Origin of the sequence: Agromyces excoecariae (genome assembly GCF_051715505.1) — a bacterium.
Classification (GTDB): Bacteria; Actinomycetota; Actinomycetes; order Actinomycetales; family Microbacteriaceae; genus Agromyces.
Window position 1 is genome coordinate 1 of the sequence record NZ_JBPSLA010000009.1, and the last position, 54,062, is coordinate 54,062.

Sequence of the window (54,062 nt, forward strand, 5' to 3'; positions counted from 1 at the left end):
CGATGGTCGGCGCGACGTGGGGGCGCCGACCGGCGGACATGCCCGCGCACGGAGCACCCGCCCACTGAGACCGGCGGACGACGAAGGGCGCCCTCCGCGGAGGGCGCCCTTCGTCGTCCGGTCTCGGCGTGCGCTCAGCCGCAGTCGGGCCGGCACGTGCGCTGCGAGAGCGCATCGACGAGCACGGTCCCGAGGTCCTCCGGCTTGGTCGCCGAGTACGCGCCGCCCTTGGTCGCCTTGGCGATCTTCTGCATGGCGTCGAGATCGGTGTCGGGGCCGAAGCCGATCATGATCACGGCGACGGGCTTGGTCGGGTCCTCGAGCTTCTTGAGCTCGCCGAGCAGCTGGTCGAGGCTGATGCCGTTCTCATCCTCGTTCCTGCCGTCGGTGATGACGAGCACCGAGTTGACCTTGTCGGGGTCGTACGACTCCTGGACCCGCTTGAAGGCGGCGAGCGTCGTGTCGTAGAGACCCGTGGCCCCGCCGAGACGGGCCGGAAGGGACCCGATGATCTGCTGGATCTGCTGCGTGTGCGACGCGTCGGCGAGCGGAGCGATCGGCGAGAGGTCCTCGTAGTCGAGATCGCCGTTGCGCGCCGTCGAGAACACCCAGACGCCGAGCTCGACCTCGCCCGAGAACTTCGACATCGCGCCGACCGCGGCCTGCTGGAAGATGTCGATGCGACGCAGGCCGTTCTCCGCCGGCTCCTCCATGGAACCGGAGACGTCGATCACGGCGAGCATGCGCGACCGGAGCGTCAGGACGCCCCAGGAGCGGAGGATCTCGATCTGGGCCGCGGCATCGAGTTCGGTCTGGGTGGGCGGTGCGGTCGCGGCCACGCCCGGCGAGTCGACCTCGCCCGTGCCGTCAGGGGCCCGGAAGCCCGCCTCGAGGAAGTGCTCGGTCGCCGTTCCGAGCGCGGCCTCGAAGCCGTCGAGGCTCGCGGAATCGGCCTTGCCGATGCGCACGAACGGGTAGTCGAGCGCGATCGTGCCCTCTTCCGGATACGCCGCCACGAGCGGCTCGGCCGACGCATCGGCGTTGTGCGCGGCGACGCTCGCCTCGCTCGTCAGCACGACGGTCGGCGTGGCGGCCGAGGCGACCGTCGACATCGCGGCGTCTGCCGAGGCCGGGATCGACTTCCCGAGCGCGATCAGCGCGCCGGCGAACTGTCGCGGGTCGTCGGGCGAGGACTGCCCCTTCAATGCGTAGAGGCTCGCGAGGCTCGCCGCGGATGCCTCGGGGTCGGGCAGGAGCGCGGGGAGCGTGCCGTTCAGCACGCGCGCCCAGCTCACGGGCTCGGCCGCGAGCTCCTGCGCCTCGCTGGCCGGAGCGGCGAAGACGACCGGCGAGGTCGCGACGGACTCGCCGATGGCGACGTCCGGCTCGCCGATCCCGAGCGACGCAGCGGTCGACGCGGTCCGCGTGAGCCAGCTGCTCGAGTCGGGCACCCACGCGTCGGCCGACAGGGTGCCGGACGCGAGCTCGGCGGCGGTGTCGGCGGAGTCCTGCGCGCGCACCGAGGTCTCGACGCATCGCTTCGGGTCGGCGTCGAAGTCGGCGGCGAGCTCCGCGATCGCCGGGGCGATCGAGGTGTCGGCGACGATCGAGAGCTCGTCGATCTCCTCGCACGCGGGCTCGCCTGCGGCGGCGAAGATCGGGTTGAGGTGACCTCCGACCCAGAGGTAGACGCCGGACGCGACGATGCCGATGACGGCCACCCCGGCGACGATGGACAGGATGAATCTGCGGCTCGGCGCCTTCGCCGGAGCCGCGACGCTATGACGTCCCACGGGCACTCCAAGCCGACCGGCACTGTCGGGGTGCGCCGATCCCAGTCTGAACGGGTTCCCCCGTTCAGGGGGAAGGGTGCTGCCAGTGTAGGCGAACGTGAGCGATCGGCGAATTCTGTCCCCACTCGGCCGCGCGAACCACACCGCGCCCGCATCTGCAACCCCTGTTCGCGGATCCGCGGCGTGCGATTGAGTGACCCCAACTGACGAAGGGACGTGCGAACGTGGACACCAGCACCACCATCTGGATCGTCGTGGGCATCATCGCCCTACTGGTCGTGGTCGTGGCGATCGTGCTCGTCGCGACCGCCGGCCGCCGGCGCGAGGCCCGCGCCGAAGCCCAGCGCGCCCACGCCGCGGAGATCCGCGAGCAGGCCGCGCAGACCGATCGCGAGGCGCGCGAGCGCGAGGCGAAGGCGATGCAGGCGGACGCCGCGGCCAAGGCCGCCGAGGCCGACGCCGCCCGCGCCCAGCTCGAGGCCGAACGGCTGGCCGAGTCCAGTCGCGAGCATCGCGACGAGGCCGCCGAGCTGCGCGACACGCAGGCGGAGCAGGAGCGGCGCGCGATGGAGGTCGACCCCGATGCCGCTTCGTCGGCCGCCCCGGCCCGCGATGCGGACGGAACGCCGGCGGCCGCTCCGGCCGCGGCGGCACCCGCCGACCACGCGACGGCGGCCGAGGCCGACCGGGTCGACGCCGACCGCGCCGACGCCCACCGGGCCGAGACCGACCGGGCCGACGCCGAACGGGCGCGCGCCGACGCGGCCGCGCCGGACGCCGAGGCCGACCACGCCGAGCCCCTCACCTACCCGCCGGCCGAGCCGGCCGCCGCGCCGCGCGACGAGGCGGCGCACACCGCACGACACGCCCGCGACGCCTGACGCACCGCCCGGGCCCGACTCCGACGGCGCGCTAGCCCCCCGGCTCGCCGTCGGAGTCCGGATCGTGCGGGGCGTCGCCCTCCTCCGAGCCGTCCGCATCGGGCGGCTCGAGCGATGCCAGCTCCTCGTCGAGGCCGTCGGAGGCCCTCGACCAGTCGGTGGTCAGGACCTCCTCGGCGCCGCGGGTGAGCTCCACGAGTTCACCCAGCAGTTCGGCCGGCGTTGAGGCTCGCAGCAGCCGGACCTGGTCGAGCGGCGTGAGCGGTGCGATGCCCGCCAGCTGCCAGGCGGATCGGATCGGGTCGTCCGCGAGCTCGATGTCGGCGTCCCACGGCAGCTCGACGAACTCGCTTGCGCGTGAGATCGTCCGACGCACGACCGTCTCGGCCTCGGCCCGCAGCGGATCGAGGGCGTCGTCCCATTCGAGCTCCGGCAGGTCGCGCACGATCGCGGCGGGATGGGGGTCGTCATCGAGCCACTCGACGACCTCGATCCGCCGTCCGCCCTGCGCGATCACGGCGAGGTCGCCCTCGGTCGCACCGAGTTCGGTGATCCGCGCGACCGTCCCGATCCCGAATCGTCGCTGCGCCTCGCTGCCGGCCGCTTCGCGTCCGCTCTCGATGAGGACGACGCCGAACTCCGCCGGCTTCTCGGAGAGCACGCGCGACATCATGACGAGGTATCGCTCCTCGAACACGCGGAGGGCGAGGGGCATGTGCGGGAAGAGCACGCTGCCGAGCGGGAACATCGCGAACGGTCCCATAGGCCGAGTGAAGCACCGTTCCGCTGGGAACGGGACGTGGATTCGCCGCGACTACTTCACGAGGCGCGAGAGGACGCGATCGGCGAGCGGACTGCCTCCGGTCTGGCAGGTCGGGCAGTACTGGAAGGTCGAGTCGTGGAACTCGACCTGGCGGATCGTGTCGCCGCACACCGGGCACGCCTGCCCAGTGCGCCCGTGCACGCGCAGGTGACGACGCTTGGCATCCTTCAGCTCGGCCGCGGGCTTGCCGGATGCCTCGGCGAGCGCCTCGCCGAGCGTGCCGCGCATCGCGGCGAACAGGCGCTCGACCTCGGCCGCGTCGAGGGTCGCCGCGATCTTGTAGGGCGACATCTTGGCAGCATGGAGGATCTCGTCGGAGTAGGCGTTGCCGATCCCGGCGAGCACGGACTGGTCGCGGAGGAGCCCCTTGATTCGCGTGCGTCGAGCGCCGAGGATCTCGGCGAACCGCTCGAGGGTGAAGTCGTCGGCCATCGGATCGGGGCCGAGTCGCGCGATGCCCGGCACCTCGGCCGGGTCTCGCACCACGTACACCGCGAGCGACTTCTTCGTGCCGGCCTCGGTGAGGTCGAAGCCCGACCCGTCGTCGAGCCGGACGCGCAACGCGATCGGCGAACGCCCCGGCCGGAGCACGGTCGCGGGAAGCTCGTCGTACCAACGAAGCCAACCGGCTCGGGCGAGATGGAACACGAGGTGCAAGGGCCGGTCGGCGGACTCCCCCGCCGAGGCATCCGCCCCGCTCGAGCGGACGTCGAGGAACTTTCCGTGCCGCTCGACCGCGGTGATGGGACGACCCTCGATCGCGTGGAGGGGCGGATCGAAGGTCTTCAGCGCGGCGATCGCGGCCACGCGGGCGGACGTGATCGCGTGCCCGACCGTGCGCTCGGCGAGGAACTCGGCGAGCGCCTCGACCTCGGGCATCTCGGGCACCCGTCCATGCTCGCATCCGCGGCCGACATCCGCGACGGTCGCGGATCAGCCCACGGGTTCGACGGTTCCGGCGCTCGCCTGGGAGTCGGTGGCATCCAGTGCACGCATCGCGTCGATCATCTCGGGGGTCAGCTGCAGTCCGCCGACGCCGTTCGCGGAGCGCATGAGCCGTTCGAGCCACGAACGGTCGAGCGCGGCCGGGTCCTCGGCGTCGTAGCGCACGACGAGCGGCATCGACGGGTGGACGAGCACGTCGTCGCGTCGCCCGTCGGGTGCGATCCATCCGAGGAGCACGGGCTCATGGACTCGGAGCTTGGCGATGAGGACGGCGTGCAGGTGGGCGAGCACGGCGTCGGGGAGGTCGATCCGCGTGATGCGGCCGACGTGGAGCATTCCCAACGAGCGAGGGTCCTTCCGGGCATGGCGGTGGAACGGGTCAGGCCGTCGATCGCCCGGGGGTCCCGGGACGCCCGCGTGGTCGAACTCCGCGCGGTGACCGACGGCCTGTCGCGGGCTTCGGGGACCCGCGCAGTCAGTCTCACCGACGGCTCCCGGATCGCGGGAGGGACTTGACACGGGCCCTCGGCCCGTGCTGCGGCGGCGGTGACGTCAGCCGGCGCGATGCGCCGCATCGAGCAGCGCCGTGAGCTCGTCTCGCAGGCGCTCGAGCCGCTCGATGGGGTAGCCGAGGCGTGCGACGACCTCGCCGGGCACCGCGAGCGCGCGTTCCCGCAGGGCGTCGCCGTCGGCGGTGAGCGCGATGTCGACGGCCCGCTCATCGGCGGTGCTGCGCCGCCGGGTGACGAGCCCGAGGGACTCGAGCCGCCCGACGAGCGGGCTCGCGGTCGCCGGCTCGAGGTGGAGGCGATCGGCGATCTCGCGGAGCCGCAGCGGGCTCTCCTCCCAGAGCGCGAGCATGACGAGGTACTGCGGATGCGTGAGACCGAGCGGCTCGAGGGACGGCCGGTAGAGCCGGACGACCTCGCGGCTCGTCGCCGCGAGCGCGAAGCAGAGCTGTCGGTCGAGCTCGAGCGGATCCGTCATGTCCCCAAGAATAGTCTGTACACTAATCATTCGTGCACGAACAGAAATTGCCGAACCCCTGGAAGGGCGTCCCCGGGTTCTGGTCACGGGTCAACCAGTTCCTCTACCCCGTCGCGGGGCCCGCGCAGGTCGGGATCGGCCGCCCCGAGGCGCCCTCCGTGCCGCCGGCCGACCCGACGTGCCCGCTGTGCGGGGCCCTGATGGCCGAGCACCGCATCGACCGCGGGGATGCCACGACGCCGACGCACCTGCACTGCCCCGAGCCGTCCGTCTGACGCTTCCCGTCGAGCCGCCCCGGTCGGGATCCGCGGAGTCGCACCGCCGGGTCGGGCTCAGGTGTCGGCGCCGTCGGTGCAGCGCACCTGGTCGATCCAGCCGAACTCCCGGTCGTCGTTCCCGAAGACCATGGGAACGGCCTCGTCGGCGTGGACGTCCGAGACCAGTCGGGTCTCGCTCTCCTCGGCGACCCACGACTCGGCGTCGTCGTTGAAGACGATGGTCACCTCGAGCGTGTCGCAGTCGGACTCGGTGAACAGCGCCATCTGCCAGCAGCCCTCGACGAAGCCGATCGCGCAGTCGGCGTCGTAGCGACCGTCCGAGTACGCCTCGAGGGCCGACGGGAACTCGTAACCGGTCTCGTACGACTCGTATCGCTCGACCTCGCCGACGGGCGTTCCCGGCCCGTCCGGCTCCGCCGTCTCGGCCGATTCGGCGACGGCCTTCGCCGTGACGTCGCGGACGAGTCCGAACAGGCCGATGCCGCCGGCGACGAGCGCGACGACGAGCACCACGCCGCCGGCCACGATCCCGGCGATCGCTCCGCCCGAGAGCCCACGCCGCGTCGGCGTCGACGCGACTGCGTCCGCGGTCGGCGAGGCGAGTTCCGCGACGAGCACGGCGCGGGCGCGGCCGAGCGTGTCGCGCCACGCCTCCGCCGCCCGACGACCGTCGGGGTCCGGGTACCGCGACGGATGCCGCAGCCAGAGCTCGCGCTGGTAGGCGGCGTCGACCAGTTCGATGGTGAGCGGCTCCTCGGCGGGGATCGAGAGGACGGCACGGGCGGCGTTCGGGTCCACAGCGCGATCATAGGCAGCCCGCCGTCGCGCGGCATGCCATGGAGACGTGCTCGCGGCATCCGGAACGCGATCGAGATGTCGGCATGCGCTCGCCGATGCTGGCCACGGCCGACCACCGCGCGATAGCGTGACCGCGACGCCGCGCCTCGGCGGCCGATGGAGGACGGAGCACGATATGGCGACTCGACCCGGCGGCGTGACCCTGGTCGCGGTTCTGGCATGGATCTCGGGACTGCTGCAGATCATCGGCGGCGTCCTCACACTGACGGGCGGAGGAGCGGCCGCCACCGGGTGGACGCAGGTGGTGATCGGCGCGATCACGTTCCTCGTCAGCCTCGGACTCTTCCGCGGCAGCAACGGAGCGCGCATCCTCGTCACCATCGTGTTCGTGCTGAACCTGGCCACGGCGGTGTGGGCGATGATCGCGGTCCCGGCGGTGTTCTGGCCCGCGCTCGTCGCGGCGCTCGTGGCGCTCATCGGCCTCCTGCTGCTGTACACGCGCGCGGCGAACGAGTTCTTCCGCAGCTGATCCGCGGACGCATGCCGTTCGGTGCATGCGCTCCCGAATAGGGTTGCCGGATGCTCCGTCGACTCGTCTCCCGCATCTACTGGGCCCTCAGCAGGTGGTCCCTCGCGGGCGACCCGGCCCCGGGTCGGCCGTCGGTGCTGATCGGCGCCCCGCATACGTCGAACTGGGACTTCGTGCTCATGCTCGCGATCGCATGGCACTACGGCATCGACGTGCGCTGGCTCGGCAAGAAGAGCCTGTTCCGAGGTTGGCGGGGACCGATGATGCGCGGGCTGGGCGGCATCCCGGTCGACCGCGAGGACCCGAGTCGGGTCGTCGGCGAGGTCGTCGATCGAATCCGCGCGGGCGAGGTGTTCGGCCTCGTCGTGACCCCCGACGGCACGCGCGGCTCGAACGCGTACTGGAAGTCCGGCTTCTACCGCATCGCGCGGGAGACCGGCATGCCCGTCACGTTGGGGTTCGTCGACCGCACGACCATGACGACGGGCCTCGGACCGACGTTCGAACTGTCGGGGAACGTGGCGTCCGACATGGACCGCATCCGAGCCTTCTACGCCGACAAGGCGGGCGTGCGGCCCGAGCTGCGGACCGAACCGCGCCTGCGGAACGAGCCGACCGACGACGCGACCGCCGGCCTCGCCTGAGTCTGCGCCACCGTCGCGACGCGACGGCGTCCGGCGCCGGAGGTCCTACTCCTCGAGCCGGAACCCGACCTTCAGGGTGACCTGGTAGTGCGCCACGCCGCCGTCCTCGACGACGCCGCGTGTCGAGACGACCTCGAACCAGTCGACGTGACGCAGCGTCGAGGTGGCTCGTGCGATGGCGTTGCGGATCGCGGTGTCGGTGCCGTCGGGCGAACTCCCGACGATCTCGGTGACGCGGTAGACGTGATCGCTCATGTGCTTCGGCTCCCCCTCCCGCACCGGCGCGGGTTGCCTCGACCCTAGCCCGATCCCCCGACCGCCGACAGGTCGCGGTCGGGGTGCCGCCGACCGGCCGCGCGACCTACCCGATCGAGAAGTCGAGCGCGTCGTCGGCGACGGCGATCACCGACCACGCGCCGCCATCCGCGTCGGTGAACTGGTACGCCGGGACCACGAGCACGCTGCCGTCGGGCTGCCATTGGCTCGCGAGCCCGAGTCGCGCCTCGACGATCTCGACGTCGTTCACCGGCCACGAGAGCGCCGTGCCCGGCGAGGGCACCGCGGGCGGCTCGGTCGGCGGCACCCACTCGGCGATCTCGTCGCCCGCCGACGCCTGCTCGCGCATCGCGAACGGCATGATCGTCATCTGCGCACCGAAACGCGGGTCCGAGAGCCGCTCGAACGCCTCCTGCTCGCTCACCACCGGGTAGTCCCCGAGCGGCACCAGCTCGGCGAGCGCGCCGTACGCGCTGTACAGGCCGTCGTCCGTCACCTCGACCGACCAGCCGGTGTCGACGCGATGTCCGGCGACGACGGGCCACGCGGTCGCCGTCCGGGTGACCGCCCCCTCCCAGGTCTCCGAGGAGAACTCGTACGATCCGGGATCACGGCCCGCGTCGGCGAGGAGCCCCCGGAGCGCGTCGATCGCGACCTGCTCGCTCGGGATGTCCCCCGACGGCTCGCACACGTCCGCGCCCTCCTCGCAGACCCACGGGTCCAGTCCGGGGTTCGAATACGAGAAGCTCATCGTGCCGTCGAGCGACACCCAGAGCGTCGGGGCGGTGCCGTCCTGCGGCCCCACCGTCCAGGCCCCATCGGCGAGCACCGGCTCCCCGTCGACGCCGAGCGCGCGGGCCAGTTCCGCGATCGTGGCCGGGTCGGATGCCGCGGGCGCATCGAACGCGTACGCGGCAGCCGTGCCGCCGGCGGTGGACAGCCCGCTCGCACGGAACGCGTTGCGTCCGGAGCCGTACGGGTACGACAGGCCGGAGGCGCCCGCCCCGGTCATCCGCTGGTCGGCCGCTCCCGGCGCGACGGCGGCGCCCTCGGTGGTGCCCGCGCCGGCCGGACCCTGGAGCGAGATCGGCGGGGCGGCCGCATCCGCGAGGTTCGACGACGGTCCGGCGGCCGCGCCGACGCCGTACCCCACGGCGCCGACGACCAGGAGCGAGGCCGCGACGGCGGCGACCGGAAGCCAGCGCGGGCGTCGGCGCGTCCGCTCGGCCGCCAGATCGGCGACCGCCGGAGGGGCGGATGCCGCGGCATCCCCCGACCCGGTCGCGGCGGAGGAGGCGATCGACGGCGACGCTGCACCCGCGACCTCGGCCGCGGCGCGCGCGACGACCTCGTCGGCGAAGCCGGCACGCGGCTCGACGCCGTCGGCCGGATCGGCGGCCCGCAGCTCGTCGATCGGATCGCGGCGTTCCTCGCGCTCGCCCATGTCGCCCACCTCGTTCGTGTTCCTGCCGGACTGTCTCACCCTGCATGTGTCCCGCGGCGGCCGGACCTTGCACGCATCAGAACGACGTGCGATCACCCCACGCCTCGCGGAGGCGCTTCCGGGCCCGTGAGAGCGCGGCATCCGCCCCCGATCTCGAGATGCCGAGCACCTGGGCGAGCTCCTCGCCGTCGAGGCCCTCCCACGCGTGCAAGAGGATGATCCGCCGGTCGCGCTCGCCGACGCTCTCCAGCGCGCCGCGGAGCTCCGCATCGAACAGGGCGCTGAGCTCGGGGTCGTCGCCGACACGCGAGCTGCCCGCGTCGGGCACGTGCTCGACGGGGACGTCGACGATCTTCCGGCGATGGTTGGCGAGCGTGAACCCCGCGGTGCGGTAGAGCCACGGCAGCACCGCGCCTCGTGGCACGTCGTCGCGGCGGCGCCACGCGGTCGCGAACACGTCGGCGGCGAGATCCTCCGCGTCCTGCCGGGGTCCGCGTCGCGCGAAGTACTTCACCAGCGCGCGCGAATGCTCGCGCACGACCCCGGTGAACCAGGCCAGGTCGTCGTCTTCCGCCGGCCCCGCGGGCGGCTCGGCCGCATCGGGCATCGCCACCCCCCTGGTCGTGTCGGCGTCTGCGGCGTCGGTGCTGGCGATCCTCACGCCCTGCCTGTGTCGCGACTCGTGCGAGTCTTGCACGCGACGCCGATCGGCGTAGCCTCTGAGCAGCATCCGCCTCCAGCGGGTCCCCGGAGGAAGGGGCACGGTGACATGGCCATCAAGGTGATCGTCGAGATGAAGGCCCGGCCCGGCCGGCGGGACGAACTCAGGGGCCTGCTCGACGACCTCGTCGCCACGCGCGGGCGAGGGCGACGCGGGTTCCTCGGCAGCGCCCGCTACGGGGCGCTCGACGACCCCGACCTGCTCGTCGAGATCGCCGACTGGGACTCGGTCGAGGCTCGCATGGAGCACCTGGAGGAGGCGATGGCCACGAACGCCTTCGGGCCGTTGGCGGAGCTCATGGCCGAGCCGTTCCGGGTGACCGTGGTCAGCCCGCTCGAGTGACGTCGGCCGTCATCGCACGCCTCGCAGGCTCGGTCTCTCCGCGTCCGTCCTCGACCGGTGGCCGTGGGCCGCAGCAGAGGCGCGCCTCGATCAGTACTCCCCCTTGATCACGAAGAACGAACCGCGGATCTCGCCCGCGAGCTTCGAGCGCTGCCTGGCGAACTTGAACTTCGCGGCGAGCTCCGCCGGCACCTCCATGCCCTGCGCGAGCTTGAAGCCCACCGCGCGCTTGCCGCCGTGGGCGAGCGTGTACATCACGTTGAGCGCGAGGCCCGACTCGTAGAACACGTACGAGAAGCGGATGCCGCCGGCCTCGAACTCGGTCGCCTCGAGCGGCCGTGAGGCGATCACCAGGTCGCGCTCGGCGAGGATGCGGTTCACCCGGTCGATGACCCCTGGAAGGCCCTCCGCGGGCTCGACGGCGAACGCGTGAGCGAACCTGTTGGTGATGTAGCGGGCCTCGTTGGCGCGGAGACCGGCGAGCGCATGGGCGACCGGCGACGACTCGAGGCCGCCCGTCGAGACCTCCCTGAAGTCGACGAGGTACGTCATCGGTGCCTTCCTCTCATCCGGGCCTCCGCAGTCTACGGCGGGCCCCCGGATGGGGCCTATCCGCGAGGGGACGGCAGTCGTAGGGTGTGCCGCAGTTCCACTCGTGGCCGTTCGAACGGCGAGAGAGGGGTGCGACGATGAGCACGACATGGCGGAATGCCGTCCGCGCAGGCTTGGCCGGAGGCGCGATCATCGCCCTCCTGCTCGGAGGCGGCGCGGCGCTCGCGGCCCCGGGAGGCAACTCGGGAGGCAAGCCCGGCGGCAACGCGGGCGGCAGCGGATGGGCCGTGGCGGGCGGCGACCGGGAGAACACGCGGTACGCGGCATCCGAGAAGAAGATCTCTGCGACGAACGTCGACGGGCTCTCCGCCAGATGGGTGTTCACGACCGAAGGCAACGTCTCGGCGACGCCCGCCGTCGACGCGACGCGGGTGTACGTCCCCGACGGAGACGGCAACCTGTACGCCGTCGATCGCGCGACCGGCCAGCAGGTGTGGTCCGCGAAGATCAGCTCGTACACCGGCGTCCCGGGCGATACATCCGTCGCGACGCCGGCGGTGACCGACACCGCCCTCGTCTTCGGGAACCAGGGCCCGTTCGGCGGCGGCGGCGGCGAGGTGCTCGCGGTCGACAAGGCCACCGGCGAACTGCTGTGGAGCACGGAGGTCGAGGACCACCCCACGGCGATGATCACGCAATCGGCGACGGTGTTCGACGGTGTCGTGTACGTGGGTACCGACTCGATCGAGCCCTACTACGCCGGGGTGCTCCCGGACTACCCCTGCTGCAGCTTCCGCGGGAGCCTCGTCGCGCTCGACCTCGCGACCGGTGCGCTCCTCTGGAAGACCTACATGGCGGACGTGGGCTACCCGGGGGCGCCCGTGCGTGGAAGCTCGCCGGCGATCGACGCCAAGCGCAAGTCGGTCTACATCGCGACCGGCAGCAACTCCGACCTGCCGGACGACGTGCTCTCCTGCGTGGAGGCGGCGGGCGAGGACGAGAGCGCCCAACGTGCCTGCATACCGGCCGCCGACCTGTTCGACTCCATCGTCGCCCTCGACCTCGGGACCGGAGCGATCAAGTGGGTCACTCGGACGCTGGGGTTCGACGCGTGGAACTTCGCGTGCATCCCCGGTCTCGGTGACGGCGTCAACTGCCCCGAGCCGCACGGCCCAGGTCATGACTTCGCGCAGGCGCCGATGCTCTTCACGGCGAAGTCCGGCCGAGCCAAGGGTGTGGAGACCCTCGGCGTCGGCCAGGAGAGCGGGTGGTTCTGGGCACTCGATCCCGCGACCGGCGCCATCCGGTGGATCACCCAGGCGGGCCCCGACGGCACGTTCGGCGGCCTGGAGTGGGGATCGGCCACCGACGGGACGCGGGTCTACACGGCGAACGCCAACAGCAACCAGATCGACTACCTGTCGAACACCGATGGGGTGTGGAGCGCACTGGACGCCGTGACCGGCCAGATCCTGTGGCAGACCAGGCCGACGTACGGGGGATCGACCGCCGGACCGGTGACGACGGCGAACGGCGTCGTGTTCGGGTGCGCGCTCGACGCGCAGGGCCACATGTACGCGCTGAACGCGGCGACCGGCGAGGTGCTCTGGGCGTTCGCGAGCGGCGGGTCCTGCATCTCGGGCGCGGCGATCTCGAACGGGACCGTGTACTGGGGATCCGGGTACGACTACCTCGGACTCGGCATGCCGAACAACAAGCTGTACGCGTTCGGTCTCGGCTGACGGTCGAGCCATCTCCCGCCGGTACGAACCGGCGGGAGGATCGTGGGGGCGTCAGCGCATGGCCGGAGCGGCGAGGAACGCCCGCACGCGCGACATGAGAAGTGCGGATGCCTCGGGGTCGTAGGCGTCGAGCGAGGCGTCGGCGAACAGGTGCTCGTCGCCCGGATAGAGGAACAGCTCGGCGTCGGCCGTCGAGGCGACGAGTTCGCGCGCGGCGGGCAGGTCCTCCTCGAAGAACTCGTCGCCCTCCTTGCCGTGGACCTGCACCGGCACGCCCTCCGGCCAGGCCTCGCCGAACTCGGAGACGGGAATGCAGGAGTAGAGCAGCAGTGCCCCGCGGGCGCCGGGCCGCGTCTGCGCGAGCGCCTGCGCGATCGTCACGCCGAAGGAGAAGCCGGCGTAGACGAGCGCGGGCCCGAGTCCTTCGGCGGCGGCCCTGCCGCGCTCCCGGATCGCATCTAGGCCCACCTCGCGCGCGAACGCGAAGCCGTCCTCGATGCTGCCGAACGTGCGGCCGCCGAACAGGTCGGGCACGTGCACCGTGTGGCCGTCCTGTCGCAGCTCGTCGGCGAACGAGCGCACCCCGTCGGTCAGGCCCTGGATGTGGTGGTACAGCAGGACTTCAGCCATGTCAGCGGTCCTCTCGTCTGAATGATCGACTCTTTTCGAACATTCCGCGATGCTAGTCTGATCGATCATGGCGGACAACCCCCCCGACTACGAGCTGGCGGATCGCATCGTGTTGAACCGGCCGGCCCAGGTGCAGGCCATCGGCCATCCGCTCCGCACGACGATCCTCCAGCTCCTCCACGAGCGGGCGGCGACCGTCACCGAGCTCGCGACCGCCGTCGGGCGCCCCAAGAGCACGGTCGCGCACCACGTCGAGGTCCTCACCCGGAACGACCTGCTCCGAGTGGTGCGCACGAGGAAGGTGCGCGCGATCGAGGAGCGCTTCTACGGGCGGACCGCCCGCATGTTCACGATCGCGCTCGAGCATCCGTCGGGCGACCACGCCGCGACGGGCGACTTCAACGACTTCGAGGTGGCGGCGCGTGAATCCGCAGCGGCATTCGAAGGCGGCAGGCTGTGGGGATTCATCCGGCACGCCCGGATCTCGGAGGAGCAGGCCTCGACGTTCTGGGAACGGATGGCCGAGCTGGTCGACGAGTTCGACCGGATGCCCCGCGCGGGCGACACCACGTACGGATTCGCCATCGGCATCTACCCGACAGACCACCCGAGGCTGCCGCCGGCAGATCTCAGCCGCTCCATGGGTCGATGACGTCGATACCGGTGTCGGCGAAGTCCTTCACGTTCCGCGTCGCGCACGCCGCGCCGTTGGCGAGGCAGATCGCCGCGATCTGGGCATCGGCCGTACTGATCGGCCGTCCCGCATGCTCACGATCCAGCAGAACGTCCGCGTAGCGGTGTGCCGCGCGCTCGTCGAAGGAGAGAACGGACCGGGAATCCCGATACGGCTGCAGCGCCGCATCGATTGCCATGTCGAGTTCGCTCCGACGCCTGCCATCGGGAAGGCGGCGGACCCCGGCGAGCAGTTCGGCGAGGGTGATCGTCGTGATGGCGACCTCGCCGGTCAGGGTTCCCAGCCACGAGACGACGCGAGCATCGGGCTGCGGCCGGAAGAACTCCGAGATCACATTGGTGTCGAGGACGATCACTCGAAGTCCACAGCTCTCGCTTCGTCCTCGCGGCCCGGCACCACGAGATCGTGGACGCCACCGATGACGCGCGCCGCCTCGAACAATGCGATGCCGATATGCGGACGGCTGACCGCGCGGCTGAGGATGTCACGAACCTCGGCTTCCATCGAGCGCCCGTGCTCGCGAGCCAGACGCGCGAGTTGGAGCTTGACGGCGTCATCGAGACCTCGGACGACGATCGATGCCATCCTGACCACCCCCTGATTGATATCAGCCATGATATCAATCAGCCGATCATGTAGACCATGCCGCGACCGTCGACCGCGAGACCTGCGACGAACTCGAGCGCACTGCGCAGGTAGCGGCCCACGTAGTCATCGGCGTCCGGGTCGGCAGCAGCCCCCACACCCGTTGTTCGACGCTCGGACTCCGCCGTGATCAGCCGTTCGAGGTCGTCGCGGATCGCCACCACTTCTTCCGGCACGATCGTCCGAATCCAGGCATCCCAGCCGGCCGAATGATGAGTGACGCGCCCCTCGAACATCCGGAACGCGGCACGAGGAGGGTCCCCGATCGCTTCGGGCGCCGTCATCGCCTGCAGCACCGACCATGCCTTGTCGAGGTACAACATGTCGCGGCGCGAGGTGGTCTGCACGAACGTCGGGATGCCGACCGAGGCGTAGGGTTGCATGCCCCAGGCATCGGCCAGCGGATCGTCCGAGAGGACTCGGTGCGGTTCGTCGATCGCCGTTTGTGTGTCAGCGGCGTCGAACGCGTATGCGTAGTACCTGATTCCCATGCACGCATGGTCGCCCGGGGACAGAGCTCCGCGCGGGGATACCGCCCGAATCCGAGGAGGAATCGGGCCGCCTGGCCGTTGTGGAGGGATCTGCCATCCTGGGCACGCGCGGCGCAGTACGATGCGGGTGATGGACTCCGTTCACGGTTGAGGGAGGGCCCGTGTACCAGTTCCTGATCTTCCTCCACGTGCTGGGCGTGGTCGTCTTCGCCCTCGGGCACGGCACCTCGATCGCCGTGGCCTTCCGGGTCCGGAAGGAGCAGGAGCATCCACGCATCGCCGCGATGCTCGACGTCTCGTCGTGGAGCATGGGACTGATGTACGCGGGCCTGCTGCTCACGATCATCACCGGCATCGTGCTCGGCTTCGTCGGCGGCTACTGGGGCAGCTGGTGGCTGTGGGTCTCGATCGTGCTGCTGGTGCTCGTGATGGGTGCGATGTACGGCATCGCGAGCCCGGGCTTCCGCCGCCTGCGCTTCGCGACGGGAGCGAAGATGGACGAGCGCTCGCGCGCGAAGGCCGCCGAGCTCGGTGCCGACGGCGTCGTCGAGTCACTGGCCACCTCGTGGCGTCCCACGGCGCTCGCACTCATCGGCGGCATCGGTCTCGTCGTCATCCTGTGGCTCATGGTCGCGCGCCCTGCCTGACGGCGCGGGCGCCTCGGCCCGGCCTCAGACGTTGAAGCGGAACTCCACCACGTCGCCGTCCTGCATGACGTAGTCCTTGCCCTCCATGCGGGCCTTGCCCTTCGCCCGCGCCTCGGCGACCGACCCGGTCTCGACGAGGTCGTCGAACGAGATGACCTCGGCCTTGATGAAGCCCTTCTCGAAGTCGGTGTGGATGACGCCGGCCGCCTGCGGGGCCTTCCAGCCCTTGTGGATGGTCCAGGCTCGCGACTCCTTGGGGCCGGCGGTGAGGTAGGTCTGGAGGCCCAGCGTGTCGAAGCCGACGCGGGCGAGCTGGTCGAGGCCCGACTCCTCCTGGCCGGTCGAGGCGAGCAGCTCCGCGGCGTCCGCCGGATCGAGGTCGATGAGCTCCGACTCGATCTTCGCGTCGAGGAAGACCGCCTCGGCGGGCGCGACCAGGGCGGCGAGCTCCGCCTTGCGGGCGGCATCCGTCAGCACCGCCTCGTCGACGTTGAAGACGTAGATGAACGGCTTCGCGGTGAGCAGGCCGAGCTCCGCGATCGGTGCGATGTCGACCTTCGAGGCCGACAGCGGGGTGCCCTTCTGGAGCTCCTCCTGCGCCTCCTTGGCCGCGGCGAGCACCGAGGGGTCGAGCTTCCTGCCCTTGACCTCCTTCTCGTAGCGCGTGATGGCGCGCTCGAGCGTCTCGAGGTCGGCGAGGATCAGCTCGGCGTTGATCGTCTCCATGTCGTTCTTGGGGTCGACCTTGCCGTCGACGTGCACGACGTCGGAGTCCTCGAAGCCGCGCACCACCTGTGCGATCGCGTCGGCCTCGCGGATGTTGGCGAGGAACTTGTTGCCGAGGCCCTCGCCCTCGGACGCGCCCTTCACGATGCCCGCGATGTCGACGAACGACACGGCCGCGGGCAGGATGCGCTCTGAGCCGAAGATGCCGGCGAGCGTCTCGAGTCGCGGGTCGGGCAGGTTCACCACGCCGATGTTCGGCTCGATCGTCGCGAACGGGTAGTTCGCCGCGAGCACCGTGTTCTTGGTGAGGGCGTTGAAGAGGGTCGACTTGCCGACGTTCGGGAGTCCGACGATTCCGATGGTGAGTGCCACGGGCGACCAGTCTACCGGGGCAGGGGCACGGGTCCGGTCGCCGCGGGCCCCGCGACCTCCCCGTCCTGACGGGGGACCTCGCCGCCGACCAGGTCGACACCGGCCGGCTCCGCGGGCGCGGGCCTCGCCGGCCGCACGCGGACCGTCAGGTAGACGCCCACGAGCACGACCGCGCCGCCGATGATCGCGGCCGGGTCGATGGGCCGGCCGAGCAGCAGCGCGATGATCACCGTGAACACCGGCAGCAGGTTGAGGAACACCCCGGCCCGCGCGGGCCCGACGCTCGCCGACCCGGCGTTCCAGAGCGCGTATCCCGCGACCGACGGCAGCAGGACGATATAGGCGACGGCGAGCGTTCCGCCGAGGTCGGATGGCGCGGTGAGCCCGGTCACGGCGATCACCGGCAGCATCGTGACCGTGGCGAAGACGGCCTGCAGCGCGGTCGCGGTGATCGGCGGCGTCGTGAGGCGGCGCGCGATGATCGAGTACACGGTCCACGCGATCACGGCGCCCAGTACGAAGAGGTCGCCGACCCCGAAGCCCTGCGCGAACGCCGCCAGCGGGTTCCCGCCGGTCAGCACGACCGCGACCCCGACGAACGCGAGGACGATCCCGAGGCCCTGCGTCCGCGACATCCGCTCGCCCAGCAGGACCGCCGCGGCGAGCGCGATCGTCGCCGGGTTGATCGCGCTGATGACGGATGCCGTCACCGATCCCGTCATGCCGATGCCGGCGTAGAGCAGCAGCGCGTACCCGGTCAGGCCGAAGACCGACTGCAGGAGGTGCCAGCGCCACTCGCGGGCCGCGGCCCGCCAGTCGGGCCGCTCCGCGATCCACGCCACGAGGAGCAGCGGGAGCGCCGCGAGCGACCACCGCCAGAAGGTCAGCGACACCGGGTCGACCTGGTCCGCGATGATCGCGGAGAAGACGAAGTTGCCCGCCCAGAAGAGGTTGGCGAGGGAGAGCAGCAGGAACGCGCGGCGACGTGGCACCGGGGAATGCTACGTCCTCGGCGACCATGCGGACGAACGGAGCCCGATCCCGGAGTGCGCCGACCGGTTCGGGGCGCGCGCTCCGGCCGTCGGTGCGGGTTCGGTGCAAACCCTGAGGCGGCCCCGACGGCCGCGACGTAGCCTCTCCTCCGCGGGCGCCCACTCGGGCGCCCGGATGTCTGTACGGCGACCACGCCGTCGAAGGGGGAACGGATGCCGCAGGACGGTCGCGTCGTCGCGGAGGGAGCCGCCGCGGCGCAGCTGCAGGCCGAGCTCACGCCGATCGTGACGGTCGGGTCGATCGCGACGCTGACGGTGCGGCTGGTGCGAGCGGACGCCGCGTCCGCGACCGGTCGGGGCGCGCCGGCACCGGTCGACGGCGAGGAGACCGGCCCGATGGCGGCCGACGGCACGGTCACCATCACGGTGGTGCCCCGGGGCCTGCGGTTCGTCATCGGCGGACGGCGCAGCCGGCAGGTGCGACTCCCGGCCGCGGCCGCGGCGGAGGCGCGCTTCGCGATGATCGCCGTCGACCGCGGACCTGCCGAGGTCTCCGTGCTCGTGCGCGGCGACGGCGAACTGCCGCTCGCGACCGCCCGGCTCACGAGCGAGGTCGTCGACTCCGACGACCACGGCCAGGCCGGTCTCGCCCGCGCATCCTCCCGGATCAGCGCGGCCGATCCGCTGCTCGCCTGCCGTCCCACGCTGCGCGTCGACGAGGAGGTCGCGCGAGGCCGCTCCATCCTCCACGTCGCCCTGTGCGTGGGCGGCGAGACGCACCGGTTCCGGATCCGGCTCGCCGACAAGGCGCGCGTCGTCTCGGACGTGCGTGCGTCGCTCGCACGGGCGAAGGAGTCCGGCGCCGGGCTGCCGTCCCCCGAGCGCGCCGACGTGGTGGAGCGCGCCCTCCGGGCGGTCGGCGCGCGCCTCGCCGACCTCCTGCTCGATCGACGCGCCCGCGAGCTGCTCTGGGCGCACCGGGCGAGGCTCGACGGCCTCGTCCTGCAGACCACCGGCGAGACCGAACTGCCGTGGGAGCTGCTCGTCGTCCGCCGTCCCGGCGCCGCCCCGGTCGACGGCGACCCGTTCCTCGGGCAGTTCGGCCTCACCCGCTGGCTGTACGACGCAGCGGCGCCGTCGGCGGTCCGGCTGTCGGCGACGGATGCCGCGAGCGTCCGACCCGCGACGGCGATCGCCTCGGCATCCGTCGTGGCCCTCGGTTCGGGCGGAGCGGGCGCGGCCGACGGAGGCGCCGCGGCCGCGATGCGCAACGGCGCAGGGGTCGTCGTGGAGTGCGGCGGCAGCGGCGGCCGAGCCGTGCTGTCGGAGACCTTCCTCGCGACCTTCTCGGCCGAGCTCGCGGCCGGATCGCCCGTCGACCGGGCCTCTCGTATCGCCAGGGACGCGGCTCGAGCCGGCGGCGAGGCGTGCGCGCTGGCGTACGCGGTCTACGGGCACCCCGACGCGCGAGCGCAGGCGGCCTGATCGCAGGCGCCGCGCGCGCCGACGCTCGGCGGGCGTGCGGCTCCGGCCGCGGTCGGCGCGGTCGCGATCGCCTCAGTTGCGGACCGCTCGGAAGCAGTGCGTCACGTAGGGGATCGCGAGTTCGTCGGCCCCGGCGACCTCGGGATGCGTGACGAGCAGGGTCTCGACGGCGGCGATCACCGTCCGCTGCTCGTCGAGCGGCGCGGTGATCCATCGACTGCGCGACCGCACCAGGTCGAGGAACCTCGCACGCGACATCCGCTGGACCCATGCGACGCGGTGCGACTCGACCGGTCCGAACGGACCCCCGACCCGCACCGTGGAGGCGAACGACGCCGACGGGTCGTCCTGCTCGCGCATGATCTCCCCCGCGGCACGGAGCCAGTCGGGGCTCGGGTCGCGGCGGTTCCAGGCGAGGCCCAGCACGCCGCCGCGGCGGAGCACGCGCGCGATCTCGGGCACGGCGCGCTCCCGCTGGAACCAGTGCCACGCCTGGCCCGCGACGACCGCGTCGAACGCGGCGTCCTCGACGGGGAGCTCCTCCGCGGTGCCGAGGATGCGCGGCACGCCCGGCACACGGACCTCGAGCTCCTCCAGCATCTCCTCGACGGGGTCGACGGCGACGACGTCCCGGTCGAGCGCGACGAGCGACTCCGTCAGCCGACCGGTGCCCGCGCCCAGGTCGAGCACCCGCCCGGCATCGCCGACGAGCCATTCGACGGCCTCCGACGGGTACCCGGGCCGGGCCGCCCCGTAGACGGATGCCACGGCCCCGAACGATCGCGCCGCCCGGCGCAGGTCGGGCTCGGCCGGGTCGGCCACGAGTCCCGGGCGCGCCCCGTTCGCCGTGTCGTCCTCGCCGGACATCGCACCACCCCCGGTTGCCGCCCATCGGACATTCCACGCCCTGCGGGCACGCGCGTCAATGGTGCGGGCCTGCGGCGCGCCGATCGGGCCCCCGGACCGCGTCGGCGGCGCGTGCGAGGATGCCCGCGTGCCAGTGAGCTTCACCGCGATCGACTTCGAGACCGCCAACCCCTCGCCCGCGTCGGCCTGCTCGATCGGACTGGTCAAGGTGGTCGACGGCCGGGTCGTCGCCCGCGAGCACCGGTACATCCGCCCGCCGTTCCCGCACGGCGACTTCTCTCCGTGGAACATCCGGATCCACGGCATCACCCCCGACATGGTCGAACGGGCCGAGGGCTGGGAGGCGCACCTGCCCTTCCTCCGCGAGTTCGCCGGCGACGACTGGCTCGTGGCGCACAATGCGGGGTTCGACATGGGCGTGATCCGAGCGACCTCAGAGGCGATCGGCCTGCCGGTGCCCGACTTCCGGTACGTGTGCAGCCTGCAGGTCGCGCGACGCACCTACCACCTCGAGTCGTACCGACTGACCTCGGCGGCCGCGGCGGCGGGCTTCGACGACTTCGCCCACCACGACGCGCTGGCCGACGCCGAGGCCTGCGCGGCGATCGTCGTGCACGCGGCGAAGCGCCATGAGGTGGGCGACCTCGAACGGCTCGCCCACGTCACGCGGGTGCGGGTCGGGGCGATCGGCGCGGTCGCCTCGCGGGAACGGGCCGCGGCGCACGGGCCGATGGCGCTGCAGTAGTCCGGGCCCTGCTGGCCGGGCCGGTCGCCGCCCTGCCGGGCGGCCTGCCGGGGGATGTCGGGGGCCGCTGCCACACTGGCCGACATGGACATCCTCCTCCTCGTCATCGGGCTCGTCGTCGGCGGCACGCTCGGCGCCCTCGTCATGCACGTCGTCGCACAGCGCCGCCCCGCGGGCGAGGCGTCCACGGCCGAAGATCCGGCACTCGTCGAGGCACGGCACGAGCGTGCGCTCCTCGAGCAGCGCGCGCTCGCCGACGCCGAGCGCGCGCGGCTGCTCGCCGAGCAGCAGACCGTGCAGGCGACGCTGCGCGCCGAGCTCGCCGCCGCCGAGGCGGCCGCAGCGGGCCTGCGCGAGCAGGTGGAGCTGCAGGGGCAGCGCCAGCGCGAGCTGCTCGACCAGCAGCGGCTCGACCAGGCCGAGCGCAGCGAGCGGGAGCGCCGCGAGAGCGCCGTGCTGCAGGCGTTGAGCCCCGTGCGCGAGACGCTCTCGACGATGCAGCGCAAGGTGTCCGAGCTCGAGCAGCAGCGCAGCGAGCAGTACGGCTCGATCGCCGAGCAGCTCAAGCGCGCGCAGCTCTCCGACGCCGAGCTCCGCGCCACGACCGAGTCCCTCGCGAGCGCGCTGCGCAACAACAGCACGCGCGGGGTCTGGGGCGAGACCCAGCTCCGTCGCGTCGTCGAGGCTGCGGGCCTCACGCAGCACGTCGACTTCGAACTGCAGACCCAGGTCACGACCGACCAGGGCCGCGGCCGCCCCGACATGGTCGTGAACCTCCCGGGCGGCAAGTACATCCCGCTCGACTCGAAGGTGCCGCTCGAGCACTACCTCGAGGCGTCGAGCATCCCCGAGACCGCCACCGGCGAAGAGGGCGCACGGCGCACGTCGCTCATCGAGAAGCACGTCAAGGCCATGCGGTCGCACATCGACGCGCTCGGCAAGAAGTCCTACTGGGAGGGCCTCGCCGCGAGCCCCGAGTTCGTGATCGCGTTCATCCCGAACGAGTCGCTGCTCTCGGCCGCCCTCGAGGCCGACGCCGGGCTCCTCAACTACGCGTTCGAGCGACGCGTCGCACTCGCCTCGCCCGTGAACCTCTTCGCGGTCCTCAAGACCATCGACTACGCGTGGCAGCAGCAGGCGGTCTCCGACGAGGCGAAGAAGCTGTTCGACCTCGGCAACACGCTCTACCAGCGCATCGGCGTGCTCGCCGGCCACGCGGACTCGCTGCGCAAGGCCATCGAGCGCACGGTCGACAGCTACAACAAGTTCGCCAGTTCGCTCGAGTCGCGTGTGCTCGTGACCGCTCGCCAGTTCCCGGGCATCAACGAGACCAAGCTCTCGCTCGTCGAGGAACCGACGCCGATCCACGAGTCCCCCCGACGCCTGTCGGCCCCCGAGTTGACGGGGGGCGACGAACTCGGCGCGATCGAGCCTGCACCCGAGATCGAGTCGAACGACGACGTGGTCGACCCGGCCGAACGCGACGGCGCCGACCTCGCACTCCCGATCGGCGGGTTCGACGGCGCCGACCTCGACGAGCACATCCGGCGTTCCGCGTCGTCCTGAATGCACCGTTCGCAGACTCCGCTCGGCGGTCGCGTCACTCCGCGAGCACGCTGAGCACGTTGCCGGCGGGGTCGCGGAACCAGGCGATGTCCGGGCCCATGCCCGTCGCCGAGCCGCGATTGATCCCGCGCTCGTCGGTGCCGTACGACTCGTCTCCCGAGTAGATCTTCGTCACCACGCCCGCTGCGTTCAGCTCATCGACGGCGCGGTCGATGTCGTCCACGACGAGATTGAGCATCGTGTACCTCGCCGGCTGGTGCGCCTCGGTCGGGTAGAGCAGCACCCCCTGCCCCGAGGGCAGCCGGACGGTGAGCCCGCCGGCGCCCGGAGCATCCTCGACGGTCAGACCCAGCGTGGTGCCGTAGAACTCGCGGGCCGCCTCGACGTCGTCGACGCTGAAACCCGAGAAGGCGTCCGTGATCGTGACCATCATCGCTCCTCCGCATCGGTTCCCGCCCAGCCTGCCAGAGCACCGACTCGCGGTCAGGGGGTTGCGCCGCGCGCGGAGCGATCGCTCAGTCCTCGTCGGCCGCGACCGCACGCCCGGTGCCGGCATCGCCGGCGCCGCTCGACGGATCGCGCGTCTGATGCGGCTCGTCGACCGGGGGCGCGAACCCGGCCGCCGCCTCGGCCCCCGTCGTCGGCGTGGCATCCATCGGGCCGTCGTCGAGGGGATGCGCCAGCTCGTCCTGTCCGAGTCGCGCCGTGGCAAGGGTCACGATCGCGAGGATGGGCGGCACCGCGCCCGCGATGAGGAAGGCGGGTGCGAGCCCGAGCCACTCGCCGACCGGCCCGGCGATCGCCATCGAGAGCGGCATGAGAGCCAGCGAGACGAAGAAGTCGAGGCTCGACACGCGTCCGAGCATGGCAGGGGGCACGCGCCGTTGGAGCAGGGTGCCCCACACGACCTGCGCCGCGTCGAAGAGGAATCCGCAGACGAACGTCGCGACGACCATCACCCAGAGCCAGGGCGTCACGCCGATCACGGCGAGCGGCAGGCAGCCGAACCCCCACGCGAGGATCATGAGGGTCAGGTAGCGCCGAGGGAGCCTGAACGACGACACCAGCAACGACCCGATCGCTCCGCCGATGCCGAACGAGGCCAGCACGAGCGCGAACTCGCCGGCTCCGCCGCCCGTCTGGTCGCGCACCGCGAACGGGATCAGCACCTCGATCGGGCCGATCACGACGAGCACGAGCAGGATCGAGAATGCCAGGGTCGCGAAGAGCCACCTCGTGCGCAGCAGGTAGGCGAATCCGTCGCGGAGGTCGACCGCCATCTGCCGGAGTGGGTGGGCGTCCGATTCCTCCAACTCGCGCCGCAGCGGCGTGGTGCGCATGATCGCGAGCGCCACGATCGCGACCACCTGCAGCCCGCCGACGACGAGGAACGCGAGCCACGGCGCCTGCACCGCGATGAGCAGGCTCGCGAGCGCCGGGCCCGCCGCGTTCTGGGCCACTGGCCGCAGTACGCCTTCCACGCCGTTCGCGGCGAGCAGCTGCTCCGCGGGCAGCAGCGCCGGCAGCCAGGCCGAGTAGGCCGGGTAGAAGAAACCGTCGGCCATGCCCAGGACGAACGACAGCACGGCGAGGTGCCACACCTCGATGATCCCGGCGGCGGCGAGCAGTCCTGCGACCGCGAAGACGACGGCCCGCGCCGTCTCGATGACGAGGAGGATCCGCCGCTGGGGCACGCGATCGGCGACGACGCCGCCGACGAGCACGGCCAGCACGAGCCCGAGGCTCGCGCCGACGGCGACGATGGACAGGTCGATCGGCGTTCCGCCGAGTTCGATGACCTGCCACGCGGCAGCGACGATCCACGCCCCCGCCGAGAGCAACGACGCGGCGAGGGCGACCACCAGCCGTCGGTACTGGGCCGAGGAGAACGGCCGCAACGCCCGCGGCATCCGGGTCTCGGAGGTCACCCGACCAGTCTGCGGCACTCCCCCGACAACGGACAGGTCCCTCCGCTCACGGCAGCGCGATTCGCGGCGCCACGACGTCCGTCGGGCGGCGAACCCCGATCAGCGGTCGGCGTCGTCGAGCCACTTCTCGACGAGGTGGTCCGCCACGATGCGGCGGATGGTGCCCGACTTGCCGCGCAGCACGATCGACTCCGTCCGGATGATCGGGCCCTTCTTCCGGACGCCATCGACGAGCTCGCCGTCGGTCACGCCCGTCGCGACGAAGAACGTGTTGTCGCTTCGCACGAGGTCGTCGAGTTCGTAGACCTGGTCGCAGTCGAGCCCCGCGGCCTCGCCGCGCGCACGCTCCTCGTCGTCCTTCGGCGCGAGCCGGCCCTGCATGAACCCGCCGAGCGCCTTGATCGCGCACGCCGTCGTGATGCCCTCGGGGCTGCCGCCGATGCCCACGCACATGTCGATGCGCGACTCGTACCGGGCCGCGTTGATGCCGCCCGCGACGTCGCCGTCGCTGATCAGTCGCGTGCCGGCACCGGCCTCGCGGATCTCGGCGATCAGCTGCTCGTGGCGGGGACGGTTGAGCACCGCGACGCGCAGCTCGCCGACCTCCTTGCCCTTCGCCTTCGCGAGCGCCCGCAGGTTCTCGCCGATGGGCTTGCGGATGTCGACGACGCCGACGCCCGAGGCATCCGTCACGATCTTGTCCATGTAGAAGACGGACGACGCGTCGAGCATCGTGCCTCGGTCGGCGACGGCGATGACCGAGAGTGCGTTCTGGCGCCCGGCGGCGGTCAGCGAGGTGCCGTCGATCGGGTCGACCGCGATGTCGCACGCCGGCCCGCGCCCGTTGCCGACGCGCTCGCCGTTGAAGAGCATCGGGGCTTCGTCCTTCTCGCCCTCGCCGATCACCACGACCCCGTCGAAGTTCACCGTGCCGAGGAACGCCCGCATCGCGTCGACCGCCGCGCCGTCGGCCGCGAGCTTCTCACCGCGACCGATCCACGGGTAGGAACGGATGGCGGCCGCCTCCGTCGCACGCACCAGCTCGAGCGCGATGTTGCGGTCGGGGTGCAGGTAGAGGCTGTCGTGTTCGCTGCTCGCCATCGAGGGATCCTCCTGGTTCATGGGCGCTGCGCCCGCACGGCTCGAACGGCCGGGGCGCCTGTCTTCGAGCCTACTGACGGGGGTGCCGGACGGGGCGGATGCGACCCCGATCGGTCGTGAAAGTTCGTGCATTCTTAACGGGACGAGACCTGCCACGACCGTCCCGCGTCGAGCCGTGCGCCGGGCCCGAGGTCGCACGGCGTCACCGCCGTGAGGAACACGGCGACCCGGTCGCCGCAGAGCTCGTCGAGGCCGAATACCCGGCCGAGCGGGATGCCGGCCTCGGCCAGCCGCTCGGACTCGCCCGCGGACTGCGGCGCGAGCCGAGCCTGCATCCACCCGCCGAGTGCCCGGACCGCGGCAGCGGTGAGCACGCCCTCCGGCGCACCGCCGATGCCGACCACGAGGTCGAGGTCGCCGTCGGCGCGCGCGACCCGCAGGCACCGCTCGACGTCACCGTGCTCGAAGCGCTCGACCCGCGCGCCGGTCGCCTCGGCGGCGCCGGCGACGGCCTCGTTCCGCGGCCGGTCCTGCACCACGACCCGGACCTCGGAGACCGGCACACCCCGAGCCTCGGCGATCACCGCGATCGCGTCGCGGACCGGCGCGTCGATCTCGAGGCCGGGAACCCGGGAGACCAGCTTCGCCATGTAATGCGCGGGCCCGATGTCGAGGAACGACCCGCGAGGGGCGACCGCGAGGATGGCCATCGAGCCGGGTGAGCCGGCCGCGGCGAGGCTCGTGCCGTCGACGGGATCAACGGCGACGTCCACCGCCGGACCGCCCCCGGTGCCGAACCGCTCCCCCAGGTGGAGCATCGGCGCATCGTCCTTCTCGCCCTCGCCGACAACGACCCGTCCGTCGACCGCAAGACCCTCGAGCGCCGACCGAAGTGCCGCGACCGCCGCGCCGTCCACCGCATCGCGGTCGCCCGAGCCCACGGACGGCACGGCCGCGAGCGCAGCGGACCGCACGGCCGCGGCGAATCCATCGGCGAGCGCGGAGCCCTCGAGCAGCGCGCCGTCCGGCGGCGTCTCGTCGTGGAAGCGGTCTTGATCGTGCGGCACGCTCCAATCCTGCCGCGCGCGGCGCGGCATCCGTCACCCCTTGCGCATCGCACCTGAGGCGGACTCGACACGTCGGTAGACTCGGGACGATCCCACTCACCTCCGAAGGAGCAAGGTATGCCCATCGCAACGCCCGAGCAGTACGCCGAGATGCTCGACACCGCCAAGGCCAGGGGTTTCGCCTTCCCGGCGTTCAACGTCTCGAGCTCGCAGACGCTGAACGCGGTGCTGCAGGGCCTGACCGAGTCGGGTTCCGACGGCATCATCCAGGTCACCACCGGCGGCGCTGACTACTTCGCCGGCCACACGGTCAAGGCCCGCGCCACCGGCGCGCTCGCCTTCGCGAAGTTCGCGCACGAGGTCGCGAAGTCGTATCCCGTGACCGTCGCGCTCCACACCGACCACTGCCCGAAGAACGCGCTCGACGACTTCGTGTACCCGCTGATCGCCGCCTCCGAGGAGGAGGTCAAGGCCGGTCGCAACCCGATCTTCCAGTCGCACATGTGGGACGGCTCCGCAGTGCCGCTCGAGGAGAACCTCGAGATCGCCAAGGAGATCCTGCCGAAGCTGAAGAACATCAACGCCATCCTCGAGGTCGAGATCGGCGTCGTCGGCGGCGAGGAGGACGGCGTCAAGCACGAGGGCTCCAACGAGGCGCTGTACACGACCCTGAACGACGCGATCGCCGCGGTCGAGGCGCTCGGCCTCGGCGAGCAGGGCCGCTACATGGCCGCGCTCACGTTCGGCAACGTGCACGGCGTCTACGCCCCGGGCAACGTCAAGCTCCGCCCGGCGCTGCTCAAGGAGATCCAGGACGGCCTCGCCGCGAAGTACGGCACGGGCGAGAAGCCGCTCGACCTCGTCTTCCACGGCGGCTCGGGCTCGACCGACGCCGAGATCGCCGAGGCGGTCGCCAACGGCGTCGTCAAGATGAACATCGACACCGACACGCAGTACGCGTTCACGCGTTCGATCGCCGGCTACATGTTCGCGAACTACGACGGCGTGCTGAAGGTCGACGGCTCCGTCGGCAACAAGAAGCAGTACGACCCGCGCGCGTGGGGCAAGGTCGCCGAGACGGCCATGGCCGCTCGCGTGGGCGAGTCCACCCGCCAGCTCGGCTCCGCCGGCAATTCCCTCACGGCGTAGGGCGACGGATGCCACAGGACGAGGCCGCTCGGAACGAGACGCAGGGCCGCGCCGGCGACGGCGCCGCTCCCCCGCCGCGCGACGAGCGGCCTCGCCCGCAGTACGGCGAGTACGCACCCGAGGGCTGGTCGTGGCAGCCCCCCGGCGACGAGCGAACGGATGCCGCCGCATCCGCCCCGGCCCCACCGCCACCGCCGGCGCCCTCCGCGGCGCCGCGCGCCGCCGGATCGCCGGCGGCCGACGCGACCGCCCGTCCGCCGCGTACGACCGACCGGTTCTTCACGATCCTGCTGCTCGCGCTCGGCGCGCTCGGCGCGTGGAACACGTCGGTGAGCCTGCAGCAGCTTCCCGGTGCGATCCAGGGCGTCTACGCCGACCAGGGCGTCGGCACGTACTCCCCGCAGCCGTGGCTGCCGACGCTCGCGCTCATCGGCACGGTCTTCATGCTCGCGCTCTACGCGGCCGTGCTCGGCTGGTCGATCATGCGCCTGCGCGCGCGGAAGCTCGCCTTCTGGGTGCCGCTCGTGGGCGGCGCGGTGGCGTTCCTCGCGACCATGGTGCTGACGTCGATCGTGTTCTTCACCGACCCGACGTTCCAGTCGTACCTCGAACGGATGACGGGGGCCTGACCCGGATCAGGCGTGCCCGCGCATCGCGCCGGCACGCCGGGCGGCGAGGCGACGGTACGCCTCGCGCCCGTGGTCAGGTCGTCGCGCCCGCCCGGTTCCGGCCACCGATCGCGCGCGCGTCGCGGTTGCCCTGCAGGTCCTTGCGGAGCTCCTTCGGCAGCGAGAACATCAGGTCCTCCTCAGCCGTCTTGACCTCCTCGACCTCGCCGAAGCCGGCGTCCTCGAGCTCGAGGAGCACCTCCTTGACGAGTCCCTCGGGCACGGAGGCGCCGCTCGTGACGCCGACCGTCTCGACCCCCTCCAGCCACTCCTGCTTCACCTCGGTCGAGTAGTCGACCCGGTACGCGGCCTTGGCGCCGTACTCCAGCGCGACCTCGACCAGGCGCACGCTGTTCGACGAGTTCGCCGACCCGACGACGATCACGAGGTCGGCGCCCTGCGCGACCTTCTTGATCGCGACCTGGCGATTCTGCGTGGCGTAGCAGATGTCGTCCGAGGGCGGGTCCTGCAGGTTCGGGAACCGCTCCCGCAGCCGCCGCACGGTCTCCATCGTCTCGTCGACCGACAGCGTGGTCTGCGAGAGCCACACGACCTTGTCGGGGTCGCGCACCTCGATGTTCGGCACGTCGTCGGGGCTGTTCACGAGCGTGACGTGGTCGGGCGCCTCGCCGGCGGTGCCCTCCACCTCCTCGTGGCCCTCGTGGCCGATGAGCAGGATCTCGTAGTCGTCGCGCGCGAAGCGCACGGCCTCGCGGTGCACCTTCGTGACGAGCGGGCAGGTGGCGTCGATCGCGTGCAGGCCGCGCTCGGCGGCCGAGTTCACGACCGCGGGCGAGACGCCATGCGCGCTGAAGACCACGTGGGCGCCCTCGGGCACCTCGTCGACCTCCTCGACGAAGATCGCGCCGCGCTTCTCGAGCTCGGTGACGACGTGGATGTTGTGCACGATCTGCTTGCGCACGTAGACCGGTGCGCCGTAGTGGTCGAGCGCCTTCTCGACGGCGATCACCGCCCGGTCGACGCCCGCGCAGTAGCCGCGCGGCGCCGCGAGCAGCACCTTCTTGCGTCCTGGGACGGGGATATCCTTGAGCCGGCCGCGCACGCTCGGGATCCGAGGCATGCCGAGGTCGATTCGCGGGGCATCCGTCAAGCTCGTCACGGGTGCCATCCTACGCGGGCGATGATGACGGGCCGCTGGGAGGCGCATGGCCGAGGGACCGACGACCCGCGAGCGGCCCTGGCCCGTCTCGGTGCTCTCGACGAAGCTCAAGGAGTACCTCGACCGCCTGGGCACCGTGTGGATCGAGGGCGAGATCACGCAGTGGGGCGTTTCCGCGGGCAACGTCTACGGCAAGCTGAAGGACCTCGAGACCGATGCCACGGTGTCGTTCACGATCTGGTCGTCGACGCGGGCGAAGCTCAGCGAGCAGTTCAAGGCCGGCGACCACGCCGTCGCCCTCGTGAAGCCCAACTGGTGGGTCAAGGGCGGCTCGCTGACGATGCAGGTCTTCGACCTCCGTCACGTCGGGCTCGGCGACCTGCTCGAACGGCTGGAGCGGCTGCGCGCGCAGCTCGCCGCGGAGGGCCTGTTCGCCGCCGACCGCAAGCGACCCCTGCCCTTCCTGCCGCAGGTCATCGGCCTCGTCACGGGCAAGGACAGCGATGCCGAGAAGGACGTGGTGCGCAACGCCCGCCTGCGCTGGCCGGCCGTCGAGTTCCGCATGGCCTATGCGGCGGTGCAGGGCGACCGCTGCGCACCCGAGGTCGCGGGAGCCATCCGTCGCCTCGACGCCGACCCGGAGGTCGACGTCATCATCGTCGCGCGCGGCGGCGGCGACTTCCAGAACCTCCTGGGGTTCAGCGACGAGCGCGTCGTTCGGGCCGCGGCCGCGGCATCCACCCCGATCGTCAGCGCGATCGGACACGAGGCCGACCGACCGCTGCTCGACGAGGTGGCCGATCTCAGGGCGTCGACGCCGACGGATGCCGCGAAGCGCGTGGTGCCCGACGTCGCCGAGGAGCTCATCCGGGTCGAGCAGGCCCGTGCACGCCTGCGGATGCGGGTGACCACCCTCGTGAACCACGAGATCGACCGGCTGGGGCACCTGCGGAGCCGGCCGGCGCTCGCCGACCCGGGATGGATGATCGACCGACGCTCCGAGGAGGTCACGCGGTGGGTCGCGCGCGGCAGCGAGCTCGCCGATCGCGCGATCGAACGCGCCGCCGTCCGCACCGCGGAACTGCGATCGCAGCTTCGCGCGCTCTCCCCGCTCGCCACGCTGCAGCGCGGCTACGCGATCGTGCAGCGCGAGCACGACGGGGTGCTGACGAACCCCGGGCAGGCGCCCAAGGGGACCGGGCTTCGCATCACGCTCGCCGAGGGCCGTCTCGGGGCGACATCTCGGGGAGCGCTCGGCGACGCCGAATAGAATGCCCTCCATGCCCCCCACTTCCACGGATGTCGCCGAGCTCAGCTACGAGCAGGCGCGCGACGAGCTCGTGCGCGTCGTCGCCGAGCTCGAGCAGGGTTCCGCGACGCTGGAGCAGTCGCTCGCGCTGTGGGAGCGGGGAGAGGCGCTCGCACAGCGGTGCGAGGAGTGGCTGGTCGGTGCCAAGGCGCGACTCGACGCGGCGCGGGCCGGCGCCGTCGGCGCCGGAGGCGGCGCACCGGCGGCGCCCGACGCGCTCGACCCGGACGGCGGAGACGCCTGATGGCCGCGCGCGCCCCGAGGGTCGTCGCCGAGCTCGGCCGTCCGGAGACCCCGCAGGAGACGGCCGACCGCAAGGCCGAGCAGTCCCGCAAGCACCGCGAGAACCAGACCCTGCGCAACCTCATCGGCTCGCTCGTGGCGACCGTCGCGGTCGTGGCGCTCATCGTGCTGCTCGTTCCGCGCAGCGATACCCCGCTCGAGCGCGACATCGACGTGGCATCCGTCGCCGACCAGGCGCAGGTCGGCATCGACGAGCCCCTCGCCGTGCCCGAACTGCCCGACGGCTGGCGGTCGAACGCCGCCGAACTGCGCACGCGCGACGCCGACGGCGTCACCGCGTGGTACGCCGGGTACCTCACCCCGAGCGACGAGTACGCGGGCATGTACCAGGGGCTGGAGGCGAACCCCACCTGGACGGCCGACCTGCTGAAGAACACGATCGCGACCGGCGTCGTCACCATCGACGGCGTCGAGTGGACCGTCTACGACAACCGCGAGACCGACGCCGACGTCGGCAACGCGCGATACGGACTCGTGACCGAGGCGGGCGAGAGCACGTTCGTGCTGCTCGGCACCGCGACCCCCGAGGAGTTCGAGACCCTCGCCGGAGCGCTCGCGCCGGCGATCGACGCGCAGCGATGAGAGGAGCGGCCGTGAGCAAGCCCGCACCCGCACGACCGACCACCCCCGCCGAGACGTGGCGCGAGCTGCGTGCCGGCAATGCCCGGTTCGTGGCCGGAGCGCCCCTGCACCCCCGCCAGGACGTCGACCGCCGCACCGAGCTCGCGAACCACCAGCGACCGCTCGTGGCGATCTTCGGATGCAGCGACTCGCGCCTGTCCGCCGAGATCATCTTCGACGTGGGCCTCGGTGACGCCTTCGTCGTGCGCAACGCCGGCCAGGTCCCGTCCGACTCCGTGCTCGGCTCGCTCGAGTACGCCGTGGCCGTCCTCGGCGTTCCGCTCATCCTCGTGCTCGGCCACGACGAGTGCGGTGCGGTGCGCGCGGCGATAGACTCGCAGGCCGAGGAGGCCGCGCCGCTCCCCCCGCACATCAGGGGCATCGTCGACGAGATCGTGCCCGCGGTCCGCAAGGTCGCGGGCGTCGACGAGGGCCCGATCGCGACCGACCACCTCGACGCCGGCTACGTCGGGCGGGAGCACCTCCGCAACACGGTGTCGCAGCTGCTGGAGCGCTCGGAGGTGATCAGCGACGCGATCGCAGCGGGTACGCTGGCTGTCGTCGGCGCGAACTACCGCCTGCTCGAGGGCCGCGCCGAGACCGACGTCGTCGTCGGTCGCATCTGACGCCGCCGGCGGCATCCCACCGCCGCGCCGCACGTTCCGAATCGAAGGGGAGCACACCGTGGTGGACAACGCCGCCGACTACCGGATCGAACACGACACGATGGGCGAGGTGCGGGTCCCCGCAGCCGCGCTCTACCGTGCGCAGACCCAGCGGGCGGTCGAGAACTTCCCGATCTCCGGCGCCGGCCTCGAGCCCGCCCAGATCGCCGCGCTCGCCCGCATCAAGAAGTCCGCCGCACTCGCGAACGCCCGCCTGGGCGTGCTCGACGGCCAGGTCGCGCAGGCCATCGCCGACGCGGCCGACGAGGTCATCGCGGGCACGCACGGCTTCACCGAGCACTTCCCCGTCGACGTCTACCAGACCGGCTCGGGCACGTCCTCGAACATGAACATGAACGAGGTGCTCGCGACGATCGCGACGCAGAAGCTCGGCAGCGCGGTGCACCCGAACGACCACGTCAACGCCTCGCAGTCCTCGAACGACGTCTTCCCGACCTCGGTCCACATCGCCGTGACCGCCGCGCTCATCGACGACCTGATCCCCGCGCTCGACCACCTCGCGGTCGCCCTCGAGGCGAAGGCGGAGGCGTGGGCCGGCGTCGTCAAGGCGGGCCGCACGCACCTCATGGACGCGACGCCCGTCACGCTCGGCCAGGAGTTCGGCGGCTACGCCCGCCAGATCCGCCTCGGCATCGAGCGCGTCCGCACGGCGCTCCCCCGCGTCGCCGAGGTGCCGCTCGGCGGCACCGCCGTCGGTACGGGCATCAACACTCCCGCCGGCTTCCCCCAGCTCGTGATCGAGCTCCTCCAGCAGGAGACCGAGCTGCCGATCACCGAGGCGGCCGACCACTTCGAGGCGCAGGCCAACCGCGACGGCCTCGTCGACGCGTCCGGCTCGCTGCGCACGATCGCGGTGAGCCTCACCAAGATCTGCAACGACCTCCGCTGGATGGGCTCCGGCCCGAACACGGGCCTCGGCGAGCTGTTCATCCCCGACCTGCAGCCGGGTTCGTCGATCATGCCCGGCAAGGTGAACCCGGTCGTGCCCGAGGCCGTGCTCATGGTCGCCTCGCGCGTCGTCGGCAACGATGCGACGATCGCGTGGGCGGGGGCATCCGGCTCGTTCGAGCTGAACGTCCAGATCCCCGTCATGGGCACCGCGCTCCTCGAGTCGATCCGCCTGCTCTCGAACTCGGTGCGCGTGCTCGCCGACAAGACGGTCGACGGCCTGCAGGTCAACGAGGCTCGCACGACGGCGCTCGCAGGCATGTCGCCCTCGATCGTGACGCCGCTGAACAAGATCATCGGCTACGAGGCCGCGGCGAAGATCGCCAAGCACTCGGTCGCCAAGGGCATCACGGTCCGCGAGGCCGTCATCGACCTCGGCCACGTCGAGCGCGGCGACCTGACCGAGGCCCAGCTCGACGAGGCGCTCCACCTGCTCTCGATGACGCGGCCGCCGCAGCAGGGCTGAATCCCGCGGCATCCGCTCGCAGCACACGATGACGGCCCCGGAACCGCGAGGTTCCGGGGCCGTCGTGTCGCGCCGCGGCCGGCGTGCGCCGAGCGTCAGGCGAGCTCGGAGCCGTCGAGCATCTCCGAGACGAGCGCGGCGATCGCCGAGCGCTCCGACCGGGTGAGCGTGATGTGGGCGAAGAGCGGATGCCCCTTCAGCGTCTCGATCACGCTCGCAACGCCGTCGTGACGGCCGACGCGCAGGTTGTCGCGCTGCGCGACGTCGTGCGTGAGCACCACGCGCGAGTTCTGGCCGACCCGGCTGAGGACCGTGAGCAGGACGTTCCGCTCGAGCGACTGCGCCTCGTCGACGATCACGTAGGCGTCGTGGAGCGAACGGCCGCGGATGTGCGTGAGCGGCAGCACCTCGAGGATCCCGCGGTCGACGACCTCGTCGAGCACGTTGTCGGAGACGAGCGCGCCGAGCGTGTCGAAGACCGCCTGCGCCCACGGGTTCATCTTCTCGCCCTGGTCGCCGGGCAGGTAGCCGAGCTCCTGGCCGCCGACCGCGTAGAGCGGCCGGAAGACCATGATCTTCTTGTGCTGCTGTCGTTCGAGCACCGCCTCGAGGCCCGCGCACAGCGCCAGCGCCGACTTGCCGGTGCCGGCGCGGCCGCCGAGCGAGACGATGCCGATCTCGGGATCGAGCAGCAGGTCGATCGCCAGGCGCTGCTCGGCCGAGCGGCCGTGCACGCCGAACGCCTCGCGGTCGCCGCGGACGAGCCGGACCTCGCGGTCGCCGACGACGCGGGCGAGTGCCGACCCGCGATCGGAGTGGATGACCAGCCCGGTGTTCACCGGCATGCCCTCGACCGCGGGCGTCTCGAGGTGCTCGTGCTCGTAGAGCTTCGCCATGTCGTTCGAGCCCAGGTCGACCTCGGCCATCCCCGTCCAGCCCGAGTCGACGGCGAGCTCGGCGCGGTACTCCTGCGCGTCGAGGCCGATCGAGGCGGCCTTGATGCGCAGCGGCAGGTCCTTCGAGACGACGGTCACGGCGACGCCGTCGTTGGAGAGGTTCATCGCGCACGCGAGGATTCGCGAGTCGTTGTCGGCGAGCTGCAGCCCGCTCGGCAGGACGGACAGGCTCGAATGGTTCAGTTCGACCCGGAGGGATCCGCCGTCCCCCACCGGGATCGGGAAGTCCAGTCGCTCGTGCTGCACGCGCAGGTCGTCGAGCAGCCGCAGCGCGGCGCGGGCGAAGTACCCGATCTCGGGGTCGTTGCGCTTGGCCTCGAGCTCGGTGATGACGACGACGGGCAGCACCACCGGGTGCTCCGCGAATCGGAACAGGGCGCGCGGGTCCGACAGCAGCACCGACGTGTCCAGCACGTAGGTGCGCTCGTCCTGCGCGGCACCCCCGGGCGTCGCCTCGCCGGGACGGCGCTGGTGCTGCGCCTCCGGCTCGATCGGTCCGAGGGGCTTGATGGGATCGACAGAGGTCACGACCGCTCCTGCCCCGAGCTCTCGCTCGGCTCACGCGCCGGCCGGCGATCCTCCCACGAGCGGTTCACGAGCCGACTCGACCGGGCGCCTTGCCCGATGTCCTGACGGTACGTCCGACCGGCGACATCCGTTGAAGCGACACGCGGCGCGACATCCGCTGTTCACAATCGGCCGCCTCGCACGCGGCACGCTCAGTACGCGGCGGCCGTGTTGAACGAGACGAAGGCGCCGCGCAGCATCTCGACGGTCTCCTCGTCGAGCGCGGCGTGCACGCTGAGGCGCACGGTGCCGAGCCGCGTGGTCGTCGTCAGGCCGTGGTTGTGCAACGACGCCGTCAGCACGGTGACCTGCTCGGGCTCGGGTTCGAGCACGACGATGCCGGCGCGCTCGCGCTCGTCGCGGGAGCTCACGACCGGCACGGCGAACTCGTCGGCGAGGTCGATCACCCGGCTGACCTGCTCGGCCATGCGGGCGTTGACCGCCGGGACCCCGACCTCGGCGAGCTCCTCGAGCGCGGCCGCGAACCGGGCGCCCGCGATCGGGTCGGGGTTGGACACGCGGAACGCGCGCGCACCGGGGGCCGGCGGCGGCACCTCGTCCCACACCTCGTCGTCGGCGGTGCCCGTGTAGCCCGAGAAGACCGGCGTGAGCCGCTCCGCCGCCCGCTCGGACAGGGCCATGACGCCCGTGCCCCACCCGGCGCGACACCACTTCTGGCCGCCGGTGACGACCACGTCGGCGACCTCCCACGGCGCATCGACGATGCCGAACCCCTGGATCGCGTCGACGATGAGGATCCGGTCGCCGATCACCTGGCGGATGCCCTCGAGGTCGCAGAGGTACCCCGTCCGGCTGTCGACGAGGCTGACGGCGACGGCGGCGACGTTGGTCTCGAGCTGGTCGCGGATCAGCCCGGGCGTCACCTTGCCGTGGTCGGTCTCGAGCCAGGCCGGTTGCACGGAGTGGAGCGCCTCGTTCGCGCGCACGGCGGCGATCGGCACGCTCGGGAACTCGCCCGGCGAGAGCAGCACCGTTCCGGTCAGGCCGAACATGGCGTGCATGAGGCCGGTCGACGTGTTCGGCACCGCGACGATGCGGTCGGCCGCGATGCCGGTGAGCGCGGATGCCGCGTCGCGGAGCCGTCGGTCCTGCTGGGCGAAGGCCTCCATGCTGCCGTGGCGGGCCCGCTCGAGCACCTGCGTGAACGCCAGCGTCTCCTCGGCCGCGACGCGCGACAGCGGGCCCACCCGGGCGTAGTCGAGGTACCCGGGTTCCTCGCCGAAACCGGCCAGGTAGTCGTCCATGCTCACGGGCGGTGCCCCCTTCTCCGAGGCATATCCTGACAGAATCCTGATCGATGCGTGTGCGCGATCAGCTGCCGAACCGGCGGTGTCGCCGCGTGTAGTCGCGGACGGCGCGCAGGAAGTCGACCTCCCGGAGGTCGGGGCCGAGCGCCTCGACGAAGTAGAACTCGCTGTGCGCGGCTTGCCACAGCATGAAGTCGCTCAGGCGCTGCTCGCCCGAGGTTCGGATCACGAGGTCGGGGTCGGGCTGGCCGCCCGTGTACAGGTGCTCGCCGATCAGCTCGGGCGTCAGCGATTCGGCGAGGTCCTCGAGGCTGCGGCCCTCGGCGTGGTGGGATGCCACGATCGAGCGCATGGCGTCGGTGATCTCGCGGCGACCGCCATAGCCGACCGCGAGGTTGACGTGCAGGCCCCGCTTGCCCGCCGTGCGGTGCTCCGCGGCATCGAGCGCGGCGACGAGCGGCTCCGGGAGGCCGGCGTCGGACCCGACGTGCTGGACGCGCCAGTCGCGGTAGTGGCTGAGCTCCTCGGCGAGTTCGGCGATGATCTCGATGAGGTCGGCGAGCTCCTCCGACGTACGGTTGCCGAGGTTGTCGGCCGAGAGGAGGTAGAGCGTGACCACCGAGATGCCGAGGTCGTCGCACCACTCGAGGAACTCGCGCATCTTCGCAGCGCCGGCGCGATGGCCGTGCGCCGCCGAATCGTAGCCGAGCTGCTTGGCCCACCGGCGGTTGCCGTCGATGATCATGGCCACGTGTCGTGGGAGTTCCGCCTGGTCGAGTTCACGGCGGAGCCGATTCTGGTAGAGCCGATAGAGGAGGCCGCGACCGGGGCGCTGATCGCTCGTCTGCACCCGACCACGCTACTCCCCCGCGCGCGATCGGACACTCACAGCAAGCCGTGATGGGCATCGCCCTACGCTGTGACCATGACCCAGCGTGAACCCGAGGACGTCGCAGAGCACCTGCACCGACCGGTGGCCGAACTCGATCGCGCCGACGCCGCCGTGGCCGCAGACGAGCGCCTCGGCCCCGACCTCCCGAACCTCCCCCTCATCGACGCCTCGCCGGAGCACCCGGCCGACATCAAGCCGACCTGGCGCGGGTGGATCCACGCGGCCACGTTCCCGATCACCATCGCGGCGGGCATCGTGCTCATCGCGCTCGCCGACGGCGCGCCCGCGAAGTGGGCCTCTGCTGTCTTCGTGCTCACCTCGATGCTGCTCTTCGGCAACTCCGCGCTCTACCACCGGTTCGACTGGAAGCCGCGCACCAAGGTCATCCTGAAGCGCATCGACCACGCGAACATCTTCCTGCTCATCGCGGGCACCTACACGCCGCTGGCGATCCTCGCGCTGCCGCCGGAGAAGGGCTGGCTCCTGCTCGGCCTCGTCTGGGCGGGCGCGCTGATCGGCATCGCGTTCCGGGTGTTCTGGATCGGAGCCCCGCGCTGGCTGTACGTGCCGATCTACGTCCTGCTCGGTTGGGCCGCCGTGATGTACCTCGGCGACCTGCTCGAGGCGAGCGTGGCCATGATGGTGCTCGTCATCGTCGGCGGACTGCTCTACACGGGCGGCGCGATCGTCTACGGGCTGAAGAAGCCGAACCCGTGGCCCGGCCACTTCGGCTTCCACGAGATCTTCCACGTCTGCACGGTGCTCGCGTTCATGTGCCACTGGACGGCCACGCTGCTCATCGCGATCGATCCCGCCTACCACATGGGCTGACGGCCGACCCCGCGGGCCGGACCGGCTCGCACCGGGGCCTTGGCCCCACGGCGCTCGACGCCGCTACCGCTCGACGCCGCTACCGCTCGTCGCGCTCCGTCGGCGGAGCATCGGGTGCCGTGGCGTCCGGCAGCGACGACGCAGACGCGCCGTCGACCGGCGCGTCGCCGCCGACGGCGGCTTCGGCCGCGGCGGCCTCCTCGGCCGCGATCCGCTCGCGCGCCTCAGCCCGGTAGTTCACCCGGCGGATGCGTCGGACCATGTCGATCACGAGCAGCAGCACCGCGACCATGATGAGGATCGTCGCGATGAAGCCGACGACGCCGGGCGTGACGTCGTTCGGGTCGAACTCCTCCTCGGCGGCCGCGACGAACGTGAGCGCCGACGCGAGCGCGGGGCTCATCGACGATCTCCGCGAGTGATGACGGCGGGCGCGACGAGCATCGGATTCCCTTCAGGGACGGACGGTTAGGCTGGGAGCCAAGCCTAGACGATCCACCCGGGAAGGAGCCGCGCGGTGCCCCCACGCGAGTCCGCCGACGCCGCGGCCGAGGACGCCGCACTCGACGGCACCGCCGCCGACGCCGCTGCACCGGCCGAGGCGGCCGCGGCATCCGACCTCGCTGACCGGTACGGCCGGACGCCCGAGCGTCGTCGTCGCGACCGCTTCGTCCTGGTCGGGGCCGCGATCGCGTTCGCCGTGGTCCTCGTCTCCTGGGTGGTCTGGGCGGGCCTCGACGGCAGCAAGCCGCTCGTCCAGGCCACCGACCTCGGCCACGAGCTGCTCGACTCGCGAGCGGTCGAGGTGACCTGGCGGCTCTCGGTGCCCTCGGGCAACGCCACGGCGTGCATCGTGCAGGCCTACAACGAGGACTTCACCGTCGTCGGGTGGAAGGTCGTCGAGATCCCGGCGTCCGACCGCCCGCTGCGGACCCTCACCGAGACCGTGCGCACGGCGCAGGAGGCGAACACCGGTTTGATCTCCAACTGCTGGCTTCGGTAGAATTGGGGATTCGCCCCGGCACACGCTGGGGCGACACGTCTATTCACGGGAGTGTGCACCATGGCGCAGGACGCCACCGTCACCTGGCTCACTCAGGAGGCCTTCGACCGCCTGAACGCCGAACTCGAGCACCTCTCCACCACCGGCCGCGAAGAGATCGCGAAGCGCATCGAGGCCGCGCGTGAGGAGGGCGACCTCAAGGAGAACGGCGGGTACCACGCCGCCAAGGACGAGCAGGGCAAGCAGGAGGCGCGCATCCGCCAGCTCACCGAACTGCTCCGCCACGCCGAGGTCGGCGAGGCCCCCACGTCGAGCGGCGTCGTCGAGTCGGGCACCGTCATCACCGCCGTCGTCGCGGGCGACGAGGAGCGGTTCCTCATCGGCAGCCGCGAGATCGCCGGCGACTCCGAGCTCGACGTCTTCAGCGAGCAGTCTCCGCTCGGCGCGGCGATCCTCGGCCTCAAGGTCGGCGACACCACCTCGTACACGGCCCCCAACGGCCGTGAGATCGCCGTTCGGATCACGGGCGTCGACACCTGGTCGGGTCAGTGACCCACTGACCCTCACGAACGCGGAACGGCCCCTCCACGACGGAGGGGCCGTTCGACGTTCCGGTGCATCCGCGCGTCACTCCGCGACGATCTCGGGCTCGTACCCGGCACGACGAAGGGTCGCCACGACCTCCTCACGGTGCGCGGGGCCCCGTGTCTCCACCGAGAGCTGGAGGGCGACCTCCGAGATCTGCATCCCCGCGCCGTGGCGCGTGTGCAGCACCTCCACGACGTTGGCGTTCGCGGCTGCGAGGAGCTCTGAGATGCGCGCCAGCTGGCCGGGGCGATCGGGCAACCCGATCCGCAGGGTCAGGTACCGGTCGGATGCCGCGAGCCCGTGCGCGATGACGCGCTGCATGAGCAGCGGGTCGATGTTCCCGCCCGAGAGCACGACGACGAGCGGCCCGTCCGAGTGCACCCTGCCGGTCATCAGGGCTGCGACGCCCACCGCTCCGGCGGGCTCGACCACGAGCTTCGCGCGCTCGAGCAGGACGAGCAGCGCGCGGGCGATGTCGTCCTCGGTCACCGTGACGACCTCGTCGATCGCCGCGCGGATGATCTCGAAGTTCAGTTCGCCGGGCCGGTAGACGGCGATGCCGTCGGCGATCGTGGGTACGACGGGCACCGACGTCGGTTCGCCAGACGCGAGCGAGGGCAGATACGGCGAGGCGTTCTCCGCCTGCACGCCGATCACGCGGATGGTCCGGCCGAGCGCCGCGGCCTTCTGCTTCGCGGCGCTCGCGATGCCCGCGGCGAGACCGCCGCCCCCGATCGGCACGACGATGGTCGTGGCATCCGGCGCCTGCTCGAGGATCTCGAGGCCGAGCGTGCCCTGTCCGGCGATGACGTCCTCGTGGTCGTACGGAGGGATCACGGTCGCTCCGGTCTCGGTCGCGAAGCGCGCGGCGGCCTCCAGCGTCTCGCCGATCGAGTCGCCGCGCAGGACCACGTCGGCACCGTAGGCGCGCGTGGCCTCGAGCTTGGGCAGCGCCACCCCGACCGGCATGAAGATCGTCGCCCTGATGCCGAGTTCGCGCGCCGCGTAGGCCACGCCCTGCGCGTGGTTGCCGGCCGACGCGGCGACGACGCCCCTCGCCCGCTCCTCGGCGGTGAGCGCCGAGAGGCGGTTGAAGGCACCGCGGAGCTTGTACGACCCCGTGCGCTGGAGGTTCTCGCACTTCAGGTGCACGGGCACCCCGGCGATCGCCCCGAGGTATCGCGAGGTCTCCATCGGGGTCCGGCGCGCGATCGCCGCGACCGTCCGCTGCGCGTGCTCGAACTCCGCGAGGGTCGGGCCGGCGAGCGCCGCGTCCGGTTCTCCGAGCGGCGCTGCGGAGGTGGTCTCGAGGGCGTGGTTCATGTCACCGTCCGTATCCGGGTCGCTGCGGTACCGTGCGCCACAGCGGAGATCGGATCTCGGCGGGCGGGGGCGGTTCGGCCTCTTTCCAGGTGCCGCCCGAGATGTACATGATCATGACGTTGGCGACCGCCGCGACCGGCACGGCGAAGAGCGCTCCGGGGATGCCGGCGAGCAGCGAACCGGTGGCGACCGCGACGACCACGCCGAGCGGGTGGACCCTGACCGCCGTGCCCATGATGAGGGGCTGGAGTACGTGTCCTTCGACCTGCTGCACGAGCAGGACGACGCCGAGCATGGCCAGCGCGATGCCCCAGCCGTTGTAGACGAGCGCCACGAACACGGCGAGCGCGCCGGTGACGACCGCACCGACGATCGGGATGAAGGACCCGAGGAAGACGAGCACGGCGATCGGGATCGCGAGCGGCACGCCGAGCAGCAGCGCGCCGACCCCGATGCCGACGGCGTCGATGCCCGCGACGAAGATCTGGACGCGGACGAAGTTCTCCAGCGTCGCCCAGCCCGACCGGCCGGCGCCGTCGATCGCGGCACGCGCCCGGCGCGGGAAGATCCCGATGATCCAGTCCCAGATGCCGCGACCGTCGATCAGGATGAAGAGCGTGGCGAAGAGGGCGAGCAGCAGACCGGCCAGGAAGTGACCGATGGAGGAGCTGACCGACAACGCCCCCGAGACGAGCACGCCGCTCTGCGACTGCGCGGTGTCGACGGCCTGCTGCACGAACTGGTCGATCTGGTCGCTGGTGACGTGCAGCGGCCCGTCCAGGAGCCACGTGCGGAAGTCCTCCCAGGCGACGACGCTCTGGTCGGCCAGGTCGGCGGAGCCACGCACGATCTGCGAGATGCCGAGGGTGAGCAGCCCGCCGACGAAGGCGAGCGTCGCGACCATCGAGGCCGCGACCGCGAGCCCCTTCGGCCAGCGGTGCCGCTGCAGGAACTCGGAGAACGGCACGAGCAGCGCCGAGATGAGCAGGGCGACGAGAACGGGGACGATCACCAACCGGAGCTGGATGATCAGGAAGATCACGACGGCGAGGACGCCGCCCACGAGCAGCAGTCGCCACGACCAGGCGGCCGCCACGCGCATCGCATAGGGCACGGATGCCGCGGCGTCGCGCACCGGCTCGGCGTCGCGCTGCGCGGCCCGCTCGGCGGCTCTCTCGGACGTGGAGGATCGACGCACGCGTGCCCGCCGAGCACGCGAGGTCCCCTTCGCCTCGCTCACCGTCACAGTCTAGGCGCGGACCCATGCTCGGGCGGCCATGTGTCTGCGGTCGCCGCTAGGGTCGATGCACCATGGTCGACCAGCTCTCACCCGCCCTCGCACGACGCATCGCGCTCGCCGCCCAGGGTTTCGGCCGACCGGCGCCGCCGACGCCCGGCACCCGGCAGCTCGCCGGCGTCGTCGCTCGGCTCGGGCTCCTGCAGATCGACTCGGTCAACGTGTTCGAGCGCAGCCACTACCTCCCGGCGTTCAGTCGGCTCGGGCGGTACGACCGCGAGCAGCTCGATCGCATGGCGTGGGGGCGCCGTGGGCGCCTCGTCGAGTACTGGGCGCATCAGGCGGCGTTCATCCCGCGCGAACTGTGGCCGCTGTTCGAGTTCCGTCGCGCGGAGTACCGCCGCGAGGGCAAGTCGGAGTGGGGCGGTTGGCTGAGCGAGAACCATGAGCTCGCGGCATGGCTTCGTGCCGAGCTCGCCGCGAACGGGCCCATGCCGGCGAGCGCGATCGAGCACGACGCGAACGGGCGACGCGGCCCGTGGTGGGGCTGGTCCGACGCCAAGCGCACGCTCGAGTGGATGTTCCGCACCGGCGAGGTCGTCTGCGTCGAGCGCCGGCGCTTCGAGCGCGTGTACGCACTCCCCGAGCAGGCGCTCGAACCGCACCTGCTCGAGCACGGGCCCGCCGAGCCCGACGCGATCCGGATGCTCGTCGACCGGGCCGCGGCGGCGCTCGGCATCGCGACCTCGGCCGACCTGGCCGACTACTGGCGCATGCGCCAGGCCGAGGTGCGCCCCGCGATCGCCGAGCTCGTCGATGCGGGCGTGCTCGTGCCGGTCGAGGTGTCGGGGTGGGGCAGCGGCGGTCGCCCGGCGCCGGCCTGGGTGCATCGCGACGCCCGCAAGCCGCGCCGCATCGAGGGCGTCGCGCTCCTCTCGCCGTTCGACCCCGTGGTGTGGTTCCGTCCGCGAACCGAGCGCCTGTTCGACTTCCACTACCGCATCGAGATCTATACCCCCGAGCCGGAGCGGAAGTTCGGCTACTACTCGCTCCCGGTGCTCGTCGACGATCGGGTGGTCGGCCGCGTCGACCTGAAGAGCGACCGCAAGGCGGGCGTGCTCCGGGTGCAGTCGGCGTGGGCCGAAGACGGCGCGCCGCCCGAGCTGGCGGAGCGACTCGCGCCCGTACTGCACGAGGCCGCGGCGTGGCAGGGTCTCGACGAGGTCGTGGTCGCGGGCCGCGGCGACCTGTCCCCCGCCCTGACGGCCGTGCTCGGGGGTTCGTCGACCGCCGCGGTGGCGACCTAGAAGCTGCGGCCCATCTCGTGGAGCCGCTGGACCCGCTCGGGGATCGGCGGGTGGGTCGCGAACAGTCGGTCGATGACCCCCGGCTTCAGCGGGTCGGCGATCCAGAGGTGCGCCATCGACGAGTTCTGCCGCCGCATCGGGCGCCCGTACTGCTCGAGCTTCAGCAGTGCGCGGGCGAGCGCATCGGGGTGTCGGGTCGTCATCGCGCCCGTGGCATCCGCCAGGTACTCGCGCTGCCGCGAGATGGCGAGCTGCACGAGGCTCGCCACGAGCGGGGCGATGAGCATGGCCACGAGGCCGAAGATCATGACCACCGGGTTGCCGTTGTTGTTGCGGCCGAAGAAGGCCATGCGCACGAACATGTCGGAGATGAAGCCGACGGCCACGACGAGGCCGAACACGATCATCGACAGCCGGATGTCGTAGTTCCGGACGTGGCCGAGCTCGTGGGCCATGACGCCCTCGAGTTCTGAGTCATCCATGATCTCGAGCAGGCCCGTCGTCGCCGCGACGACCGCGTGCTCGGGGTCGCGCCCCGTCGCGAACGCGTTCGGCGCGGGGTCGGAGATCACGAACACGCGCGGCATCCGCGTGCCCGTCGTGATCGAGAGGTTCTCGACCGTCCGCCACAGCCGCGGATGCTCCGACACGCTGTGGATCTCGACGGCCCCCGACATCGCCAGTGCCTGCCGGTCGGCGGTGAAGTACTGGAAGAGCGCGTACGCCGTCGCGATGACGAGCGTGATCACCACGATCGTGAGGTCCTGGTAGATCACCGCGGCGAGATAGCCCAGCCCGCCGACGATGGCGAGGAAGAGCAGGATCGTGAAGACGGAGTTGCGCTTGTTCCGGGCGATCGCTCGGTACATCGGCGGCTAGAACTGCACGCGCGGGGGCTCGGCGATCGCCGCCGCCTCCGTCACCTCGAAGAAATCGCGCTCGTGGAAGCCGAGGCCGCGCACGAACAGCGTGTTCGGGAAGACCTTGATCTTGGTGTTGAGCTCGCGCACGCCGCCGTTGTAGAACCGGCGCGACGCCTGGATCTTGTCTTCGGTGTCGACCAGCTCGGACTGCAGCTGCAGGAAGTTCTGGCTCGCCTGCAGCTGGGGGTAGGCCTCGGCCACCGCGAAGATCGACTTGAGGGCCTGCTGCATGTGGTTCTCTGCGGCGGATGCCTCGGCGGGCCCGCTCGCGGAGAGCGTCTCGGCGCGCGCCTTCGTCACGTTCTCGAAGACCGCCTTCTCGTGGGCGGCGTAGCCCTTCACGGCCTCGATGAGGTTCGGGATGAGGTCGGCTCGACGCTTCAACTGGACGGTGATGTCGCTCCAGGCCTCGTCGACCCGCACGTTGAGCGTGACGAGCGAGTTGTAGGTCGCCCACAGGTAGATGCCGATCACCAGGACGAGGACGACGACGATGATGAGCGGGATCAGCCATTCCATGGCGGGGACTCCTGAGGCTTCGGCGACGAATTCACTGGACGCTCAATCCTATCGATCGACCCTGCGACGCGCCGGGTTTCCCATGAGACTCGAAGCGAGCGGAGGCGCCCCTCCGGGGCGTAGGCTCGGCCCTGTGGACGAGTCCTCGTCGCCGCACGCACGGCATCGCGCCCCCACCGAGTCGGTGGCCGTTCCGCCCTCCCCGGGAGCCGATGCCGACGATGCCGTCATCGTGATCCGCGACCTCCACGTCCGGCGTGCGAAGACGCCCGTGCTCCACGGGCTCTCGCTCTCGGTGCAGCGAGGCCGGATCGTGGGCCTCCTCGGCCCGAGCGGCAGCGGCAAGACGACGCTCATGCGCTCGATCGTCGGCGTGCAGGTCGTGCAGTCGGGCACCGTCGAGGTGCTCGGCCTTCCGGCCGGTTCTCGCGAGCTCCGCAGCCGCGTGGCCTACGTCACGCAGCAGCCGAGCGTCTACGACGACCTCACAGTGCGCCAGAACCTCGCGTACTTCGCGCGCGTGCTCGGCGTGCCGAGGGCCAAGGTCGACGAGGCGATCGCGCGGACGCACCTCGGCGACGTCGAGCGTCGCCTGGCCGGATCGCTCTCGGGCGGGCAGCGCAGCCGGGTCTCCCTCGCCACGGCGCTCCTCGGCGACGCCGAACTGCTCGTGCTCGACGAGCCGACCGTCGGGCTCGACCCGGTGCTCAGGGTCGAGCTGTGGGAGCTCTTCCACCAGCTCGCCGGCGAGGGCGCGACGCTCATCGTCTCGAGCCACGTCATGGACGAGGCCAAGCGCTGCGACCAGCTGCTGCTCATGCGCAACGGCGAACTGCTCGCCGACGCGTCCGTCGCGAGCGTGCTCGCCGCGACCGGCACCGACGACATGGAGACCGCGTTCCTCACGCTCATCGAGCGTGCGACCACCCCGATGACCGACGAGGAGGCGCCGCGATGACCCCCGTGCGCACCCTCGCCACCGCCGGTCGGGTCCTGAGCCAGATCCGCCACGACCCTCGCACGATCGGGCTCCTGCTCGTCGTGCCGAGCCTGCTGATCGGCCTCGTCGCCTGGATCTTCACCGACACCGACGTGTTCGCCGACATCGGCCCGGCGATGATCGCGCTGTTCCCGTTCATCGTGATGTTCCTCGTCACGAGCATCGCGACGCTGCGCGAGCGGCGGACGGGCACGCTCGAGCGGCTCTTCTCGATGCCGCTCGGCAAGGGAGACTTCATCCTCGGGTACGCGCTCGCATTCGGCCTGCTCGCGATCTTCCAGACCGCCATCGCGGTGTCCTGGGCCGTGTGGGTGTGCGGCTTGGAGATCGAGGGGTCGGTCTGGCTCCTCTTCGCGGTCGCGGTCGCCGACGCCCTGCTCGGCACGTCGCTCGGGCTCCTGGCGAGCGCGTTCGCGCGCACCGAGTTCCAGGTGGTCCAGTTCATGCCGGTGCTCGTGTTCCCGCAGATCCTGCTGGGCGGCATCTTCCTGCCCCGCGATCAGCTGCCCGAGGTGCTCCAGGCGATCGGCGACGCACTTCCTCTGAGCTTCGCCATCGATGCGCTCACGGCCGTCGCCGACGGCTCCGAGGATGCCGCGTGGATCTGGGGCAAGGTCCTCGTGATCGGTGCGTGGATCGTCGGCTCGATCGTGCTCGGCTCGATCACGCTGCGCCGTCGAACGCCCTGACCTCCGACCGCCCGCTGCGACCCTCGCCGCCGCCGAGCACGCGATCGAGGTGCGGGTTCGAGAAGCGCCGGTCGGGATCGAGCCGATCGCGCACCGCGAGGAAGTCGTCGAAGCGCGGGTACGCCTCGCGGAGCGACTCGGCCGTCTGCGTGTGCATCTTGCCCCAGTGCGGTCGCCCGCCGAAGGAGCGCATGATCTCCTCGACGCCGGCGAAGTACTCCGTCGGGTCCTCGCGGAAGTACCGGTGCACCGCGATGTAGCCCGTCTCCCGCCCGTAGGCGGTCGAGAGCCAGTTCCCGTCGGATGCCGCGGCCCGCACCTCGACCGGGAAGCTGATGCGCCATCCGCGCGCCGCGATGAGCGAGCGGATGGCGCGGAACGCCTCGGGGATCGCCTCGAGCGGGATCGCGTACTCCATCTCGCGGAACCGTACGGACCGGTTCGTCGTGAAGACGTTCGGCGAGAAGTCGCTGAAGTCGCGGTTGCCCGTGAACCGGTCGACGAGTCGTGCGAGCGGGGGCGTGACCGGGGGCGCGATCCGGCCGAGCGCGCACATGGCGCGGTAGACGCCGTTCGCGAGCACCTCGTCCGAGAGCCAGCGCTCGGCGCGGCCGAGCGGCGTGCGGTGGGCGTCGCCCGGCAGCCGCGTGTTCGTCTTCGTCAGGGCGGTCGCGGTGTGCGGGAACCAGTAGAACTCGAAGTGGTCGTGCTCGCGGACCCGCGGCATCCACTCGTCGAGCACCTCGTCGAGCGGTTCGGTCCGCTCGACGGCATGCAGCACGAAGCGCGGCACGAGCTGGAGCGTGAGCTCGGTGATCACGCCGAGCGCGCCGAGGCCGACCCGCACCGCGGGCAGCAGTTCGGCCCGTTCGGTCTCGCTCACCGTGATGAGTTCGCCCGCGCCGGTCACGAGCCGCGCGGCGACGATCTGGGTGGCGAGGCCGCCGAAGCCGATCCCGGTGCCGTGCGTGCCCGTCGAGGTCGCCCCCGAGATCGTCTGCCGGTCGATGTCGCCCATGTTCGGCATCGCGAGCCCGTACGGCGCGAGCAGGTGCGGGAGCCGATGCAGCGGGGTGCCGGCGCCGAGCGAGACGCGCCCGGTGGCCGGATCCGCCGCGCGAACACCCGAGAGATCGGCGAGGTCGAGCTGGATGTCGGGGGCCGCCGCGATCGCGGTGAAGCTGTGGCCCGAGCCGACGGGCTTGATGCGCCGCCCCTCGGCCGCGACGACCGCGCGCTGCACGGCTCCCTCGTCGGCCGGACGCTCGATCCGATTCGGACGCACGGCGGCGGTGCGCCCCCAGTTGCGCCATACTGCTCCACTCGCGGTCACAGGAACGCCTTCCCCTCTCCACGGTACGTCGGCACGGTGCCGACGACCTCGTCGCCGTCGACGAGCGCGAACTCGTTCAGGTGCTCGGCGAGCTCGCCCGACTTGGTGTGCCGAAGCCAGATCCGGTCGCCGGGCCGCGGCAGCGCCCCGCCGTGACCCGTCACCGGGGTCTGCACCTCGCCGGCGCCCTCCCGCGGCAGCATCCGCAGCCCCTCGGGCCAGGCGATGCGGGGCAGCCGGTCGGGGCCCGGCGGGCCGGACGCCACCCAGCCGCCGCCGAGGATCGTCGCGTGGCGGGGGCTCGGCGACCGCACGACGTCGAGCCCGACGGCGGCCGCCGGTGCGGGCGTGAAGTGGGCATAGCCGTCGAAGAGGTGGCCGGCGAGGATGCCCGACCCGGCGCCGAGCTCGGTGACCGTCGGGTCGGCGGCCGTCGCCTCAAGGGAGCCGGTTCCGCCGCCGTTGACGAACTGGAGGTCGGCGTGGCGCCGCACCGCCGCGACGGCCCGCGCGCGGCGTTCGACGAGTTCGGGCATCGAACGGGACTGCATCCAGCGGTTCACGGCGCCGTCGACCGGGCGGCCGCGCGGCGCGTTCGCGACGCCGGCCACCTGCGCCTCGTACGCCATCACGCCCACGAGGCGGAAGCCGGGGCGCCCGGCGATGTACGCGGCGAGCGCCTCCGCGTCCTCCGGCTCGTGCACCGGCGATCGCCGGACTCCGAGGTGGCCGAGCACCGGCGCGTGCCACGAGGCGTCGAGCTCGAGGCACACCCGGATCTCCTCGCGCCTCGCCGGCGGGAGGACGGCGTCCACGAGGTCGAGCTGCGCGGGTGCGTCGACCATGAGCGTGATGCGCCGCGCCAGGTCGGGATCGGTGGCGAGCCTCCGGATGCCCGCGGCCTCCGCCGTGGGATAGCCGACGACGAGGTCGTCGAGCTGCGGCATCCGCTCGGCCAGCCAGATCGCCTCGGCGAGCGTGAACGCGAGCACGCCCCGGTATCCGGGGAGGTCGAGGAGGGCCTCGACGACCGCGCGGACTCGCACGGACTTCGTCGCGACGCGGATCGGCGTGCCCGCGGCGCGGCGCACCATCTCGTGGGCGTTCCACCGGAGGGCGCCGACGTGCAGCGCCCCGACGGGCGCATCGAGGTGCCGCGTCGCCTCGGTGAGCGCCGGCCAGTGGGCGGACGGCTCGAGCCAGGGCCGGGCGGACGCGACCGGGCGCAGGTCGAGCTCGGCCTTCATCGGACGCTCCGCACCCGCGAGACCGCGACCGCACCGGCGAACGCGAACGCCGCACCGAGTGCGAAGACGAGCGTGAACGAGCCCGTCGCCGCGACGGCGAGCGCGCCGAGCAGCGGGCCGACCGACTGGGGCACGGCGGTCGCGATGTTCATGATGCCGAGGTCCTTGCCGCGCGACGCGGGGTCCGGGAGCACCTGCGTCGCGAGCGCCTGGTCGACCGAGAGGAAGCACCCGTACGCGAGGCCGAGGAGGCCGGCCGCCACCATCGCGACCGCGATCGACGGCATGACCGCGAGCAGCAGTGCGGCGACCCCCTGCAGCGCCGATGCGAGGAGCACGAAGATCCGCCGCCGTCCGAGCGCATCGGAGAGCCGGCCGAACGCCAGCGATGCGACGATCACGAACACCATGTAGACGAGGGTCAGCACGAGCAGGTCGTCCTCGGCGTTCCGATCGCCGAGTCCGAACATCAGGAAGTAGAGCAGCAGGCTCGTGCCGAGCGCGTTGCCGATCGAGACGAGCACGCGGCTCAGGAGGGTCCACCCGAAGTCGGGATGCGCACGCGGGCTGATCCAGAGGCTCGAGAGGATGCCACGGGCGCTCACGCGTGCCCGCTCGGCGGGGGCGAGCGGCGTCTCGGCCCTGAGGAGGAACGGCAGGGCCAGCACGAGGAGCGCCGCCGCGACCACGGCGTACCCCGTGAGCTGGCCCGTGAACACCATGGTGACGAGCACGAGGCCGAGGATGATCCCCACGGCCTGCGGCGCCGACATCCACCCCGAGACCACGCCGCGTTGGTCGACCGGGACCTGGTCGGAGATCGTCGCGGTCAGCGCAGCGGTCATGACGCAGAATCCGATCGTCGCACCGACCCACGCCAGTCCGATGGCCCACAGCTCGTGTTGGAGGCCGAGCAGCACGAGCGACGCCGCGAAGAGCACGGCGCCGCCGGCGATCCACGGCCGGCGACGACCGAACCGCGACGTGGTGCGGTCGGAGAGCGCGCCGGTCAACGGGTAGGCGATCACGACGAAGACGGCGGCGATCCCGGAGACCACGCCGAAGGCGACGACGCTCTCGATCCAGTCGTCGGGGTGCAGCTCGGCGTCGATCTGGGCGGGCAGCAGCAGTTGCACGGGCGTGAGCTGCGCCATCCAGATGCCGAGCCACGCGGCGGCGAACGCAGCCATCCAGCCGGCGCGCACCGCGCGAGTCGGCTCGGCGAACGAGCCGGCGGCGGGCGCCGCCGTCGGGGCCGATCCCGGCGGCGTGTGCGAGGCGTCGTGGGTACGGGTCACCGGGGTTCCGCCATTCTCGAGAGGGCATCGGCGGCCGCGCGGGAAGCCGCGAGCGCGGCGTCGTCGTCGCGGTGGACGAGCCAGTTCAGGGTGATGCCGTCGGAGAACGCGATGAGCACGCGGGCCACCTCCGACACGGGCGCGCGCCACGCGACGCCCGCACGGTCGGCGGCGATCGTGAGCGCGCGCTCGGCGAGGTCGGCGTACTGCCGGTACTGGGCGACGGCGACCGGATGCCGTTCCGGATCGCGCAGCGCGTGCTGCGTGAGCTCGAGCATGGCCTGCTCGTGCGCCGGATCGGCCCGGAGGTGATCGAGGTAGCGCCGGAAGGCCGCATCGATGACCTGGCGCAGGTCGCCGTCGACGTCGGGAAGTGGCAGTACGGCCTGGGTCTCGCGCGCGACGACGGTCGCGATGAGCTCGTCGAGGAACGCGTCGCGGGAGTCGAACGCGTAGTGGAAGCTCGCCAGCGACATCCCGGCCTCGGCCACGATCGCCCGCGTGGAAGCACCGGCGATGCCCTCGCGCGCGATGACGCGCAGGCCCGCCTCGATGAGCGCCGGGCGCCGCTCGGCGGCGGACATTCGGGACACGGCGCTCCTCTCGACCTCGCCTGCGGCTTCGTCGGGCGCGGCGCGGAACTGGGACGATCGTCCCAATTCGACCCAGTATGCACGCGCCGCGCGCATCGCACCAGCCTCCCGGTACGCTCGCCTCATGCGCCTCGGGGTTCTCGACGTCGGATCCAACACCGTCCACCTGCTGGTCGTCGACGCCCACCCCGGTGCGCGACCGATCCCGGCCGCCTCGCACAAGGCGGTGCTGCGGCTCATGCGCTACCTCGACGACGACGGGTCGATCAGCCAGGAGGGCATCGACGCGATCCTCGAGGCCGTGCACGAGGCATCCGCCGTGGCCGAGGAGTCCGGCATCGACGAGCTGCTCGCGTTCGCCACCTCCGCGATCCGCGAAGCGACGAACGGCGCCGAAGTGCTCGCCCTGATCGAGGAGGCCGCGGGCATCCACCTCGACGTCCTGAGCGGCGCCGACGAGGCCCGGATCACCTTCCTCGCCGTCCGCCGCTGGTACGGATGGTCGGCCGGCCGCATCCTGCTCTTCGACATCGGCGGCGGCTCGCTCGAGATCGCGCACGGCGGCGACGAGGTCCCGGCCCACGCCCGGTCCGTCCCGCTCGGTGCCGGCCGTTCCACGATCGAGTACCTCTCCACCGATCCGCCGACCGACGAGCAGGTCGACGCGCTTCGCGCGCACGCGCGCGCGGTCCTGCGTTCGACGGTCGACGAGATCGGCGGCATCCCCGAGGTCGACCACGTGGTCGGATCCTCGAAGACCATCCGGTCGCTCGCCCGGCTCGCCGGGAGCACCGAGGAGGGCGTCGGCTCGGAGGAGCGCAGCATCCTGAAGCTCTCACGCCTCGACGACTGGATCCCGCGCCTGGCGAAGATCCCGGCCGACGCGAGACCGAACCTGCCCGGCATCACCGCCGACCGGACGTTCCAGATCGTCGCCGGGGCCGTCGTGCTCTCCGAGACCATGCGCGCGTTCAAGGCGAAGACGCTCGAGGTCTCGCCGTGGGCCCTCCGCGAGGGCCTCATCCTGCGCCGGATCGACCGCCTGTCCTGAGGCGCCGTCGGGTCTCTCACAGACCTCTCCCATGCGGACGCGGTAGCGTTGCGGAATCTGCAGTGGGCGATCGCCCGCGAAACCCGGCTGGGAAGTCGACCAGACCCCCCGGGACGTGAACACATCTCCTCCGCCGTATCACTCGGTGCGATCCGGGCGACCATGCCCGGCCGCTCCCGCGGATCTCGCGCGAACGATCGCGCCGACCGTGGGCGAGCTCGCGGCACCACGCCCCCACTGCATCCCGCACGTCCGTTGGCGGACATCGCCGTCGGAACATCGCACGACCTGAGTCGTGCACGTCGCAGTCGCTTCCAGCGGCTCGGCTACTACAGAAGGAAATGAATATGGCAACCGGAACCGTCAAGTGGTTCAACGCCGACAAGGGCTTCGGCTTCATCGCCCCCGACGACGGCAGCGCCGACGTCTTCGCGCACTTCAGCGCCATCGCGACGGGTGGATTCCGCTCGCTCGACGAGAACCAGAAGGTCGAGTTCGAGACCGCCCGCGGCCCCAAGGGCCTGCAGGCCGAGAACATCCGCGTCATCGCGTAGTCCTCGCAGCACCGATCGGCGGCGACCCCGCTGATCCACGAGCGGATGCCGCGACGTGCCCCTCCCCGGAGGAGGCCGTCGCGGCATCCGCTCGTTCCGCGTCCGGGCACCGATGCGACGCACGTCGCTCCCGCGCACGGTGCTCCCGCTGGCACGTGCCGCCGGGATCATGATCCGCCCCGGAAGACGTGCCGTGGCATCCGTGCAGGACTCGACGCGACACGCAGCGCGCGGTTCCCGTCGCGGCCCCCGGTCGGACTGCTACGTTCGAGCCCATCAGGCGCATGGATGCTGCCGGGTTCGGCCCCCGGGCCCGGAGACAAAGGGAGCAACGATGTCTTCCAAGGTACGAGCCACCTGGATCACCGCGATCGTCATCACCGTGCTGTTCATGCTCTCGCAGTACGTGTGGGGGCGCGTCTTCGACGTCGACTACGAGACGATCACCGACTCGACGGAGAACCTCTGGACCGGAGCGGTCTTCCGCGTCGGCATGACCGCGCTGATCTTCACCGTGATCGCGATCCTGCTCAATCGCTCCTGGGGTGGGATCTACCGGCAGGACGTGCCTCGGCTGCCTGCCTGGATGTGGATCATCCCCATCATCATGGCCGGGAGCGCCATCGCGAGGATCGCGAGCAACGACTGGAGCGCCCGCGGGGTCGACTACCTGCTCGTGCTGGGGCTCGGCGTCCTGCTCGTCGGCGTCGCCGAGGAGACGACGTTCCGCGGGATCGTCGTGAGAGCGCTCCGCGGTTCCACCCAGAACGAGTTCGTGGTGATGCTGGTTTCGTCGGTCCTCTTCGGCGTGATGCATGCCGTGACCATCCTGAACGGCGCCGACGTGGGCGACACGATGACGCAGATCCTGGTCGCGACCATCGCGGGTGCGTCGTTCTACA

General features: G+C 71.7%; 61 protein-coding genes (1 of these 61 running past the window's edge). 27 read left to right on the top strand and 34 right to left on the bottom strand.

Features of this window, described 5'->3' with window-relative positions; genetic code table 11:
- Nucleotides 1–134: 134 nt before the first annotated feature.
- Nucleotides 135–1,793, bottom strand: a complete 1,659-nt coding sequence (locus ACSJD1_RS09405; protein ID WP_438855053.1) for a VWA domain-containing protein — start codon at nt 1,791–1,793, stop codon at nt 135–137.
- A gap of 224 nt (nt 1,794–2,017) precedes the next feature.
- Between ACSJD1_RS09405 and ACSJD1_RS09410 the strand changes: the two genes are divergently transcribed.
- Nucleotides 2,018–2,674, top strand: a complete 657-nt coding sequence (locus ACSJD1_RS09410) for a hypothetical protein (RefSeq protein ID WP_438855054.1) — start codon at nt 2,018–2,020, stop codon at nt 2,672–2,674.
- A 31-nt stretch (nt 2,675–2,705) separates the two neighbouring features.
- Here ACSJD1_RS09410 and ACSJD1_RS09415 read toward each other — a convergent pair whose 3' ends face one another.
- The 4 genes from ACSJD1_RS09415 to ACSJD1_RS09430 form a co-directional block, all read right to left on the bottom strand.
- Nucleotides 2,706–3,437, bottom strand: coding sequence for an LON peptidase substrate-binding domain-containing protein (locus ACSJD1_RS09415; protein WP_438855055.1), 732 nt, complete (start codon nt 3,435–3,437; stop codon nt 2,706–2,708).
- 51 nt (nt 3,438–3,488) lie between these two features.
- Nucleotides 3,489–4,385, bottom strand: coding sequence for an Fpg/Nei family DNA glycosylase (locus ACSJD1_RS09420; RefSeq protein ID WP_438855056.1), 897 nt, complete (start codon nt 4,383–4,385; stop codon nt 3,489–3,491).
- Nucleotides 4,386–4,430: 45 nt separating this feature from the next.
- Entirely contained in the window at nt 4,431–4,778 is a 348-nt protein-coding gene (locus ACSJD1_RS09425; RefSeq protein ID WP_438855174.1) for a DUF7882 family protein, read from the bottom strand.
- 216 nt (nt 4,779–4,994) lie between these two features.
- The gene (locus ACSJD1_RS09430; protein WP_438855057.1) at nt 4,995–5,429 is read right to left on the bottom strand and encodes a MarR family winged helix-turn-helix transcriptional regulator; all 435 of its coding nucleotides are present in this window, start codon (nt 5,427–5,429) and stop codon (nt 4,995–4,997) included.
- 32 nt (nt 5,430–5,461) lie between these two features.
- Between ACSJD1_RS09430 and ACSJD1_RS09435 the strand changes: the two genes are divergently transcribed.
- Nucleotides 5,462–5,704 (top strand): hypothetical protein, encoded by a 243-nt coding sequence (locus tag ACSJD1_RS09435; protein WP_438855058.1) that lies wholly within the window; start codon nt 5,462–5,464, stop codon nt 5,702–5,704.
- A 57-nt stretch (nt 5,705–5,761) separates the two neighbouring features.
- On the opposite strand, the gene ACSJD1_RS09440 is transcribed toward ACSJD1_RS09435, so the two are convergent.
- Nucleotides 5,762–6,505: a hypothetical protein gene (locus tag ACSJD1_RS09440; RefSeq protein ID WP_438855059.1), complete on the bottom strand. Its 744-nt coding sequence runs from the start codon at nt 6,503–6,505 to the stop codon at nt 5,762–5,764.
- Between the two features lie 175 nt (nt 6,506–6,680).
- On the opposite strand from ACSJD1_RS09440, the gene ACSJD1_RS09445 reads away from it, so the two are divergent.
- Nucleotides 6,681–7,034 carry a hypothetical protein gene (locus tag ACSJD1_RS09445; protein WP_438855060.1) on the top strand — a complete coding sequence of 118 codons (354 nt, stop codon included), beginning with the start codon at nt 6,681–6,683 and terminating at the stop codon, nt 7,032–7,034.
- Between the two features lie 50 nt (nt 7,035–7,084).
- Complete coding sequence (locus tag ACSJD1_RS09450) at nt 7,085–7,678, top strand: 1-acyl-sn-glycerol-3-phosphate acyltransferase (protein ID WP_438855061.1); 594 nt, start codon at nt 7,085–7,087, stop codon at nt 7,676–7,678.
- 45 nt (nt 7,679–7,723) lie between these two features.
- Here ACSJD1_RS09450 and ACSJD1_RS09455 read toward each other — a convergent pair whose 3' ends face one another.
- The 3 genes from ACSJD1_RS09455 to ACSJD1_RS09465 all read right to left on the bottom strand — a co-directional run bounded on the left by ACSJD1_RS09455 (nt 7,724) and on the right by ACSJD1_RS09465 (nt 10,059).
- Nucleotides 7,724–7,933, bottom strand: coding sequence for a dodecin (locus tag ACSJD1_RS09455; RefSeq protein WP_438855062.1), 210 nt, complete (start codon nt 7,931–7,933; stop codon nt 7,724–7,726).
- Between the two features lie 106 nt (nt 7,934–8,039).
- Nucleotides 8,040–9,398 (bottom strand): hypothetical protein, encoded by a 1,359-nt coding sequence (locus ACSJD1_RS09460; protein ID WP_438855063.1) that lies wholly within the window; start codon nt 9,396–9,398, stop codon nt 8,040–8,042.
- 76 nt (nt 9,399–9,474) lie between these two features.
- Complete coding sequence (locus tag ACSJD1_RS09465; protein WP_438855064.1) at nt 9,475–10,059, bottom strand: RNA polymerase sigma factor; 585 nt, start codon at nt 10,057–10,059, stop codon at nt 9,475–9,477.
- A gap of 108 nt (nt 10,060–10,167) precedes the next feature.
- Here ACSJD1_RS09465 and ACSJD1_RS09470 point away from each other — a divergent pair, with 108 nt between their 5' ends.
- Nucleotides 10,168–10,461, top strand: coding sequence for a putative quinol monooxygenase (locus tag ACSJD1_RS09470; RefSeq protein ID WP_438855065.1), 294 nt, complete (start codon nt 10,168–10,170; stop codon nt 10,459–10,461).
- Nucleotides 10,462–10,551: 90 nt separating this feature from the next.
- Here ACSJD1_RS09470 and ACSJD1_RS09475 read toward each other — a convergent pair whose 3' ends face one another.
- Nucleotides 10,552–11,013 carry a phage tail protein gene (locus ACSJD1_RS09475; RefSeq protein WP_438855066.1) on the bottom strand — a complete coding sequence of 154 codons (462 nt, stop codon included), beginning with the start codon at nt 11,011–11,013 and terminating at the stop codon, nt 10,552–10,554.
- 137 nt (nt 11,014–11,150) lie between these two features.
- Here ACSJD1_RS09475 and ACSJD1_RS09480 point away from each other — a divergent pair, with 137 nt between their 5' ends.
- On the top strand, nt 11,151–12,755 hold the full coding sequence (locus ACSJD1_RS09480) for an outer membrane protein assembly factor BamB family protein (RefSeq protein ID WP_438855067.1): 1,605 nt from the start codon (nt 11,151–11,153) through the stop codon (nt 12,753–12,755).
- 51 nt (nt 12,756–12,806) lie between these two features.
- Here the strand turns inward: ACSJD1_RS09480 and ACSJD1_RS09485 are convergent, their stop codons facing one another.
- On the bottom strand, nt 12,807–13,385 hold the full coding sequence (locus ACSJD1_RS09485) for a dienelactone hydrolase family protein (protein WP_438855068.1): 579 nt from the start codon (nt 13,383–13,385) through the stop codon (nt 12,807–12,809).
- A 67-nt stretch (nt 13,386–13,452) separates the two neighbouring features.
- Between ACSJD1_RS09485 and ACSJD1_RS09490 the strand changes: the two genes are divergently transcribed.
- Entirely contained in the window at nt 13,453–14,037 is a 585-nt protein-coding gene (locus tag ACSJD1_RS09490) for an ArsR/SmtB family transcription factor (RefSeq protein ID WP_438855069.1), read from the top strand.
- On the opposite strand, the gene ACSJD1_RS09495 is transcribed toward ACSJD1_RS09490, so the two are convergent.
- The 3 genes from ACSJD1_RS09495 to ACSJD1_RS09505 are packed head-to-tail and all read right to left on the bottom strand — an operon-like array spanning nt 14,015 to nt 15,071.
- Complete coding sequence (locus ACSJD1_RS09495; RefSeq protein ID WP_438855070.1) at nt 14,015–14,434, bottom strand: type II toxin-antitoxin system VapC family toxin; 420 nt, start codon at nt 14,432–14,434, stop codon at nt 14,015–14,017. The two genes, ACSJD1_RS09490 and ACSJD1_RS09495, sit on opposite strands and share 23 nt — an antisense overlap.
- On the bottom strand, nt 14,431–14,694 hold the full coding sequence (locus ACSJD1_RS09500) for a FitA-like ribbon-helix-helix domain-containing protein (protein ID WP_438855071.1): 264 nt from the start codon (nt 14,692–14,694) through the stop codon (nt 14,431–14,433). Before ACSJD1_RS09500 ends, ACSJD1_RS09495 begins: the two co-directional genes overlap by 4 nt.
- A gap of 8 nt (nt 14,695–14,702) precedes the next feature.
- On the bottom strand, nt 14,703–15,071 hold the full coding sequence (locus ACSJD1_RS09505; RefSeq protein WP_438855072.1) for a hypothetical protein: 369 nt from the start codon (nt 15,069–15,071) through the stop codon (nt 14,703–14,705).
- A gap of 305 nt (nt 15,072–15,376) precedes the next feature.
- Here ACSJD1_RS09505 and ACSJD1_RS09510 point away from each other — a divergent pair, with 305 nt between their 5' ends.
- Entirely contained in the window at nt 15,377–15,862 is a 486-nt protein-coding gene (locus ACSJD1_RS09510; RefSeq protein WP_438855073.1) for a DUF2269 family protein, read from the top strand.
- A 24-nt stretch (nt 15,863–15,886) separates the two neighbouring features.
- On the opposite strand, the gene ychF is transcribed toward ACSJD1_RS09510, so the two are convergent.
- Together ychF and ACSJD1_RS09520 are read right to left on the bottom strand one after the other, a co-directional pair.
- Complete coding sequence (ychF, locus tag ACSJD1_RS09515; protein WP_438855074.1) at nt 15,887–16,960, bottom strand: redox-regulated ATPase YchF; 1,074 nt, start codon at nt 16,958–16,960, stop codon at nt 15,887–15,889.
- An 11-nt stretch (nt 16,961–16,971) separates the two neighbouring features.
- Complete coding sequence (locus ACSJD1_RS09520; protein ID WP_438855075.1) at nt 16,972–17,952, bottom strand: DMT family transporter; 981 nt, start codon at nt 17,950–17,952, stop codon at nt 16,972–16,974.
- Nucleotides 17,953–18,165: 213 nt separating this feature from the next.
- On the opposite strand from ACSJD1_RS09520, the gene ACSJD1_RS09525 reads away from it, so the two are divergent.
- Nucleotides 18,166–19,437 (top strand): DUF7363 domain-containing protein, encoded by a 1,272-nt coding sequence (locus ACSJD1_RS09525; protein WP_438855076.1) that lies wholly within the window; start codon nt 18,166–18,168, stop codon nt 19,435–19,437.
- Nucleotides 19,438–19,509: 72 nt separating this feature from the next.
- On the opposite strand, the gene ACSJD1_RS09530 is transcribed toward ACSJD1_RS09525, so the two are convergent.
- Nucleotides 19,510–20,304, bottom strand: a complete 795-nt coding sequence (locus tag ACSJD1_RS09530) for a class I SAM-dependent methyltransferase (protein ID WP_438855077.1) — start codon at nt 20,302–20,304, stop codon at nt 19,510–19,512.
- Between the two features lie 127 nt (nt 20,305–20,431).
- On the opposite strand from ACSJD1_RS09530, the gene ACSJD1_RS09535 reads away from it, so the two are divergent.
- Nucleotides 20,432–21,049 (top strand): exonuclease domain-containing protein, encoded by a 618-nt coding sequence (locus tag ACSJD1_RS09535; protein ID WP_438855078.1) that lies wholly within the window; start codon nt 20,432–20,434, stop codon nt 21,047–21,049.
- 84 nt (nt 21,050–21,133) lie between these two features.
- Complete coding sequence (locus tag ACSJD1_RS09540) at nt 21,134–22,615, top strand: DNA recombination protein RmuC (RefSeq protein WP_438855079.1); 1,482 nt, start codon at nt 21,134–21,136, stop codon at nt 22,613–22,615.
- A 34-nt stretch (nt 22,616–22,649) separates the two neighbouring features.
- On the opposite strand, the gene ACSJD1_RS09545 is transcribed toward ACSJD1_RS09540, so the two are convergent.
- The 4 genes from ACSJD1_RS09545 to ACSJD1_RS09560 all read right to left on the bottom strand — a co-directional run bounded on the left by ACSJD1_RS09545 (nt 22,650) and on the right by ACSJD1_RS09560 (nt 26,711).
- The gene (locus tag ACSJD1_RS09545) at nt 22,650–23,045 is read right to left on the bottom strand and encodes a VOC family protein (protein WP_438855080.1); all 396 of its coding nucleotides are present in this window, start codon (nt 23,043–23,045) and stop codon (nt 22,650–22,652) included.
- An 85-nt stretch (nt 23,046–23,130) separates the two neighbouring features.
- Nucleotides 23,131–24,543, bottom strand: coding sequence for an MFS transporter (locus ACSJD1_RS09550; protein WP_438855081.1), 1,413 nt, complete (start codon nt 24,541–24,543; stop codon nt 23,131–23,133).
- Nucleotides 24,544–24,642: 99 nt separating this feature from the next.
- Entirely contained in the window at nt 24,643–25,644 is a 1,002-nt protein-coding gene (glpX, locus tag ACSJD1_RS09555) for a class II fructose-bisphosphatase (protein ID WP_438855082.1), read from the bottom strand.
- Between the two features lie 134 nt (nt 25,645–25,778).
- Nucleotides 25,779–26,711, bottom strand: a complete 933-nt coding sequence (locus ACSJD1_RS09560) for a fructose-bisphosphatase class II (protein ID WP_438855083.1) — start codon at nt 26,709–26,711, stop codon at nt 25,779–25,781.
- Nucleotides 26,712–26,828: 117 nt separating this feature from the next.
- Here ACSJD1_RS09560 and fbaA point away from each other — a divergent pair, with 117 nt between their 5' ends.
- A complete protein-coding gene (gene fbaA / locus ACSJD1_RS09565) occupies nt 26,829–27,860 on the top strand; it encodes a class II fructose-bisphosphate aldolase (RefSeq protein ID WP_438855084.1) in 1,032 nt (343 codons plus the stop codon).
- An 8-nt stretch (nt 27,861–27,868) separates the two neighbouring features.
- Nucleotides 27,869–28,489, top strand: a complete 621-nt coding sequence (locus ACSJD1_RS09570) for a DUF6264 family protein (protein WP_438855085.1) — start codon at nt 27,869–27,871, stop codon at nt 28,487–28,489.
- A 73-nt stretch (nt 28,490–28,562) separates the two neighbouring features.
- Here the strand turns inward: ACSJD1_RS09570 and ACSJD1_RS09575 are convergent, their stop codons facing one another.
- Nucleotides 28,563–29,609, bottom strand: coding sequence for a 4-hydroxy-3-methylbut-2-enyl diphosphate reductase (locus tag ACSJD1_RS09575; RefSeq protein WP_438855175.1), 1,047 nt, complete (start codon nt 29,607–29,609; stop codon nt 28,563–28,565).
- 85 nt (nt 29,610–29,694) lie between these two features.
- On the opposite strand from ACSJD1_RS09575, the gene xseA reads away from it, so the two are divergent.
- The 5 genes from xseA to ACSJD1_RS09600 are packed head-to-tail and all read left to right on the top strand — an operon-like array spanning nt 29,695 to nt 33,981.
- Nucleotides 29,695–30,918 carry an exodeoxyribonuclease VII large subunit gene (gene xseA, locus ACSJD1_RS09580; RefSeq protein ID WP_438855086.1) on the top strand — a complete coding sequence of 408 codons (1,224 nt, stop codon included), beginning with the start codon at nt 29,695–29,697 and terminating at the stop codon, nt 30,916–30,918.
- A 1-nt stretch (nt 30,919) separates the two neighbouring features.
- On the top strand, nt 30,920–31,201 hold the full coding sequence (locus ACSJD1_RS09585) for an exodeoxyribonuclease VII small subunit (protein WP_438855087.1): 282 nt from the start codon (nt 30,920–30,922) through the stop codon (nt 31,199–31,201).
- Nucleotides 31,201–31,842 carry a DUF4245 domain-containing protein gene (locus ACSJD1_RS09590; protein WP_438855088.1) on the top strand — a complete coding sequence of 214 codons (642 nt, stop codon included), beginning with the start codon at nt 31,201–31,203 and terminating at the stop codon, nt 31,840–31,842. The genes ACSJD1_RS09585 and ACSJD1_RS09590 overlap by 1 nt, the downstream gene beginning before the upstream one ends.
- A gap of 11 nt (nt 31,843–31,853) precedes the next feature.
- Nucleotides 31,854–32,507 (top strand): carbonic anhydrase, encoded by a 654-nt coding sequence (locus tag ACSJD1_RS09595; protein WP_438855089.1) that lies wholly within the window; start codon nt 31,854–31,856, stop codon nt 32,505–32,507.
- A gap of 58 nt (nt 32,508–32,565) precedes the next feature.
- Nucleotides 32,566–33,981, top strand: coding sequence for a class II fumarate hydratase (locus ACSJD1_RS09600; protein ID WP_438855090.1), 1,416 nt, complete (start codon nt 32,566–32,568; stop codon nt 33,979–33,981).
- A 95-nt stretch (nt 33,982–34,076) separates the two neighbouring features.
- On the opposite strand, the gene ACSJD1_RS09605 is transcribed toward ACSJD1_RS09600, so the two are convergent.
- The 3 genes from ACSJD1_RS09605 to ACSJD1_RS09615 all read right to left on the bottom strand — a co-directional run bounded on the left by ACSJD1_RS09605 (nt 34,077) and on the right by ACSJD1_RS09615 (nt 37,622).
- The gene (locus ACSJD1_RS09605) at nt 34,077–35,429 is read right to left on the bottom strand and encodes a PhoH family protein (RefSeq protein WP_438855176.1); all 1,353 of its coding nucleotides are present in this window, start codon (nt 35,427–35,429) and stop codon (nt 34,077–34,079) included.
- Between the two features lie 227 nt (nt 35,430–35,656).
- Nucleotides 35,657–36,769, bottom strand: a complete 1,113-nt coding sequence (locus tag ACSJD1_RS09610; protein ID WP_438855177.1) for an aminotransferase class V-fold PLP-dependent enzyme — start codon at nt 36,767–36,769, stop codon at nt 35,657–35,659.
- A gap of 67 nt (nt 36,770–36,836) precedes the next feature.
- Nucleotides 36,837–37,622 (bottom strand): isoprenyl transferase, encoded by a 786-nt coding sequence (locus ACSJD1_RS09615; protein WP_438855091.1) that lies wholly within the window; start codon nt 37,620–37,622, stop codon nt 36,837–36,839.
- Between the two features lie 75 nt (nt 37,623–37,697).
- On the opposite strand from ACSJD1_RS09615, the gene trhA reads away from it, so the two are divergent.
- A complete protein-coding gene (gene trhA / locus ACSJD1_RS09620) occupies nt 37,698–38,495 on the top strand; it encodes a PAQR family membrane homeostasis protein TrhA (protein WP_438855092.1) in 798 nt (265 codons plus the stop codon).
- Between the two features lie 79 nt (nt 38,496–38,574).
- Here trhA and ACSJD1_RS09625 read toward each other — a convergent pair whose 3' ends face one another.
- Nucleotides 38,575–38,898, bottom strand: a complete 324-nt coding sequence (locus ACSJD1_RS09625) for a hypothetical protein (RefSeq protein WP_438855093.1) — start codon at nt 38,896–38,898, stop codon at nt 38,575–38,577.
- A 114-nt stretch (nt 38,899–39,012) separates the two neighbouring features.
- On the opposite strand from ACSJD1_RS09625, the gene ACSJD1_RS09630 reads away from it, so the two are divergent.
- Nucleotides 39,013–39,498: a DUF4307 domain-containing protein gene (locus ACSJD1_RS09630; RefSeq protein WP_438855094.1), complete on the top strand. Its 486-nt coding sequence runs from the start codon at nt 39,013–39,015 to the stop codon at nt 39,496–39,498.
- 60 nt (nt 39,499–39,558) lie between these two features.
- Nucleotides 39,559–40,050: a transcription elongation factor GreA gene (gene greA, locus ACSJD1_RS09635; protein ID WP_438855095.1), complete on the top strand. Its 492-nt coding sequence runs from the start codon at nt 39,559–39,561 to the stop codon at nt 40,048–40,050.
- Nucleotides 40,051–40,125: 75 nt separating this feature from the next.
- Here the strand turns inward: greA and ilvA are convergent, their stop codons facing one another.
- Together ilvA and ACSJD1_RS09645 are read right to left on the bottom strand one after the other, a co-directional pair.
- Nucleotides 40,126–41,409: a threonine ammonia-lyase gene (ilvA, locus tag ACSJD1_RS09640; protein WP_438855096.1), complete on the bottom strand. Its 1,284-nt coding sequence runs from the start codon at nt 41,407–41,409 to the stop codon at nt 40,126–40,128.
- 1 nt (nt 41,410) lies between these two features.
- Nucleotides 41,411–42,649, bottom strand: coding sequence for an AI-2E family transporter (locus ACSJD1_RS09645; protein ID WP_438855097.1), 1,239 nt, complete (start codon nt 42,647–42,649; stop codon nt 41,411–41,413).
- A gap of 71 nt (nt 42,650–42,720) precedes the next feature.
- Here ACSJD1_RS09645 and ACSJD1_RS09650 point away from each other — a divergent pair, with 71 nt between their 5' ends.
- On the top strand, nt 42,721–43,953 hold the full coding sequence (locus ACSJD1_RS09650; RefSeq protein WP_438855098.1) for a winged helix-turn-helix domain-containing protein: 1,233 nt from the start codon (nt 42,721–42,723) through the stop codon (nt 43,951–43,953).
- Here the strand turns inward: ACSJD1_RS09650 and ACSJD1_RS09655 are convergent.
- Nucleotides 43,950–44,822, bottom strand: coding sequence for a M48 family metalloprotease (locus ACSJD1_RS09655; RefSeq protein WP_438855099.1), 873 nt, complete (start codon nt 44,820–44,822; stop codon nt 43,950–43,952). The two genes, ACSJD1_RS09650 and ACSJD1_RS09655, sit on opposite strands and share 4 nt — an antisense overlap.
- 6 nt (nt 44,823–44,828) lie before the next feature.
- Nucleotides 44,829–45,395: a LemA family protein gene (locus ACSJD1_RS09660; RefSeq protein ID WP_400999641.1), complete on the bottom strand. Its 567-nt coding sequence runs from the start codon at nt 45,393–45,395 to the stop codon at nt 44,829–44,831.
- Nucleotides 45,396–45,528: 133 nt separating this feature from the next.
- Here ACSJD1_RS09660 and ACSJD1_RS09665 point away from each other — a divergent pair, with 133 nt between their 5' ends.
- Nucleotides 45,529–46,353: an ABC transporter ATP-binding protein gene (locus ACSJD1_RS09665; protein WP_438855100.1), complete on the top strand. Its 825-nt coding sequence runs from the start codon at nt 45,529–45,531 to the stop codon at nt 46,351–46,353.
- A complete protein-coding gene (locus tag ACSJD1_RS09670) occupies nt 46,350–47,084 on the top strand; it encodes an ABC transporter permease (RefSeq protein ID WP_438855101.1) in 735 nt (244 codons plus the stop codon). The genes ACSJD1_RS09665 and ACSJD1_RS09670 overlap by 4 nt, the downstream gene beginning before the upstream one ends.
- On the opposite strand, the gene ACSJD1_RS09675 is transcribed toward ACSJD1_RS09670, so the two are convergent.
- From ACSJD1_RS09675 to ACSJD1_RS09690, 4 genes are read right to left on the bottom strand one after another with little or no spacing between them, the layout of a single operon-like run.
- A complete protein-coding gene (locus ACSJD1_RS09675) occupies nt 47,059–48,417 on the bottom strand; it encodes a D-arabinono-1,4-lactone oxidase (protein ID WP_438855102.1) in 1,359 nt (452 codons plus the stop codon). The two genes, ACSJD1_RS09670 and ACSJD1_RS09675, sit on opposite strands and share 26 nt — an antisense overlap.
- Nucleotides 48,414–49,664, bottom strand: coding sequence for an alanine racemase (locus ACSJD1_RS09680; RefSeq protein ID WP_438855103.1), 1,251 nt, complete (start codon nt 49,662–49,664; stop codon nt 48,414–48,416). Before ACSJD1_RS09680 ends, ACSJD1_RS09675 begins: the two co-directional genes overlap by 4 nt.
- On the bottom strand, nt 49,661–50,962 hold the full coding sequence (locus ACSJD1_RS09685) for an MFS transporter (protein ID WP_438855104.1): 1,302 nt from the start codon (nt 50,960–50,962) through the stop codon (nt 49,661–49,663). Before ACSJD1_RS09685 ends, ACSJD1_RS09680 begins: the two co-directional genes overlap by 4 nt.
- Entirely contained in the window at nt 50,959–51,546 is a 588-nt protein-coding gene (locus ACSJD1_RS09690) for a TetR/AcrR family transcriptional regulator (RefSeq protein WP_438855178.1), read from the bottom strand. The genes ACSJD1_RS09685 and ACSJD1_RS09690 overlap by 4 nt, the downstream gene beginning before the upstream one ends.
- Nucleotides 51,547–51,679: 133 nt before the next feature.
- Here ACSJD1_RS09690 and ACSJD1_RS09695 point away from each other — a divergent pair, with 133 nt between their 5' ends.
- The 3 genes from ACSJD1_RS09695 to ACSJD1_RS09705 all read left to right on the top strand — a co-directional run.
- Nucleotides 51,680–52,606, top strand: coding sequence for a Ppx/GppA phosphatase family protein (locus ACSJD1_RS09695; protein ID WP_438855105.1), 927 nt, complete (start codon nt 51,680–51,682; stop codon nt 52,604–52,606).
- A gap of 347 nt (nt 52,607–52,953) precedes the next feature.
- Nucleotides 52,954–53,160 (top strand): cold-shock protein, encoded by a 207-nt coding sequence (locus ACSJD1_RS09700; RefSeq protein ID WP_353815742.1) that lies wholly within the window; start codon nt 52,954–52,956, stop codon nt 53,158–53,160.
- A gap of 334 nt (nt 53,161–53,494) precedes the next feature.
- A protein-coding gene (locus ACSJD1_RS09705; protein ID WP_438855106.1) for a CPBP family intramembrane glutamic endopeptidase crosses the window boundary here: on the top strand, nt 53,495–54,062 show its 5' portion. The gene runs 215 nt beyond the window's last position; only the first 568 of its 783 coding nucleotides appear in the window; its start codon is at nt 53,495–53,497; its stop codon lies off the right edge, out of view.

Coding starts and splice junctions, on each gene's coding strand:
- ACSJD1_RS09415 (WP_438855055.1), bottom strand. CDS start 3,437: ATGGGACCGTTCGCGATGTTCCCGCTCGGCAGCGTGCTCTTCCCGCAC.
- ACSJD1_RS09425 (WP_438855174.1), bottom strand. CDS start 4,778: ATGCTCCACGTCGGCCGCATCACGCGGATCGACCTCCCCGACGCCGTG.
- ACSJD1_RS09430 (WP_438855057.1), bottom strand. CDS start 5,429: ATGACGGATCCGCTCGAGCTCGACCGACAGCTCTGCTTCGCGCTCGCG.
- ACSJD1_RS09445 (WP_438855060.1), top strand. CDS start 6,681: ATGGCGACTCGACCCGGCGGCGTGACCCTGGTCGCGGTTCTGGCATGG.
- ACSJD1_RS09450 (WP_438855061.1), top strand. CDS start 7,085: ATGCTCCGTCGACTCGTCTCCCGCATCTACTGGGCCCTCAGCAGGTGG.
- ACSJD1_RS09455 (WP_438855062.1), bottom strand. CDS start 7,933: ATGAGCGATCACGTCTACCGCGTCACCGAGATCGTCGGGAGTTCGCCC.
- ACSJD1_RS09460 (WP_438855063.1), bottom strand. CDS start 9,398: ATGGGCGAGCGCGAGGAACGCCGCGATCCGATCGACGAGCTGCGGGCC.
- ACSJD1_RS09470 (WP_438855065.1), top strand. CDS start 10,168: ATGGCCATCAAGGTGATCGTCGAGATGAAGGCCCGGCCCGGCCGGCGG.
- ACSJD1_RS09475 (WP_438855066.1), bottom strand. CDS start 11,013: ATGACGTACCTCGTCGACTTCAGGGAGGTCTCGACGGGCGGCCTCGAG.
- ACSJD1_RS09480 (WP_438855067.1), top strand. CDS start 11,151: ATGAGCACGACATGGCGGAATGCCGTCCGCGCAGGCTTGGCCGGAGGC.
- ACSJD1_RS09485 (WP_438855068.1), bottom strand. CDS start 13,385: ATGGCTGAAGTCCTGCTGTACCACCACATCCAGGGCCTGACCGACGGG.
- ACSJD1_RS09490 (WP_438855069.1), top strand. CDS start 13,453: ATGGCGGACAACCCCCCCGACTACGAGCTGGCGGATCGCATCGTGTTG.
- ACSJD1_RS09500 (WP_438855071.1), bottom strand. CDS start 14,694: ATGGCTGATATCAATCAGGGGGTGGTCAGGATGGCATCGATCGTCGTC.
- ACSJD1_RS09525 (WP_438855076.1), top strand. CDS start 18,166: ATGCCGCAGGACGGTCGCGTCGTCGCGGAGGGAGCCGCCGCGGCGCAG.
- ACSJD1_RS09530 (WP_438855077.1), bottom strand. CDS start 20,304: ATGTCCGGCGAGGACGACACGGCGAACGGGGCGCGCCCGGGACTCGTG.
- ACSJD1_RS09540 (WP_438855079.1), top strand. CDS start 21,134: ATGGACATCCTCCTCCTCGTCATCGGGCTCGTCGTCGGCGGCACGCTC.
- ACSJD1_RS09545 (WP_438855080.1), bottom strand. CDS start 23,045: ATGGTCACGATCACGGACGCCTTCTCGGGTTTCAGCGTCGACGACGTC.
- glpX (WP_438855082.1), bottom strand. CDS start 25,644: ATGGCGAGCAGCGAACACGACAGCCTCTACCTGCACCCCGACCGCAAC.
- fbaA (WP_438855084.1), top strand. CDS start 26,829: ATGCCCATCGCAACGCCCGAGCAGTACGCCGAGATGCTCGACACCGCC.
- ACSJD1_RS09570 (WP_438855085.1), top strand. CDS start 27,869: ATGCCACAGGACGAGGCCGCTCGGAACGAGACGCAGGGCCGCGCCGGC.
- ACSJD1_RS09575 (WP_438855175.1), bottom strand. CDS start 29,609: ATGCCTCGGATCCCGAGCGTGCGCGGCCGGCTCAAGGATATCCCCGTC.
- xseA (WP_438855086.1), top strand. CDS start 29,695: ATGGCCGAGGGACCGACGACCCGCGAGCGGCCCTGGCCCGTCTCGGTG.
- ACSJD1_RS09585 (WP_438855087.1), top strand. CDS start 30,920: ATGCCCTCCATGCCCCCCACTTCCACGGATGTCGCCGAGCTCAGCTAC.
- ACSJD1_RS09590 (WP_438855088.1), top strand. CDS start 31,201: ATGGCCGCGCGCGCCCCGAGGGTCGTCGCCGAGCTCGGCCGTCCGGAG.
- ACSJD1_RS09610 (WP_438855177.1), bottom strand. CDS start 36,769: ATGGACGACTACCTGGCCGGTTTCGGCGAGGAACCCGGGTACCTCGAC.
- trhA (WP_438855092.1), top strand. CDS start 37,698: ATGACCCAGCGTGAACCCGAGGACGTCGCAGAGCACCTGCACCGACCG.
- ACSJD1_RS09625 (WP_438855093.1), bottom strand. CDS start 38,898: ATGAGCCCCGCGCTCGCGTCGGCGCTCACGTTCGTCGCGGCCGCCGAG.
- greA (WP_438855095.1), top strand. CDS start 39,559: ATGGCGCAGGACGCCACCGTCACCTGGCTCACTCAGGAGGCCTTCGAC.
- ilvA (WP_438855096.1), bottom strand. CDS start 41,409: ATGAACCACGCCCTCGAGACCACCTCCGCAGCGCCGCTCGGAGAACCG.
- ACSJD1_RS09650 (WP_438855098.1), top strand. CDS start 42,721: ATGGTCGACCAGCTCTCACCCGCCCTCGCACGACGCATCGCGCTCGCC.
- ACSJD1_RS09655 (WP_438855099.1), bottom strand. CDS start 44,822: ATGTACCGAGCGATCGCCCGGAACAAGCGCAACTCCGTCTTCACGATC.
- ACSJD1_RS09660 (WP_400999641.1), bottom strand. CDS start 45,395: ATGGAATGGCTGATCCCGCTCATCATCGTCGTCGTCCTCGTCCTGGTG.
- ACSJD1_RS09670 (WP_438855101.1), top strand. CDS start 46,350: ATGACCCCCGTGCGCACCCTCGCCACCGCCGGTCGGGTCCTGAGCCAG.
- ACSJD1_RS09680 (WP_438855103.1), bottom strand. CDS start 49,664: ATGAAGGCCGAGCTCGACCTGCGCCCGGTCGCGTCCGCCCGGCCCTGG.
- ACSJD1_RS09690 (WP_438855178.1), bottom strand. CDS start 51,546: ATGTCCGCCGCCGAGCGGCGCCCGGCGCTCATCGAGGCGGGCCTGCGC.
- ACSJD1_RS09695 (WP_438855105.1), top strand. CDS start 51,680: ATGCGCCTCGGGGTTCTCGACGTCGGATCCAACACCGTCCACCTGCTG.
- ACSJD1_RS09700 (WP_353815742.1), top strand. CDS start 52,954: ATGGCAACCGGAACCGTCAAGTGGTTCAACGCCGACAAGGGCTTCGGC.